Consider the following 57,671-nt stretch of genomic DNA (forward strand, 5'->3'; position numbering starts at 1 on the left):
GAAAATTCGCCAATCGATTGATGGTCAGGAGAAACACTGTCCAATGACATTTCTTTGTCACGGCAATTAATCAAGACCGACGGTTTATGCACCCCCGCTGCTAATGCATGAATACGCGGGTCATCGATACCAATAATGATGGCTGCTTCCGTCAGAGGTGTGGTCATTTTCTCCAGAAATAGGGAGATATCGCTGTGCGTTTCAGACAATCCGCAATAGCGAATCATCACCTCATGTTGACTGACGGCTTCAGTTATTCCCTGAATGACTTTGTAGTAAAAGATATCAGTACGCACATCAAACGCCCGGTGTGGCGCAAAGACCATAATGTTATTGAGCATTAAGCGCCCGCTGGATAAATTCTGCAAAATTCCCTGCGACTGCGCATAGGCCATCACCCGCTGTTTTGCCTTCACGCTGGTATTCGCTTTACCGGCTAATACTCTGGATACTGTGCTAATTGAAAGGCCAGTCTGATTAGCTATTTCTTGTATTTTTAGCTTTCCATTCATTTTGTGATCTCTCTCAAATTAGCAAATGAAAAAATTTTCATGGCCGGTAAATAGCTTATTCAGGGCATTACAAAATATAAATGCTGAAATATCACTCAGCTTATGAAAACTTTTTCAAAAAAATGCGTATTAAAGCCAATTTAAGCTAGCTACCTTGTTTTGGTAAACCAATTTTTAAAACTTATCAGTCCGGTTATTTTTGATTAAATATAATAATACTAAGAATATCAAATGATTGTATTTTATTAGCCAAATTTAGTGTGATTAATATCACATTAAAACTCAGCGTAATCTTAATAACCAAAAATGGATCTTACCAAAAAAATAAGTTGGTCAGGTTAATTTGCTACTGACCAACACCAGGAGGCTGGGATGAGTGTTGAGATTAATCAATCCGCTAAAGTTGTCGGGCGACGGAAAATAAAATCATTGCGCTGGTGGATGCTGGCGCTATTTCTACTCGGGGTCACTGTTAACTATATTACCCGTAACTCACTGGGCATTTTAGCCCCGGAGTTAAAAACCAGCCTGAATATGACCACTGAGCAATATTCATGGATAGTGGCATCATTCCAGTTGGCTTACACCGTATTTCAGCCGCTTTGTGGCTGGTTAATTGATGTTATTGGTTTAAAAATGGGGTTTCTGATTTGCGCCAGTGTTTGGGCCGTGGTGTGCATGATGCACGCCGGAGCAGGCACCTGGTTCCAATTAGCCGTATTGCGCTTCTTTATGGGCAGTGCCGAAGCTGCGGCCACACCGGCCAACGCCAAAGCGATTTCTGACTGGTTCCCAAAAAAGGAGCGCCCTATTGCGGCGGGCTGGGCTGGCGTGGGCTTCTCCATTGGCGCGATGTTAGCACCACCCATTATCGTGCTGGCTCATGTGGCACTCGGCTGGCAAGGCGCATTTCTCTTCTCCGGTGCCTTAGCCATGGTTTGGGTGCTGTTATGGTGGCGCTTTTACCATTCACCGGATACTCACCCCAATCTGAGTAAAGAAGAGTTTGAACTGATTCATCAGGATAATGAGCCAGTATTGCCACGACTGCCATTCCTTAAATCGTTAGCTATCCTTAGCAAAAATAAGAAATTTTACGGCATTGCTATTCCCGCATTTCTGGCAGAACCCGCCTGGGCCGTGTTTAGCTTCTGGGTTCCGCTGTATTTGGCGACCGAGCGCGGTATGGACTTAAAACAAATCGCCATGTTTGCCTGGTTGCCTTTCCTCGCGGCAGATATCGGCAGTGTTGCCAGCGGCTACTTAACCAAACTCTATCAAAAATGGTTCGGTTGCAGCCGCATTAACTCGGTGGTCGCCAGTTCAGTCACCGGTGCCTTTATGATGGTTTCACTGGCCTTTGTGGCCATCACTAAAGACCCGTATCTGGCGATTGCATTGATCTCTATTGGCGGCTTTGGTCATCAGGTTATCTCCTGCATGCTCAGTGCATTAGTCGTTGAATCTTTTGATAAAAACCAGGTTGCTACTGTCAACGGGCTACGAGGTTCTTCAGCCTGGATAGCCAGTTTCCTGTTTACTTTATTGATTGGCGCTGTGTCCGACACCATCGGCTTCAACCCACTATTTATCGCCATGGGCTTCTTCGATTTGATTGGTGCCGTGTTCCTGGTTTCCCTGTTTGCTGAGCGCCGCAATAAAAATCAACCGGCCGCCTGATGTATTCCTTTAAGAGATGAGCTGTAATGAAAACATTAAAAAACTGGTTGTTAATCAATGAATACCCCGACCATCTGGAACTGCTGGTCGATGACCGTCATATATTTTGTCTGTATGTGTTAGAACCAAGCCTCTGCCGGGTGCTGATTAAACGCAATGGCGAACTGGCACTGAATCGCACCTGGAGCATAGCACCAGAGGGTGACGTTCCGTGGTCAGGGCGTGATCGCCTGAGCTTAGCGGGCTTTTCTGTGCCGGGCTATCAGTTGGAGCACCATGAAGAGAAGTTAATGGTGACCACTGACTGTTTGCGCATCACCATTCATCAACCGTTGTACTTGGAATGGGAATATAAAAATCAGCACGGTGAATGGCAGCCACTGGCGGCAGACAGGCCAACCAGCGCTTATCTTCTCAGCCCGCAGGGAGAAGCGATTGCTCACTATCAGCGCCGCTATCCCAATGAGCAGTATTATGGGCTGGGTGAGAAAGCTGGCGATCTTAACCGCGCGGGTCGCCGTTTTGAAATGCGCAATCTGGATGCGATGGGCTATAACGCCGCCAGTACTGATCCGCTCTACAAGCACATTCCTTTCACTATCACCCGTCGTGATGATGTTAGCTTTGGTCTGTTTTATGACAATCTCAGCAGTTGCTGGTTGGACTTAGGTAACGAGATTGATAACTACCATCTGGCCTATCGGCGTTATCAGGCCGAAGCTGGCGACCTTGATTACTATATGTTTCTCGGCCCGAAAGTGCTGGATGTAACGAAAGCCTTTGTGCGCCTGACCGGTAAAACGCAATTTGGCCCCAAATGGAGCCTCGGCTACAGTGGCTCCACCATGCATTACACCGATGCCCCCGATGCTCAGGTGCAGTTACAAAAGTTCATTACTTTATGTCAGCAGCATGATATTCCGTGTGACTCATTCCAGCTTTCGTCCGGCTATACCTCCATCAACAATAAGCGCTATGTGTTTAACTGGAATGACGAAAAAGTGCCGCAGCCAAAGGTAATGAGCCAGGCATTCCTGCAAGCCGGTATCAAATTAGCCGCGAATATCAAACCTTGTTTATTGCAAGATCACCCAAAATATCAAGAGGTTGCCGAGCGAGGACTCTTTATTCGCGATGGTGAAAGTGGGCTGCCTGAGCGCTCGTCATTTTGGGATGACGAAGGCTCTCACCTTGATTTTACTAACCCAGAAACCGTGGATTGGTGGCAGGAAAATGTCACTAAACAACTGTTAGAACTGGGAATTGGTTCAACCTGGAATGACAATAACGAATACGAAGTGTGGGATGGCGAAGCGCAATGCAATGGATTCGGTGAAGCTATTGCCATCAAACACATCAGACCGGTGATGCCTTTGCTGATGATGCGCGCCTCAATGGAGGCTCAACAGACATTTGCACCAGAAATGCGTCCATATCTGATATCACGCTCTGGTTGTGCCGGAATGCAGCGTTACGCCCAAACCTGGAGTGGCGATAACCGCACCAGTTGGCAAACCCTGCGCTATAACATCCGCATGGGGCTGGGTATGAGTCTGTCCGGGCTCTATAACCTCGGTCACGATGTGGGTGGTTTTTCCGGCGATAAACCAGAAGCAGAATTATTTATTCGCTGGGTACAAAACGGCGTAATGCATCCACGGTTTACCATTCACTCATGGAATGACGATAACACCGTCAATGAGCCATGGATGTACCCCGCTGCCACACCAATGATTCGCGATGCAATGGTATTGCGCTATCGACTATTACCTTATTTTTACACCTTGCAATGGCAAGCGACCCATGATGATGAGCCGATGTTACGCCCAACTTTCCTCGATCATGAGCACGATAGCTGCACATTTAAGGAAAATGACGATTTTATGTTGGGTCGTGATTTGCTGGTCGCCAGTGTGGTGGAACCGGGCCAGCGCCAACGTCAGGTCTATCTGCCGGATAATCATGTGGGTTGGTACTGTTTCCATACCGGCCAATGGTATAGCGGCGGGCAAACCATTGTTTTAGATGCGCCCCTCGAGCGCCTGCCTCTGTTGGTGCGCGCCGGTGCGGCACTGCCGCTGTCTCGACGTATTGCTTTCGTGAATGCCGAGCAAGATACCCAACGTGAACTGGCGCTTTATCCCACCAAAGGGGGCGGCCAATCCAGTGGGATGCTGTTTGAAGATGATGGTGAGAGCCACCGTTGGCAGCAAGGGGCAGCATTGTGGTTGAGCTGGCAAGTGACGACCGATAATCACCGCATTGATATCACTTTTGAACGCACGGGGAGCTATCAACCCGCCTGGCATGAACTGACCATTAACCTGCCAGAACATGAACATCGTGAGTTGTACATCAATGGCATTGCCAGCCGTCAATTGCAATTAAATCAGCTCAACTAGTGCATTGATTGGTAGGGAAATACAGTAGCGGGTTCTATTTCAGAACCCGTTTATTTCTCACATCAATCACTAATTGATTAGCGTAAGAGTTTTAATGCACCCGTCAATGAACGCACCCACTTCTCCGGCCCAACCAATCCCAAACCGTCCAATTGCTCATCAGCTAGCGAACGTAATGGAAATGCCGCTTCGTAATCTTGAAAACTGTGCATCGAGCGCGCAAATGCAGGAAAAGGCACAATCGCCCGCTCATGAGTGGCCGCTAAAGCCTTCAGCAAGACATCCCTCATCTGCGTAGTATTTGCCTGCAAAATAGGTACTGGCAATTTTGAGCTAACATCAATTTCTTGCCCCGCTAAATCGGATAATGCCGTCCCTGCCAATTGCGGAAATTTTGCCGCCAGACCAATCCCCACCGCACTGGTGGTATTAGCAATCAAGCCAACCGGAAGTTCAGGATTAACAATAATTGCGATACGTATTTGTTCTGCCATAGCCATGCCCTTTCGCCAATAATGATGTGCAAAAGATCATATCTCTCCCGTGTGGGTAAGTGCTTTCTTTTATCAGCTTCATTCAGCTAATATCGGTAAAACATACCCAAACAAAATAATAATCAGGTAGAAAATGCCATCATCATTAATAACATCGGCAGATATCAAAATTCTCAAGCAATTACAGCACGCTGGCCGGATGACTAACCAAGAGTTGGCCGATAAAGTGGGGATGGCAACTTCTCCGTGTTGGCGGCGGGTGAAGCAACTTGAAGAAAGCGGCATTATTACCGGCTATCAGGCCAATATTGATCGCCGGAAAATAGGTTTGGGGATTTTAGCCTTTATTCGGGTGAAAATTGACAGCCACAGTGAGGAAGAAGCGAAGTTGTTTGAAATGCAGGTTGGGGCGCTAAAACCGGTGATCGCTTGCTATGCCGTCGCAGGGGATGCCGACTTCCTGCTACAAGTGGTTGCCGAAGACCTCGACAGTTTCTCCACCTTCGCGATGTCGGTTATCCGCCGACTTTCGGGGATTAAAGAGATGCAAACAACATTCGTCCTGCGCGAAGTAAAACCGCTGGATCATTTGCCGCTGGAATAAATCACACTAAAAGGTGCCAACCGATGCTTTTTATTTGCTCGCCAGATATCTACGCAGCCAGCACCCTGTTGCGCCCTGACGCTTTGGCGCGATAGAGCGCCTCATCCATGCGTTTAAACAAACTATCAGTGTCTTCACCCACCTGATGTTGCGCGACCCCGATGCTAACCGTAAGCTGTGGCAAGTTAGGTTGGCAGATCATCTGAATGGTTTCTCTAATAGATTCAGCCAATTGTAACGCGCCCTCAAGATTGGTTAACGGCAGAAGGATCGCAAATTCCTCCCCTCCCCAACGGAAAACAATGTCACACTCACGGATGATGGATTCCAGTGTTCTCGCCAGGAATATCAGGACTTCATCCCCCTTATGGTGCCCCAGTTGGTCATTAATATTTTTGAAATGATCGACATCCAATAGAATCAAACTGAAGTTCTGACCATAACGTTGACTTTGGGCATGAGCATGCTCAACCAAAGGAAAAAACTGACGACGATTACCCAAGTCTGTCAGTGGGTCTTTCAAAGCAGCATGTTCTAATGCCTGTTCAAGCCGCTTTTGTTCAGTAATGTCATGGATAATACAAAGCATCAATCTTATGCCATCTAACTCAACTGGCCCGGCATAGGTTTGGACGTGACGGGTATTTCCATCTGCTAATTTATGTATAAAATTAAGTGGCTTATGCCCCCCCGGTAATTTAGCAATCTCATTCATTACGGGTAAAATATCTCGCCCCATCGAATTAATTTCCCAGGTATGCTTCATACACATATCTTCCCGGGAATAGCCATAGAAACGGGTTGCCGCCTGATTAGCATCGACAATCTGCCCCTCTCTTGAGGGGTCAATAAGCAGCATCGGGGCGGTATTGGTACTAAAGAATTGCTCGTAAAAACTCCGCTCACTGCGGGAATAGGCTTTAGTTAATAGCCTTTCGTCAGTCGGTTGAGCGGGCACGAGTTCACCAAGCCCTTCAAAAATGATGACAGCACCATAAGGATCTAGTTGCGTCAAAGAAAGACGGCAGCTCAAGGGAAAAACGCTCTGTTCTGTCTGAATAGTCCAAATCTCGATGATTTGGTCACCCACTGCCAAAGGGAGAAGATAGGAGTCCAGGTGCTCCTGCGCATGTGCTGAAAACCGACCATTACGCAATACCGATAACAGAACGTCGCCGGCCAGTTTTCGAGCTTCCTTGTTAGCAAAAAGTATTTCCTGATTTTTAGGTAAAACAACCCAAATCGGGGTACTCAAGATATTTAATACATCTAAACCTGTTACTAACATAGGTATACCGAATGATATTTGGCATCAAAACAGAATACAGCTAATTGACATTTTTAGAACCATAGTTTTCATACAACCTATCAGCTCTGGTTATCCAAAAGAGAAGTACCGTAAGAATTGTCAATTGTACAAACCCAACATCCATCGAGTTCATGACGAAACACATAGGTTGCACGCCGGGTTGTGGTCACCATCTCCCCCTGCCCATCAGGAAAATGCAACACCGTTTCCATAATGACCAAAGCATCTCCAGCACCTTCGATAACTTGCATTTCACCCTGCTCAACCACAAGTTGATTCTTAAAGTGGTCAGAGATAGCGATAAAGGCTTTGCGGATATTATCCTTGCCTGTGGCAATCATCCCAGGTTTGATGACCAGTGCCGCATCCTCAGCATAGTATTTCATCAACTCATCAAAATTCCGCTCAGAGATTGCTTTATCACATGCTTCGATAACTTGCCGTATTGGATGTGCACTCATTGAAGATAGCTCCATAAATTGGGGAGATGGGCATAGCCCGGGAATATTTCGTTGGTGGAGCTTACCAGCAGCAGAACTGCCATCATAAAGGATATGCAATGCAGGTAAAACGGTGATTTCAGCACATTTGAGTAGATTATTTACACCTGTTTACAGTGAAATTTAAAAAAATAATATTCCACTACTACCTAAATTACCCCATAGATAAAATAATGAATTTATGTAAATAGGCTGTTTCACAAATTAACTATTATTTATTATCTTTCCTCACCAATATTAAGGTGAATCAAAACATACATTTCAATTTTTAGGATATTTCTTGGAATTTAGAAATACACTTCTCGACCTAAACAAGAAAAAGCCTATTTTAACTTAGGTGCATTGTTTTGGGAACCTTTTAATGTACCCTCGATATATATCACTATATGGGAAATTATTATTTTCTTTATAAAACAAGGCTAACCTTGAATATTTATATTGAATCATAAAAAATACAAAACACTCCTGTTATGGAATGACCGACTATTAACCCAATAAAAATAATTAGATATTATAATAAGGACAGTACCCGTTATGACATTTAGACACCATTCAATAAATAATTCTTTTCTGAATATTGGTAATCTTATCAGTGGAGTTAAACTCACTAAAGTTGCTATAGGTGTCATTATCGCCTGTAGTGGTACGCTGTACTTCTCAAATACTGTCAACGCTTCCAGTTGCCAGACTGCAAATGGCACCCAAGGTGGTGTCACTGTAGCTAACAATGGTAGTTGTAACATTACGAACAGCTATGCCCCTACGATGAATGACAACGAAACTGGGGGTGTTTATGTCAATAATGGGGATAAAGTCACACTAATTGGTGATCCCTCTACAATTATTCAAGGAGAAACGGGATATATCAGTAAGTTGCTTGGCGAGCTTTATTTGGCAGCGAATGGTCAAGAACATCTAATGTTGGGTGATAAAACCAATGGCGTGACCACCTGGGATAATATCACCGGTTCAAATATCGTTGTTGCGACCTATGATAGCAGTAAAATTAGCTCATCAGATTGGGGAGCATCCAATTATTGGTTTACCGCTACCCCGCATGATGTCAACGGGCAACAATATATAAACACGCGTTTCGGCACTGTCGAAGATGGGACGCTGGTCGTTAATTTGGGTGATTCTACCTTGCCGTCAACGGCTGACGAAAACAAAATAACAATGGCCGCTAAACAAAGTTTCTTGACGGTAGCTAAAGGGAACAATAGCACCGTCGAATGGACATCAAAGAATATGTTGGTGTTTGAAGTTTGGAGCCCGGCACAGGCTGGAATTGGTACCACACATTTCGAATATAGTACGCCCAACTATCTAGGCACTTTTATCGGCTTTGATAACAACAGCTATACCGTCAATAATGCCACCGAGTTAAAGGCTTATAATGACATTCTGATTCAAGCATTAAAACAGGGCAAACTAACATCACAACAAGCCTATGATAATGCATTAGCGCAGGGTGTAACTTTTACCGAAAAAAATGGCAGTTTCGACTATAGCGTAACTCCTGGTGATGAAGTCACTATGGCCGTTGGCGATAGTGCGGTGATTGTTGCCGATGGTCACGGTGCAAAAGGTATTATTAAAGATGGTGGGCAGTTAGATACGCGAATTAGCTACTTAGGTACTATGGTCGCTAAAAATGGTGGCCATATTGAGGTCGAACAGGGGGCGCAACTTTCCGGCCAGTATTACCTAATGAGAATAATGGAAGATAGTACGGGGAGCAATGACGGAATTATATCGAGTGGCTACCTCGTTGGTGATAATTGGGATACCACATCACTACATCCACACCCCAACGGTTTCGCTTATGTACAGGGTTTTGCCGTCACAATTGAGGGTATAAATGCCAGTTTTGCCAACAATGGCATTATGAACCTGGCCGGATGGAGCTATGCTGAAAATGCGAGTTCAATACTCGATACCAATTATCTGATTAAGACAACGTCCGATGCAACAGCAAGTAATAATGGAATAATGAATATTGGTGTTAACAATAACTTTCTTGATTCCGATCTTGCAGGCGTCATTGTTGATGGCATTGGTTCTTCGTTTGTCAATGAATCTGCTGGAGAAATTTATATTGGTCGAGCGGCACAATATAATATTAATAACCCAGAAAATGTTAGTGATACTGCTAATAAACGCTTACAGCAGGGCATTCGCCTGATTGAAGGCAACGCAACCAATAACGGCCGTATTACTATTGGCAGTAAAACTGAAAATGCAATTGGGATGATTGCAACCGGAGACAAAGCTGGCACCTCTCTGACAAATAATGGTCAAATAATTATTAATGGTGATGCATCAGATCATCCGTTACAAAATGTGGCGATATGGGCCGAAAATACCGGTAATACTGATATTCATCATAATGGTCTTATTGAACTCAATGGCGTTAATGCCGTGGCTTTAAAAGTGTTATCCACCAGCAAGAATGCCTCAGCAAGTACCAGCTCAACCAGCAGTATTAATATTGAAGGTGGTGCCAATATTTCTAATGGCACGCGAAACTTTGGTATTTGGGTTGAAGGTCGTGATGCCGCCGCTGAAATACAGGGGCAAGTTAATCTGAAAGGTGAAGGAGCCATCGGTGTACATGCCCGTAATAGTGCCAGAATTGATGTCAAAGGTAGCGCCCAAGTTAATTTTGTTGATGGCGATAATCAGATTGGCTATTTCGTTCACGGACTGGGTTCCCAGATTCTCAATAGTACATCTCAAGCTCAAACCTTAACGACTAACGGTTCAACACTATATCGTCTGGACGGCGGAGCCAGTTTTGTCGGCTCTGATGTCATTGATTTATCTTCACAGCTGACCGCTCAGTCAAAAGATACCACTCTATTTTTAGTAACAGGAACGGATAAAGATACCGGCACTGCCAGTAACTTTACTTCGGGTAAACTAAAAATGGATGTTAACGGCGAAGGTTCTACCGGTATTCGCGTAGAAGGTGGAGCAAGCGGTACTATTACCGCAACAGCCGATATTATTCGGGTCGCGGGTAATGGTGCGACAGCCGGTGTTGTTGACGGTAAATATTATGGTATTGATGGCCTTGAAATGCCGGAGAGTTTCAGTACCAACTCTATTTTAACCAGCTTCGCCCAATTAGGCTCAGCCCATTCTGTTGATGGTGCTTTTGGTTATATTGCCCGCAATAGCGGAACGCTGGTTCATAAAGGCAGCCTTGATTTCTCAACCAGTGGAACAGGTAAGACCGGTGTGCTGGTCGATAATGGAATACTGGATAATCAGGGAGACATAAAGGTTAAAGGTACTGCTGTTCATATTAAAGGCGAAAATGCGCAAGTTAATAATATCAGCACGATTGAAGCAACTGATGAGACAGCCGCCTATTTAATTGATAACGGTGCTTCATTGATCCTGAGCGGAACGGGTCAAACAAAAGCAGGCGGTACTGCTCATGGTGTACTATTACAGACCGGTGCGAAAGGTTTAACTATCGGGCGCGCGATTATTGATATGCTTGGAAGCGGAAATGGCATAGAAAACACCGCTGAAATTAGTCAGATCAAATTGAGCGATGCAATCATTAATGTTGGTTCAGGTGCGGGGATACGTACAGCAACTGCGCTGGAACAAACTGATAATGTAACTATCAATGTCGAAGGGACTAATGGCACCGGCTTCTTATTTGAGAAGAATATCGCCGGAAATAAAATGACCGATATTGAGCTGAATTTAGCTGGCACTGACGGGCTAACCATTAACGTTAATTCAGCCAGTGGGCAAGGTTTGATAACCAATTCTTCCGCCAATGTTACCAGTGGGGCCAATATTAATATTAATCAGGCAACAGGCGGTTCAGCATTAGTCGTGGGTGGTATCAGCAGTACAGTGAATCAGCACGGGAGTCTACAATCAAAATCCACAGAGAATGGCGTTTCAGTTGTTGATATCAATAATGGCCAAGTCAGTACCTTTACTAATTACGGACAAATTTTAGCAGCAAGCGCCACACAATTAGCTCTGCAAACATTATCTGGCCCGGCGGTAACATTTACCAATGCGGCGAACGCTATTATTAGTGGTCAGGTCAATCTGCTGAACGACCAGGATAATAGTATTACGCTGATAAGTAGCAGCAAGGGTACTGACTTTAAAGCCAGTACTGGCGATGACCGATTTTTCTTAAAAGATATCAAGGCCAGCGAACAAGGCACTTTATTCCACACACTGAATGGTGGTGCTGGTCACGATACTCTGCAACTGGATAATTCGGTTTATCGTGTTCTGAATACAAATACTATTTTGAACATGGAGCAAGTTGAATTAAAAAATCATTCAACGATGACACTAGACAACACCTTATTGGCATTAGGTGATGCTAAAGATGACTCTGTGGATACCGGTTATAGCATTGATGCTAGCAGCGAGCTTGCCGTTATTAATGATAACGCCGTAGCTTTCAATAGCCATTTATCGGGTCTTGGTGTCCTTAGTGTTAATACTTCCGGCCAGAGTTTTGATTTCACCGCGAATAACTATGCCGATAGTTTTGCCGGTACAGTGGCATTGGGACACAGTACTTTCCAATTGATGGATGGTAATACCGAGGCACTAACCCAGGCCACATTGAGATTAGGTCAAAATAGTGTGACTCACGTTGGTGATAGCCAACAAAATATCGGCGGGCTGATTTTTGACGGCGGTATGATTAATTTCAACACCGGTACACCGGGTCAGCCTGAAAAGAGTCAAATCCAGACCAGTAATATATTGAACCTGGCAGGCACCGGCAAAGTCGGCATTAATATTGAGAGCGTCCAAAGCTATCTACCCCCTTCAACGCCATCGGCAGGTGTGACTGCGTTAATGGAACAAGATGATGACAATTTGCTGCTCAAACTGGTCGACTCCCTTGGCGTTATCACTGGCAACGGAGGAGCATTGCAACTGATTGATAATCGGACTAATACAGTAATAACCGATAAAACAATGGCAGACATCGAGCAACATGGTGTGCATGTTGCTAATGGTACTTACGATTATCGATTAACAGCCGGTGCCAATAATGATGGTCTATATGTGAACTATGGCTTAACCCAGGTGGAATTGTTAAGTGATGGCGCGAATGCTTTAACTCTAAATTCGGATGGAAAAACCGGAGTAGCCGCTGACCTTAGTGCCAAAATAGTCGGTAGCGGAGATTTATCCATCGATACGGGTGTCGGAAAAACTGTTTCGTTATCAAACGCACTTAATAGCTATACCGGTATTACCGATATTCGTTCTGGAACCTTATTAATGAAGGCGAATAACGTACTGGGTAATACTGAAAAATTACAGTTAAGCAATCAAAGTATATTTGAAATGGCCTCTTTTAGTCAGGTCATTGGTAAACTTGAAAGCGCGCTGGGGACATGGGTTAACTTGAGTGGTGGTCACCTGACTATTAATCAAGGTGGTATTTCTAATGGCTATTTGACTGGGGCTGGAACCTTAACCGTTGCGGATAATGTGCTAACAGTAAATGGTGCTAATGAGCAACTCTCAGCCAAAACTGAAATTGCCCATATTGCTCAAGTTAGTCTTAATTATATCAGTGGCTTAGGCACAGGTGATATTGATAATGCCGGCAAACTTAATCTTACGGGCGCAACCGGTGATTTCGTTAATAATCTGAGCAACAGCGGTGATGTCAAGTTGAACAATAGCCAGGTGGAATTACAAGGCAATAACACATCATTCTCCGGACGCTATCAAATTGATAATACCTCGGAATTAACGGCATCTCAGGCCCAGCATCTTGGCAGTGCTGATGTTGAAGATAACGGGGAATTGGTATTGAATGCCAACTCTGACTGGGCGCTGTTAAATAATGTCAATGGGATCGGTAATTTGACTAAATTAGGCCAGGCAGTGCTGACCTTAATGGGAAATGTGACTTACACAGGCCTGACAGATATTTATCAGGGTGGGGTCACATTAGGTAATAGTCATACACCTATCACACTTGCAAGTCAGCAAGTTAATATTGCCAATAATAGCTTTATGTCAGGCTATGGCGGCGTTGCCGGTAATATTGATAATCTGGGTTCGTTATACGTAGGTGATAGAGTAGTCACCCGTTCATTATCACCTGCGACGACTTTTATGGTCGGTGGTAATCTCATTAACAGCGGTTCAACCTATATTGGTTCAGTATCAACGTCTGCCGGTAATCAACTGCATGTCAGTGGCGATTATCTGGGGAATAATGGCAATCTGTATCTTAATACTGTTCTGGGTGATGATAACTCACTGACAGATAAACTCATTGTTGACGGTAATACTCAAGGTAATACTTTAGTCACCGTGACTAATATGGGTGGTCAGGGTGCTGAAACCCTCAATGGTATTGAGGTTGTACATGTTGGTGGTGACTCTGCCGGTACGTTTACGCAAAATGGCCGTATCGTTGCAGGGGCTTATGAATATAGCTTAGGTCGTGGAAACGGAGTGAATGCGGGCAACTGGTATCTGACCAGCCAGCTAAACGATATCCCGACAGAACTAATCAATCCGACAGATCCGTCAAAACCGTCGATTTTACGACCTGAGATAAGCAGTTATGCGGCGAATATTGCTGGGGCCAATACCTTATTTATGACCCGCCTCCATGACCGTTTGGGTGAAACTCAATATATCGATGCCTTAACAGGTGAAGAGAAAGTAACCAGTCTGTGGATGCGCCAGGTCGGTGGGCATAACCGCTCCCGTGATACATCCGGGCAATTGAAAACTCAGAGTAATCGTTACGTGTTGCAATTAGGCGGCGATATCGCCCAATGGAGTGATGATAATCTCAATCGCTGGCATTTAGGTGTGATGGCGGGTTATGCCAATCAGCAAAGCAATACCAACTCACGGGTCACCGGTATCGGGTCCAAAGGTAAGGTTGACGGTTATAGTGCCGGGTTATATGGCACCTGGTATGACAATGATGCCGATAAGAACGGGACTTATGTTGATACCTGGGCGCTGTATAATTGGTTTAACAATACGGTTAGCGGTGAAAGTTTCGCCAGCGAAAACTATAAGTCCAGCGGCGTCACCGCCTCGGCCGAGGTGGGATATACCTTCAAAATGAGCGAATCACCGGAAGATAACAGAATATTTTATCTTCAACCGAAAGCTCAGATTGTCTGGATGGGCGTCAAAGCCGATAGTTTTAGCGATACACACAATACTCAGGTAAGTAGTGAAGGTGATGGTAATATTCTGACCCGCCTGGGGCTTCGTTCTTATATCAATGGTTATAGTGATATTGATAAAGGTAAACAGCGCGTATTTGAACCTTTTGTTGAAGCCAATTGGATCCATAACAGCAAGAGTTTTGGTGGCAGTATGGGGGGCAAATTAGTTGAACAGGATGGCACCAGAAATATCGGTGAACTGAAAGTCGGTGTTGAAGCTCAGTGGGAGCCTCAGTTAAATCTCTGGGCGAACGTCGGCCAACAGGTTGGCGGTAAAGGCTATAGTGATACATCTGCAGTTGTAGGCGTTAAATATAACTTCTAGTTTACTGAATGTTATTTCAAATTTGAATGAAGTAGCAGGAAAAGATTAAACCTTACTTAACTGCCTTGAATTGGGCAGTTAAGTCTTCTGGTTTATCAGAAGGCACAATAACCATCGCAATACTATTTCTCTAATGTACTGACTATCAAAAATCTAAAATAAGCCCCTCTTTTCGTAAAGCATGAATGACACCTCGCATCAGATCTGATTATTCCAAGCAGGGCCAACCAGAGATAACAGGAGTAATCCATGATAAACCCAGTGAAAAGCTCAAGATAAAGTGACAAAATTTTATCAGTATCAGGGGGTTGATTTAGCGAATTTACTGGGTTTGATGCACTTCGGGAGATACTGCGAGACGTTAAGTTGGAGCGGGTGAAGGGAATCGAACCCTCGTATAGAGCTTGGGAAGCTCTCGTTCTACCATTGAACTACACCCGCTTCGGTGTGCGGTTTGCATTATAACCGGTTCTTTGACGTGGGCAAGCGAAGATATAGTCTAAGCGCCGGTATTTTAAGCGATTAGATTAAACCAAGTATAACTATCGCTATTTTGTTTGATAAAAAGGGCGCCGAGGCGCCCTAATAGATTTACCGTTAACCGGAGTCACTTATTTTACCGGGCGCATCGCTGGGAACAAGATAACATCGCGGATGGTGTGGCTGTTGGTAAACAACATCACCATACGGTCGATACCGATGCCCAGACCTGCGGTCGGCGGCAAGCCATGTTCCAGTGCAGTAACATAGTCTTCATCAAAGAACATCGCTTCGTCATCACCAGCTTCTTTGGCGCTAACTTGATCAGCAAAGCGCTGTGCCTGATCTTCAGCATCATTCAGCTCGGAGAAACCATTTCCAATTTCACGGCCACCGATGAAGAATTCGAAGCGGTCAGTGATAAATGGATTATCATCATTACGACGTGCCAACGGTGAAACTTCTGCTGGATATTCAGTGATGAAGGTTGGTTGAATCAGGTGGCTCTCAGCGGTCTCTTCGAAGATTTCGCATTGAACACGGCCCAAGCCCCAGCTCTTCTCAACTTTAATACCCAATGACTCGGCGATAGCTACTGCTTTATCCATATCGTCTAAATCAGCCACATTGGTTTCTGGACGATATTTGCAAATAGCTTCTTTCATGGTCAATTTGGCAAAAGGCTTACCGAAATCGAAGGTTTGGTCACCATACTGCACCACACTGCTACCCAGCACGGTTTCAGTAAGTGTCCGGAATAACTCTTCGGTCAGAGCAATCAGGTCTTTATAATCCGCATAAGCCATATAGAGTTCCATCATGGTGAACTCTGGGTTATGACGCGGTGAAACACCTTCATTACGGAAGTTACGGTTGATTTCGAACACACGTTCAAAACCACCTACCACCAGGCGTTTCAGGTATAACTCTGGAGCGATACGCAAGTACATATCGATATCCAGCGCATTGTGGTGAGTCACGAACGGACGCGCTGAAGCACCACCGGGAATCACTTGCATCATAGGGGTTTCGACTTCCATGAAGCCTTTTTCCACCATGAAGTTGCGGATAGCTGCCATCACTTGCGAACGAACTTTGAATGTATGACGAGATTCGTCGTTAGCAATCAGATCCAGATAGCGCTGGCGATAGCGTGTTTCCTGATCAGCCAGGCCATGGAATTTATCCGGCAGCGGGCGCAGTGCTTTGGTCAGCAAACGCAATTCGCTACAGTGGATAGACAGCTCGCCAGTTTTAGTTTTGAACAGCTTGCCACGCGCGCCCAGGATATCGCCCAGATCCCACTTTTTGAATTCTTCGTTATAAACGCCTTCCGGCAGGTCATCGCGGGAAACGTATAGCTGGATACGGCCACCGACATCTTGCAGCGTCACAAATGATGCTTTACCCATAATACGGCGAGTCATCATACGGCCAGCAACGGTCACTTCGATATCCAGCGCTTCTAATTCTTCGTTTGTTTTTTCGCCGTACTCGGCATGTAGCTGGTCTGAGAGGTGCTCACGACGGAAATCATTAGGGAAAGCAATCCCTTTTTCCCGCAGTGCAGCCAGCTTTTCCCGACGAGCTTGTAACTCACTATTGAGTTCTTGCGCTTGCTCAGCGACTTGTGGTTTTTGCTCTGACATCTCAGTTCCTTATAGCCCGGCTTTCAAACTTGCTTCAATGAATTTGTCCAGATCACCATCCAGTACCGCTTGCGTATTGCGTGTTTCTACACCGGTACGCAAATCTTTGATACGGGAGTCATCCAGTACATAAGAACGGATCTGGCTACCCCAGCCAATATCTGATTTATTATCTTCCAGCATCTGTTTATCAGCATTTTTCTTTTGCATCTCAAACTCATACAGCTTTGCTTTCAGCTGTTTCATGGCTTGATCTTTGTTCTTATGCTGAGAACGGTCATTCTGGCATTGAGTCACGATATTGGTCGGAATGTGGGTAATACGTACCGCAGATTCTGTTTTATTGACGTGCTGACCACCCGCACCAGATGCGCGGTAAACGTCAATACGCAAGTCCGCCGGGTTGATTTCGATATCAATATCGTCGTCAACTTCTGGATAGACAAAGGCAGAACTGAATGAAGTATGACGGCGGCCACCAGAGTCAAACGGGCTTTTACGTACCAGGCGATGTACGCCAGTTTCAGTACGTAACCAACCAAACGCATAATCGCCGATGATCTTGATAGTGGCTGATTTTAAGCCTGCAACATCACCATCAGACTCTTCGATGATTTCGGTTTTGAAACCTTTGGCTTCAGCCCAACGCAGGTACATACGCAGCAGCATGCTGGCCCAGTCCTGAGCTTCTGTACCACCGGAACCGGCTTGCAGATCCAGATAACAGTTGGCGCTATCATATTCACCAGAGAACATTCTGCGGAATTCGAGTTGGCCCAACTTGCCATCAAGGATATCTAACTCGGCAACCGCTTCGTTAAATGTCTCTTCGTCGTCAGCTTCAATAGCCAACTCCAGCAAGCCAGTTACATCGTCCATACCTTGATCCAGTTGATCAATGGTGGTGACAATCTCTTCCAGCGAGGAGCGTTCTTTACCTAGAGCCTGAGCGCGCTCAGGTTCATTCCAGACGTCGGGCTGTTCCAGCTCAGCGTTTACTTCTTCCAGTCGTTCTTTCTTGGCATCATAGTCAAAGATACCCCCTGAGAACGGCTGTCCGATCAGACAGGTCCTGAATTCGGTTTTTTACCGGGTTTATTTCAAACATGGTTTAAAGTCTTACGTTAAGTCGTAGATGACGGAATGTCATTATACCCGCCATATTTCAGGCTGCATGTATGTTGGCTGTCTTCGTTCACCCGAATCATTGACTGCCTATTGACCTTAAAATAAATAGACTCGTCGGGATTTACTCAGTTGCCGCTTTCATGCAACGTGAATTATTTAGGGCACAGAATTGGTAATTCTAACGGATCTATACGACGGTTTATAGCTTGTTGACTATATTTGTAGCTATCCCCTTCCTATTTGCTGCTGCAGCTGTGTTAGCGGCTCTCACTCACCCGAATCACTGACTAATGTCAGCTCATCGGGATTCATTCGTTAGCTGCCTTGCTGCAACACCAACTACTTTGGGTATAGAATAATATCGTGGTTTACTAATACGGCCACAAGTGTTGAATCAGCAACTGGACACTGCGGTTACCGCGATACTCATTGATATCGAGTTTATAAGCCAGCTTAACCTCGCGCACACTGCTATCCGGCCATAAAGTCGTATCAATATTAAACGCAATACCATCCAGTAAAGGCCCGCCATGCAAAGGCTCAATCATAAGTTTCAGGTGGCGTTCACCCACCAGCCGTTGTTGCAAGATACGGAATTTCCCGTCAAATGTGGGTTCAGGGAAGGATTGCCCCCACGGGCCGCCATCTCGCAGCAACTCTGCTGTTTCCAGTGATAATTCGTTGCCATTCAGTTCACCGTCTGACCAGATAACGCCCTCCAACTGCGAGGCGTCCATCCATTCACCGACTAAATCTGCAAAGCGCTGACGGAATTCATCGAATTTATCTTGTTCCAGCGATAGCCCCGCCGCCATAGCATGACCGCCAAACTTCAGCATTAACCCTGGATTCAAAGTATCCAGGCGCTCAAGAGCATCCCGCATATGCAGGCCTGCCACACTACGCCCCGAGCCTTTCAGTAAACCGTCACCCGCTGGGGCAAAAGCAATAACCGGCCGATGAAAACGCTCTTTAATACGTGAGGCCAGAATCCCGACCACCCCTTGATGCCACTCTGGGTGATACATCGCGATACCGTAAGGTAATTCAGTGCTGGTGCGCTCTAACTGGTCACACAGTTGCAAGGCTTCAACTTGCATACCCTGCTCTATCTCGCGGCGCGTTTGATTAAGCGAATCAAGATCAATTGCCAGTGCCCTGGCCTGAGCAATATCGTCACTGAGCAACAACGCCACCCCGATGGACATATCATCCAGACGCCCGGCTGCATTAAGCCGTGGGCCAAGGGAGAAACCCAGATCGTTAGCTGCCAATTGGCGCGCATCGCGATTGGCAACCTCCAGTAATGCACGAATACCTGGCCGGCATTTCCCGGCACGAATACGACTTAGCCCCTGATGCACCAAAATGCGGTTATTGGCATCCAGTGGCACCACATCGGCAACCGTTCCCAGCGCCACCAAATCCAGTAGTTCAGCCAGGTTAGGCACCGCCAGAGCACGCTGTTCAAACCAGCCGCTATCTCTAAGACGTGCACGTAATGCCAGCATCAGATAAAAGGTGACGCCCACTCCGGCCAAGGATTTGGAAAGGAAATTACACCCTGCCAAATTTGGATTGATGATAGCTTCTGCTGCTGGCAAGGTTTCACCCGGCAGGTGATGGTCGGTAACCAACACCTGGATACCCAGAGCATGAGCCAAATCCACTCCCGCATGAGAGGAAATACCGTTATCGACAGTAACGATCAGTTCTGCACCGCGGGCGGCAACTTGCTCGACAACTTCGGGGCTAAGCCCATAGCCATCGTCAAAACGATTTGGCACCAGATAATCAATATTACTGCCACCCATGCTACGCAAAGCGAGCACTGCCAACGCTGTGCTGGTTGCGCCATCGGCATCAAAATCACCGACAATCACAATACGACGCCTGTCAGTTAATGCTTGCTGCAACAGGGTAACACCAGCATCAATACCGTCGAGTTGCTGCCACGCCAGTAGGCCTTTAACACCACGTTCCAGTTCTTCTGCGTTTTTTACGCCGCGGCTAGCATAAAGACGGCGCAACAATGGGTGTAACTGCGCGGGCAAATGGCTATCATCCACCGCCTCACGGCGGCGAAGCTGAGTTTTCAATGTCACGGATGATCAACCCGCTGCTTTTGAGGAAGCCTGGTGCTTATTCAGCATCTGTAACATTTCTTTTGGCTCCAGATAGCCTGGAACGACAGTGCCGTTTTGCAGCACGATGGCCGGTGTGCCCTGAATACCAAACTGTACACCTAACCTATAGTGTTCAGAAATATCGGTTTTACAGGTAGCTGGTGAGATATCGGTGCCTTTCATTGCGTCATCGAATGCTTTATTGCGATCAGCCATGCACCAGATTGAGCGCATATCTTTTTCTGCCTGAGAGCTCAACCCCTGGCGTGGGAAGGCCAGATAACGTACGGTAATCCCCAGCGCATTATAGTCGCTCATTTGCTCGTGTAATTTATGGCAATAGCCGCAAGTGATATCGGTAAACACGGTAACAACGTGTTTTTCCTGCGGTGCTTTATACACAATCATTTCTTTGCTCAATGCTTCCAACTTTTTCACCAACATCTGGTTGGTCACATTCACCGGTTGGCTACCACTCACATCGTATAACGGGCCTTGTAGCAAATGTTTACCATCGGCAGAAATATAAAGCACACCGCTGTCAGTCATTACTGTACTCAAACCGGGGATCGGTGACGGTTGGATGTCAGCTTGCTGAATATCCAATTTTTTCAGTGTTTGTTGGATAGCGGCATCATCAGCATGAGCCAGCCCCGTGAATGCAGCGATAACGATCGGCAGCAGCAATAAACTTTTTTTCATTTGTAAATCCTATCTATTTCCACTCAGCATGGCTTCCATAAAAAACAACTATGCGCGCGGATGATGTTGTTGATGTAGTAACTTCAAACGTTCAGTCGCTACATGGGTATAAATCTGGGTTGTCGACAGATCGCTGTGGCCCAGTAACATTTGCACCACACGCAAATCCGCACCGTGATTTAACAGATGCGTGGCAAAAGCATGCCGCAATACGTGGGGCGAAAGCCGTTCACTATCAATACCGGCAAGGATCGCATAGTGTTTGATTCGATGCCAGAAAGTCTGTCTCGTCATTTGCTGGCTGCGGTTGCTCGGGAATAACACATCCAGCGACTGGCCGTTGATGAGCCATGGGCGGCCATGCTCCATGTAATTCTCGATCCAGTACACCGCCTCTTCACCCAATGGCACCAGGCGCTCTTTATTTCCTTTACCGATAACTCGCACTACCCCTTGGCGCAAACTCACATCGCTGATGGTCAACCCAACCAGCTCAGACACCCGCAGACCAGTGGCATAGAGGACTTCCAGCATCGCCTTGTCGCGCAATTCCAGCGGGATATCGACATTGGGGGAGTTAAGTAATGCATCAACCTGCGCTTCGCTTAAATCTTTGGGTAAGCGCTGCGGTAATTTGGGTGATGACAGCAGGGCTGTCGGGTCATCTTCGCGTAATTTTTCGCGGTATAAATATTGGAACAATCGGCGCATCGCACTGAGCAAACGTGCCGAACTGGTGGCTTTATAACCGCCCTCAATGCGCTCGGCAAGGAAAGACTGCAAGTCCTGCGAATCGGCGCGCAATAAATCACTGCCGTGATGCTCTAACCATCCGCTCAGCGCATGTAAATCCAAACGATATGATGCCAGCGTATTCTCTGCCAGATTCCGCTCCAGCCACAGGGCATCAAGAAACTGTTCAATCAGCGGGTTATTTTGCTGTTGCATAACTGTTTCTCTCTTTGATTGGATGGGTAGCCATTATGCCTGATGACGGGACAAATCTGGTACACTCGATGCTATTCCTTATTAGTAATGCTATGGCTATACATCATGAAGATTGGTCTCTTTTACGGCTCCAGCACCTGCTATACCGAAATGGTGGCAGAAAAAATACGCGACATCCTCGGCGAAGATCTGGTTGATTTACATAACTTAAAAGATGTCAGCCCTCGCCTGATGGAAGAATATTCCATTCTAATTCTGGGGATCCCTACCTGGGATTTCGGCGAATTACAGGAAGATTGGGAAGCCATTTGGCCGCAATTAACACAGCTTAATCTCAAGGGAAAGATTGTCGCCATGTATGGTATGGGCGATCAATTCGGTTATAGCGAATGGTTCCTTGATGCTCTTGGGATGCTGCACGACCATATTGCGCCGCTGGGGGTGAAATTTATTGGTTTTTGGCCAACAGATGGGTTTGAGTTTACCAGCCCGAAACCGCTCAGCGCTGACGGTAAACACTTTGTGGGGTTGGCGTTAGATGAGGTTAATCAATACGATTTGAGTGAAGAGCGCATCGAACAGTGGTGTGATCAAATTCTGCTTGAGATGGATGCCCTGCTTTAATCGGATAAACGGGCACCCACAGTGCCCGTTTGCTATACCCGTTTCTACTTATGCAATTTTATTTCCATAACCGGAGGGTAAAACCTTCGCTTTCCAAGGTATAAATTAAGGTGTCGGCGATGCTCGGCTCATCTTCCACCAGCCAGATTAAGGGCTTCATTAATTAATACCTTCATCAGAGCCAAATGAATGGCGCAGCAGGAGACACAATTGCCGCCACTCATCTTCAGACATGCTGTCAGCGGCCAGCCATAAGCGCTTACGGGTTGAGCGATTGCTTGTCTGTTGTAAACTCAATAACACGCCATAACGGGTGATCCACGGCTGCTTAATGACAACCCACTCGTGCCGTTTCCATAGCACTATATTGCCGGGTTTCAGCCTGATCTCACCTTGGCAAGACGTAATATTTTTCTGGCTGCGGATACACTCAAACACCACTAACGTCAGTAACACCAACCACAATGCGGTGTAACCCTGCGGCCAAGGCGCAACCAGCGTGAGTGTGACCAGGACGCCATGAGCTAATAGAGAGAAGAGTTGAGTGTGCCAGGATATCCGCAGGTCACATCGCCACTGGGCCACGGGCTTTATTTCGTGTTTGAATCAGTTTGACCATTTGACGCAGCTCGCTATCCTGCGGTTCCCCGTGATTCATCAACCAGTTAAATAAATCTGGATCATCACACTCAAGCAAACGGATAAAAACCTGTTTCTCGTTATCACTCAAGCCATCATATTCATGCTCAAAAAACGGCATGATAGAGATATCCAGTTCACGCATACCCCGACGGCACGCCCAGTGAATACGGGCTTTATTATCGATTTCCATGTCCTGATTGACTCCTCAAAAAAGGATGCTGATAGGCTAAAGGCGGGATTATGCTGTTTTTTAAATCACATTCAGCACTCCACCATAAAATCCGTGGTTATTGTACCTCAGATATCGTCGAATTCAGATATTGAATAATAATGGTCATTCCGTGGAATTACTGCTTGCAAAGCTACCCGGCTATTTTACCATTGAGACATCGGTTCACTGTGCCGCGCTGATTAAGTACCACTTATCCGCAGGTACTATTTATTTTAGGTAAGCCATGGCTAATAACACTCCATTTGCTGCACAACCACTGCTCGCCTCTTCTGAGCTGCCACTAACATTGATCTCCCTTGATGACTGGGCACTGGTGACGTTAACGGGCGCTGACCGCGTAAAATATCTGCAAGGACAAGTCACGGCAGATATTGATGCACTGCCCGCGGATCAGCATGTGCTGTGCGCCCATTGTGATGCCAAAGGAAAGATGTGGAGCAACCTGCGGTTATTTTATCGCGGTGAAGGGTTAGCGTTTATTGAGCGCCGTAGTGTGCTTGATAATCAGTTAAGCGAGTTGAAGAAATATGCAGTGTTCTCCAAAGTAACCATTGCTGCACAACCTGATACCGTTTTACTCGGTGTGGCGGGCGCGCAGGCAAAAGCTGCGCTGGCGGAGGTTTTCGCCGAATTACCTGATGCCGGGCACCCAGTGGTGCAGCAAGGTGATAGCACACTGTTGCATTTCTCTCTGCCCGCCGAGCGCTTCCTGCTGGTGACCGATACCGAGCAAGCGCAACAGTTAGTGGAAAAACTGGCTGACCGCGCGCAGTTTAATAACAGCAAACAGTGGCTGGCGCTGGATATCGAAGCAGGTTTTCCTATCATTGATACCGATAGCAGCGCGCAATTTATTCCACAAGCAACAAACATTCAGGCGTTGAATGGCATCAGTTTCAGCAAGGGGTGTTATACCGGGCAGGAAATGGTCGCCAGAGCAAAATACCGTGGTGCCAATAAGCGCGCACTCTACTGGCTGGCAGGTCACGCCAACCGAGTGCCAGCAGCCGGCGAAGATTTAGAGTGGCAATTAGGTGAGAACTGGCGTCGTACCGGTAGCGTATTGGCAGCCGTTGCGCTCAGTGATGGCACCGTGTGGGTTCAAGCGGTGATGAATAATGACTTGGCGGCAGACAGTGTGCTGCGCGTGCGTGATGATGAGCAAAGTGTGCTTACAATTCAACCGCTGCCCTATTCATTGGACGAAGATAAGTAATACACGCTGAGGCCGGTTATCCGGCCTCATAATCAACTATTAGACATACAAATAGATCGCCATAAAGTGGCAAACACTGCCGCCCAACACAAAACCGTGCCAAATAGCATGGCCGAAGCGAATACGCTTAGAGGCGTAGAAAATCACGCCCAGCGTGTATAACAAGCCGCCAATCGCCAATAATGCTAACCCGCCAATCTCAAGTTTTACCGCCAGTTGATAAATCACAATCAATGAAAGCCAGCCCATCGTCAGGTAAGTCACCAGCGACAGCACTTCAAAACGATGGGCAAAGGCCAATTTGAAAATGACGCCCACCAGTGCTAATCCCCATATCACCGCCATCAAGCCACGGGCTAACGGGGAGTCCAACCCCACCAATAGAAATGGTGTATATGTCCCGGCGATTAAGATGTAAATGGCACAATGGTCAAACTTCTGTAGCCAGAGTTTCGCCTTGCGATGTGGGATGGCGTGATACAACGTCGAGGCTAAAAACAGCAGAATAATACTGCCGCCATACAAACTATAACTGGTTAACGCCTTGGTATCGGCTCCGTTATCTAACGCCTGCACCAATAGTAAAACCAAACCAATAATGCCAAACACCACGCCAATACCATGACTGATGCTATTGGCTATTTCTTCTGCCCACGGATAAGACGGTGTTGTCGCTACTGTGGGAGTGACCGAGGTCGTGGGTACAGCTGATTTATTCTTCAATACTAATTATCCTGAAAATGAATCGTTATCTCATCCGGTGAGCGCAATAGCTATTCGAAAGCTGTACAAAAAGAGTGCACACAGGTTAACTGAGAATAATTCCAGTGTACACGTGTACGCTTAAATATTCTGTCAGTACATGTAACCCGCCGTGTCTGTGGTTCAAATTAGGGTGACAAATCCACTGGGAGCAGCAACACTGCTGCCATGCCAAACGAAGGGTAATAGAGGGTTATTATGTCATTAGCAGTCTTGGATTTTGGTCCACTGACAGAGACTATTCAGTTTCTGATGGAAATCGATAAGCTAAAAGATATTCAGCGGCGCACCAAAGTGATTGCCAGCTTGCGTCAGGAAAATTCAGCCGAGCACAGTTGGCATTTTGCCGTAGCGGCAATGAGTCTGGCACCCTATGCAGCCCCAGACGTCGATATCAATCGCGTGATAAAAATGGCGCTGCTGCACGATATTGTCGAAATCGATGCCGGTGATGTCATCGTTTATGATTTGGCGGCCAGAGCCGCTATTCATGAGCAAGAGGTCGCTGCCGCCAAACGCTTATTTGGCCTGCTGCCACCCGCATTAGGCGCACAATTTACCGCGCTGTGGAATGAGTATGAAGCGGAAGAAACTGCCGAAGCACGCTTTGCCACAGTGCTGGATCGCATTCTGCCCATGCTGATTAACCTGCATACCGAGGGCCAAAGTTGGCTAGAAAATGGCATCCGGTTGCAGCAAGTGCTGGATCGCAACCAATTGGTTGCCGAATGCTATCCTGAAATTTGGCAGCATTTACTGCCACAGTTGCAGGCGGCACAGCAAAAGGGTTGGCTGAAGTAACCGAATACCCGCTTATTTCCCGCCAGCTAAATCCAATACACTGCCAGTGACATAAGAGGCATGGTCTGACAGCAACCAGACGATTGCCTCTGCCACTTCTTGCGGATGCCCGCCGCGTTTCATTGGCAGTGAACTTTGTACCCGGTCAACTCGCCCCGGCTCACCGCCACTGGCATGTATATCGGTATAGATTAAACCTGGCCGAACACCATTCACTCGGATGCCCTCTGCTGCCACTTCCAATGATAAACCGGTGGTGAGTGTATCAATGGCTCCTTTGGAAGCAGCATAATCGAGATATTCGCCAGGTGCGCCCAGACGGGCGGCGGCAGAAGAGACATTAACAATCGCACCGCCATTACCACCATGTCGCAGTGCCATGCGTTTGACTGCTTCGCGGCTACATAAAAAGTAACCCGTCACATTAGTGCTTAGCACCCGATTAATGCGCTCGGCTGTCAGCCCTTCGATACTGGTTTGCGGGAATAGAATGCCGGCATTATTGACCAGAGCGGTGATCGGCCCTAGCTGGGATTCAAGTTTTTCAAATAGCGCAACTACTTGCAGCTCATCAGCAATATCGGCTTGTAACGCCACCGCTAACCCACCGCCAGCGGCGATTTCTGCCACCACCTGTCGGGCAGCTTGTTCATCATTGATATAATTTACCGCAACCCGATAACCGTGCTTTGCCAACAACAATGCAGTGGCACGGCCAATGCCACGACTGCCTCCTGTCACTAATGCGACTTTTTTGTGCATCCCTCGGCTCCCTGCTCAACTATGAATTTTTTGCCAAATTAACACCCCAACCAGCACAGAATTATTCATTTGCAGCGGCGGTGTGCGCAGTGTCAAACGGTCTTCCTCAAATTGATAATAGCGAACCTGCTGACTTCCTACCCAGTTGGGAAATAAACTGCCTTCGACAATATGCGTGACGGTCGCAAGCTGTTCATCAATTTCATATCGGCCAAAATAGGTCAATGCACTGAGAAAGGCATTTTTTATTTCAGTATCACTGCCTTGCAACCAATCTTCAGAGGCAAATTTTGTTCTGCCGCTACTGTACAGTTGGGCAGCCATCGTGCCTTGTTTTTCATAATTAATCCGGCCAGACATCCCCTGCCCCATCGGATAATGAATACTGTTATCGGGTAAAACAAAGTGCTGCGATACCAGTGACCAGCTACCGATAAATTGAGTACTTACCATAAATAATCACGCTCACTATTTGTATAACGAAAAATAAGCGTAGTCATTGATAAAAGTAGATACCAATTATCACCATGATATAAACAGCAAAAGGGCCGCTTGCGCGACCCTTTGTCATTTACTGCAAGAATTATTCGTAGTCGCTTATTGGTACGCATGAGCAAAACAAATTACGGTCACCATACACATCATCCAGACGTTTCACGCTCGGCCAGTATTTATTCTCCATCACACCTGCTACCGGGAATACTGCCAGCTCACGGCTGTACGGATGCTGCCACTCACCGACCAGCTCAGCTTGAGTATGCGGTGCATTCACCAACGGGTTGTCTTCCAGTGGCCATTCACCACGAGCCACTTTCTCGATTTCCGCGCGGATAGCCAGCATGGCGTCGATAAAGCGGTCTAACTCAGCTTTACTTTCTGATTCAGTCGGTTCCACCATCAGCGTGCCCGCCACCGGGAAGGACATGGTTGGCGCATGGAAGCCGAAGTCAATTAAGCGCTTGGCGATATCCATCTCGCTGATACCTGTTGCTTCTTTCAGTGGGCGAATATCCAAAATACATTCGTGCGCCACACGGCCATCGTGACCGGCATACAAAATCGGATAAGCACCTTTTAGACGGGTTGCAATGTAGTTAGCATTCAGAATCGCGACCTGACTGGCTTGTTTCAGCCCATCAGCCCCCATCATCCGGATGTACATCCAACTGATAGGCAAAATTGACGCACTACCAAATGGGGCCGCCGAAACCGCGCCCTGTTGGGTCGTCATACCATCAATTTGCACCACACTGTGGCCCGGAACAAACGGCGCTAAATGTGCTTTAACACCAATCGGCCCCATACCTGGGCCACCACCGCCATGTGGAATACAGAAGGTTTTATGTAAGTTCAGGTGAGAAACATCCGCGCCAATATAGCCCGGAGTGGTTATTCCAACCTGCGCATTCATGTTTGCGCCATCGAGGTAAACCTGACCACCAAACTGATGCACAATCTGACAAACTTCGCGGATGGTTTCTTCGTACACACCGTGAGTCGACGGGTAAGTCACCATAATACAAGAGAGTTCATCACCGGCTTCACCCGCCTTCTGGCGCAAGTCGTGCAAATCGATATTCCCTTGCTTATCACAGGCCACCACCACTACTGACATACCGGCCATTTGTGCCGATGCCGGGTTGGTGCCGTGAGCCGAGCTTGGGATCAAACAGATATGGCGGCTCGCCTGATTACGGCTTTCATGGTAACGGCGAATCGCCAGTAACCCTGCATATTCACCTTGCGCGCCAGAGTTTGGCTGCATACAAACCGCATCATAACCGGTCAGTTGCACCAACCATTGTGACAGTTGACCAATCATTTGCTGATAACCCGCAGCTTGTTCCGGCGGGCAGAAAGGGTGCAATTCAGCGAACTCTGGCCAGGTTATCGGGATCATCTCGGCGGCGGCATTCAGCTTCATAGTGCAAGAACCCAGCGGGATCATCGCTTGATTCAGTGCCAAATCTTTGCGCTCTAAACGATGCATATAACGCATCATTTCGGTTTCGCTGTGGTAACTGTTAAATACCGGATGAGTCAGAATGGGATCCTGGCGCAACATGCTTGCTGGAATCGACTGGCTATTTTGGCTGACATCAGCATCAAGCTGGTCAATATCCAGACCATGGTTATCACCGGCTAACAAAGTGAAGAGAGTTTGAAGATCTTCACGTGAGGTGGTCTCATCCAACGTGATGCCCACAGCGCCAGAAATATCAGTGCGCAGGTTGATACCAAAACTCAATGCACGATCCAGCACTGCCGCTTTATCTTCGACTAGAACTGTCAGGGTATCGAACCAATGTGCGAAACGCAGCTTCAGACCGGCCTGTTGCAAGCCCGCGGCCAGAATATCAGTCATGCGATGAATACGACCAGCGATGCGCTGCAAACCTTGTGGACCATGATAAACCGCATACAAACTGGCGATGTTGGCCAGTAAAACCTGAGAAGTACAGATATTGGAGTTGGCTTTCTCGCGGCGGATATGTTGCTCGCGAGTTTGCATCGCCATACGTAATGCGGTGTTACCCGCAGCATCACGAGAAACCCCGATAATCCGGCCCGGCATCGAGCGTTTAAACTCATCGCGGCAGGCAAAGAAGGCAGCATGTGGGCCACCGTAACCCATGGGAACACCAAAGCGCTGAGCAGAGCCAAACACTACATCAGCCCCTTGTTTACCGGGCGCGGTCAGTAACACTAGCGCCATAATATCGGCGGCGACGCTGGTAATTATTTTGCGTTTTTTCAGCTCAGACAGCAGTGCTGAGTAGTCATGCAGTTCGCCCGTAGTGCCCACTTGTTGCAGCAACACACCGAACACGCCATCTAGCTCCAACACCTTTTCTGCGCGGTCAACAATCACTTCAAAACCAAAGGTTTCAGCACGGGTGCGCACCACATCCAGCGTTTGTGGATGGACATCATTAGCGACGAAGAAACGATTGGCGTCTTTTAATTTACTGGCACGTTTCGCCAACGCCATGGCTTCTGCGGCTGCGGTGGCTTCATCCAATAAAGAAGCAGAAGCCAGATCCAGGCCAGTCAAGTCTTGGGTAAGTTGCTGGAAATTCAGTAATGCCTCAAGGCGACCCTGTGAAACTTCTGGCTGATACGGAGTGTAAGCCGTGTACCAACCGGGGTTTTCCAGCATATTGCGCAGGATAACCGGCGGCGTCAAAACCGGGCTGTAGCCCATGCCGATATAGGATTTATAGCGCTGATTCTGGCTGGCGATCCCTTTAAGTTCCGCCAACGCCTGATGTTCTGTGGCGGCTTCCCCCACCGGAGGCGGGCTTGGCAATTGGATATCTGCCGGAACAATCTGCTGGATCAATGTACTTAACGAGTTGGCGCCAACAGCGGCCAACATCTGTTGCTGTTGTTCAGCAGAGGAGCCGATATGGCGCTGAATAAAAGCATCGTTATGTTCAAGCTGGCTGAGATTCTGAGTCATTTGCTACACATTCCTGAATAGGGCATGGGACGGGAGATATTTGAGACTAACCGCGCCTTGGAGGGGCTTTAGAAATACTCACAAAGCCGAACTAAGGGGAAACACGTCGTTCGGGTCGTAGTGGCGTAAGCCACCGGAGCGCCCGTAGACGTGGTCAACCCTTAGCTCATAGCACTTCACTCACCTCAGGCTTTTTTCATTTATTCTTCGATAGTCGCCTGATAGGCCTCGGCATCTAACAAACCATCTAACTCACTTTCATCAGAGGCTTTGATGCTGAACAGCCAGCCGTCGGTATAAGGCGCGCTGTTCACCAGTTCTGGGGAGCTTTCCAATTCAGTATTCACAGCGATGATTTCACCACTGATTGGCGCATAAATATCAGAAGCGGCTTTAACGGATTCGGCAACAGCGCAATCGCTGCCAGCGGAAACTTCACTGCCCACTTCTGGCAAATCAACAAACACCATGTCACCCAGTAGCTCTTGCGCATGCTCGGTGATCCCGACGCTGTACACGCCATCACCATCGGCACGAACCCACTCATGAGATGACGCATATTTCAAATCTGCTGGTACATTGCTCATTGCTGCTCCTTAAAAAGGGTAGAGCCAAAAGAGTGTGGCTCGTAGAATTCGGAATACTCTAAATAATTACAGCGCGACCGGTTTACCCGCCCGCACAAAACCCGGTTTTGTGACCCGCACCGGCATTTCACGGTTACGGATTTGCACTACCGCATTTTCACCTATCCCCGCAGGGACACGGGCCAGCGCAATACTAAAACCCAGTGTAGGAGAGAATGAACCGCTGGTTATCACGCCAACATGCTGATTGCCCGAATCATCAGAAAAATGCACCGGCAACTCATTACGTAATACACCTTTTTCGGTCATGATCAAGCCGACCAATTGCTCAGTCCCGTTAGCACGTTGCTGCTCAAGTGCTTCGCGGCCGATAAACTGGCGGTCTTCTGGCAACCAGGCCACTGTCCAGCCCATATTGGCAGCGAGTGGTGAAACGCCTTCGTCCATTTCCTGACCGTAGAGATTCATACCGGCTTCCAGGCGCAAAGTGTCACGTGCACCAAGGCCGGCAGGTTTCACACCGGCAGCCAACAACTGTTGCCAAAATTCGACAACCCGCTCTTTAGGTAGCGCAATTTCGTAACCTGCTTCGCCGGTATAGCCAGTGGTGGCGATAAACAAATCATCAGCCTGAATACCAAAGAACGGCTTCATTCCTGCGATCGCTTGTTGCTGCTCAGGAGTGAGTAAGGTCGCGACTTTCTGTTGCGCTGTTGGGCCTTGCACTGCCACCAGCGCCAAATCATCACGTACAGTGACATCAACCTGATACGGCTCAGCATGCTGAATGATCCAGTTCAGATCTTTTTCGCGGGTAGCGGAGTTAACCACTAAACGGAAATAGTCTTCGCGCAGGAAATAGACAATTAAATCATCGATAACACCGCCGGAGGCATTCAGCATTGCGGTGTAAAGGGCTTTGCCCGGTTGGGTCAGTTTGGCAACATCATTAGCTAATAGATAACGCAGGAATTCACGGGTACGAGTGCCGTGTAAGTCGACAATCGTCATGTGCGAGACATCAAACATACCGGCATCCTGGCGCACGATATGGTGCTCGTCGATTTGGGAACCATAATGCAATGGCATCATCCAGCCATGAAAATCTACCATGCGCGCACCGCACGCCACGTGTTGGTCATACAGCGGGGTCTGCTTAGCCATCTACTCTCCCTCAAACAGTTTCATGCCATGGGTGTCTGGTACTCTGACTTACCATAAACAGACATATACCCTAAATAATTCGGGTTGCAGGAAGGCGGCAACTAAGTGAATCCCCAGGAGCTTACATAAGTAAGTGACTGGGGTGAACGAAGGCAGCCAACACACATGCAACGTGAAGTATGACGGGTTTACGCAAACGATACCTTTTGCCCAACGTTATCACTGAATTCATCAGGTAACCATAAGCTAAAATAGGCGATAACCAGAGTTAGGACGACAAAAGGCAGGGGTATTGTGCAGAGTTTTCCACTGTAAAAATGCGCCCATAGGCACATAATTAACAATTAAACCGTAAAAATAGCGATGTTATATAACGAAACAACCAAAACCCTGTCAGAATCAACTTATCAGGTTTTGGCTGTGCATAAAAAAAACTAATGCGAAAAGTGGGCTGAAATTAGATTATTTCAACTGAGGCGGGTTTTATACCCTGGATTATTCATCGAGCCAATCGGGCAAATCATTTAACCCCATCGCCTGACGCACTAACTGTGGTTTGATACCCGGCAAGTTATCAGCCAGTGTTAACCCAATATCACGCAGCAGTTTTTTAGCGGGATTATTTCCGGCAAATAAATCACGAAATCCCTGCATACTGGCGAGCATCACCGCAGCACTGTGTTTACGGCGACGTTCATAGCGGCGTAAATAAAGGTGTTGGCCAATATCTTTGCCCTGACGCTGCAAGCGCCGGAGTTCTGAAACCAATTCAGCAGCATCCATAAAGCCTAAATTCACCCCCTGCCCGGCCAATGGATGCACAGTATGGGCAGCATCACCGACCAAAGCCAACCGGTGAGCGGCAAAACTGCGCGCATATCGCCCGGTCAGTGGGAAGGTTTGGCGCTCGCTTTCAAGTTGGCATTGCCCCAGCCGCATATCAAATGCCATGCCCAACTCGCGGTTAAACTGCTCTGCGGGCAGTGCAGTTAACTCAGCGGCACGCTCAGGTGAGACTGACCAAACAATCGAGCTAAGATGCGGGTCGCTAAATGGCAGGAATGCTAAAATGCCGTCGCCATGAAACACCTGTCTGGCCGTGGCCTGATGGCCTTCTTCAGTGCGAATAGTGGCTACCAGCGCGTGATGGGCGTAATCCCAAAATGTCAGTGGGATATCAGCATGTTGGCGTAACCAAGAGTTGGCCCCATCAGCCCCGACCACCAGTTTGGTACTCAGCATCCGGTCATCCGTTAAGGTAATGAACGCTTCACTTTCGCCCCAAGCCACCTGTTTGATACTGGCGGGGGCCAGCAAGGTGACATCAGCCAATTGGCTTGCTCGTTGCCAGAGTGCCTGCTGAATGACCTGATTTTCAATAATATGTCCAAGATGGCTGAAACCATACTCATCGGCGTGGAAAGCAATTTTGCCAAAACTGTCTTGGTCCCACACTTCCATGCCACTATAAGGGCTGGCGCGTAGAGCCAGGATATTTTCCCACACACCAATTTTTTGCAGTAAGCGCTCACTGGCTGCATTGATCGCCGAGACCCGAAGCGCCAACTCGCCGGTCACTGGCGCAGGTAGCGGCTCTTGTTCTGGCTGGTGTTCCAGAATGGCGATGCGCAGACCGCTGCCTTGCAACCCGCAAGCCAGTGCCAGGCCGACCATTCCGCCACCAGCGATTACCACGTCATATGATTGCATACCGAGATATATCCCATGAAAATATAAACTTTATTTACCCGATAGATTTCTCGATGCAGGAAGCAACGTGAAAGACGGCGGGCAAAACTAGCGACCGACCCATCCCAGCGTACGCCGCGCGAAAGTATCACGGATTGCAGGTATCTGTTCCATCGACATCAAAGCAAGGTTGCGGCCAACCACCAACGGCCCATAACGGTTGGCAAACAGGCGGATTAACCCATCAGTGATGCCAATGGTTGTCTGTTGATCCGGTTCCCGCCGCAGTTGATATTGACTGAGTACCTTATAATCACCGGGATCATCCCCCGCCCGCGCGATAGTTTCTGCTAATGACATCACATCACGCAGACCGAGATTAAACCCCTGACCAGCAATAGGATGCAATGTTTGGGCGGCATTACCAACTAATGCCAGACGATGGCTAACATGGCGCGTGGCAGTGAGCAATTGCAGCGGGTAACTGTGGCGTTTGCCAGCATGGAGCATTTTCCCCAAACGCCAGCCAAAAGCGCGCTGTAATTCCGCCAGAAAACGAGCATCATCCCAGCTATCAAGCTGCGCTCTATCTTCTTTGGCATGACACCACACCAACGAACTGCGCCCCTGAGACATCGGCAGCAGCGCCAACGGCCCATTACGGGTAAAGCGCTCAAAAGCACGCCCGTTGGGTAGCTCAGAAGTCGTGACATTGGCGATCACCGCAATCTGTTGATAATCCTGCTGCTGCCACTGAATATTACAGGCCTGAGCCAATGCGGAATGAGTGCCATCCGCCGCCACCAACAGTTTAGCGTGAAGCTGTTGGCCGTTATCCAATGTCACCGTGGCAGATTCAGCCGTGCGAACCACATCAACCATTTTGGCCGGGCAATGTAGGGTCACTCCCGGTGCTTTCTGCAATAAGGCAAATAGCCGCTTACCCGCATCAAACAGCTCGATAACCTGACCCAGTGCCGGAACCCGATAATCTTGCGCCCGCAGATTCACAAAGCCGGAGTGACCGCTATCACTGACGTGAACATGTTCTATGGCGGTGGCACAATCGGCCAGAGCCGACCAGAGGCCAATACTATCCAGTTGCTGACAGGTGCCGTGCGCCAAAGCAATGGCTCGGGCATCGAAACCCGGATGCTGCCTGCTATCAGGACGCTGCGCTTCAACCAGCGCCACCGGCATCTTCCCATGCGTAAGGGATGAAATAGCCAGCGCCAGTGTTGCACCGGCCATACCGCCACCGACAATTATCACGCTCATCAGTTATCTCGCTGCCGCCATAAGAGCTTCAATTTCATCGGGATCTTTTACCACACTGGCGGTCAGATTTTCATTACCCTCTGCGGTAATCACGATGTCATCTTCAATGCGAATACCAATACCACGATATTGCGGCGGAACATCGGCATCTGGCGCAATATATAAGCCCGGCTCAATAGTCAGCACCATACCCGGTTCAAGAATGCGACCACGCTCACTGTTGGTATAATCACCAACATCATGCACATCCAACCCCAGCCAGTGGCTCAAGCCGTGCATAAAGAATGGTTTGTGTGCCTGTTCAGCAATGAGCTGCTCGATATCTCCTTTCAGGATACCCAAATCAACCAAGCCGGTGATCATAATCCGCACGACCTGCTCCGTGACTTCGCGGATACTGGTGCCTGGCCGGAAAAGCTCCAGTGCTTTGTTGATGGAGGCCAACACGATGTCATAAATCTCGCGTTGCGCTGGGGTGAATTTGCCATTAACCGGGAAAGTACGCGTAATATCACCGGCATAGCCCTGATATTCACAACCGGCATCAATCAGCACCAATTCACCATCTCGCAGTTCACACTCATTTTCGGTGTAATGCAGAATACAGCCGTTCTCACCGCCGCCGACAATGGTGTTATAGGCCGGATAGCGCGCACCATGACGGGTAAACTCATGCAGAATTTCCCCCTCCAGTTGGTACTCGAACATTCCTGGGCGGCATTTCTCCATCGCGCGGGTATGGGCTAATGCGCTGATTTCACCGGCTCGACGCAGCACAGCAATTTCTTCCTCTGACTTAAACAGACGCATCTCATGCAGCCATGGCCGCCAGTCAGTCAAAGTTGCTGGTGCACGTAGATTTTTACGAAAACCGTTACGTAACTTTTCCAGCGCAGCAAAAACAATTTTATCTGCATAATCATATTGCCCCTGCGCGTGATAAATCACATCAAGGCGATTAAGCAGTAAATAGAGTTGCTCGTCGATTTCATCGAAAGGTAATGCGCGATCAACACCCAACTTCTCAGGTGCGGCCTCTTGCCCTAAACGGCGGCCAAACCAGATTTCAGCGGTTAAATCCCGCACCCGGTTAAACAGCACGCTGTGGTTATGGGTCTCATCGCTTTTCACCAGAATCAGCACTGCCTGCGGTTCATTGAAACCCGTCAAATAGCTGAAATCGCTATTCTGCCGATAGGGATATTCGGAATCCGCGCTACGCGTGGCCTCTGGTGCGGCAAAAATAATAGCAGCACTGCCCGGAGCCATCTTTGCCAACAGCGCTTGACGGCGGTTCTGGTATTCTTGCTGAGTCATTACACTCTCCTGAAATATCCGATTTTCATCATTTAACGCATGACACTAATTCGTCTAGTGTAATGTCGGTTTGCGTATTTCCGGGGCAGTCGGTTTTTCTTGGGTAAATTCGATATGACACAAGATAGCCGCGACACGGACATACTCAATGACTTCTTCCAATGATTGAGCCAGCTCTTCCTGATCTTCATCTTCGTCATACCCTAACTGAGCGATATTACGCAAATCATCAATAGCTTCACCCACTTCATCTTTCACTTGCGCCAATTTCGGTTGCAGCATTCCAAGCCCTAACAGGAAATGGTTTACCCAGCCGGATAATGCATCAGCACGGTCAAAAACAGTCACTTCTTCCCCTTCAGGAATCAGCAACTGGAACATAAAACCTTCGTTTTCCAGCGCTTCTTGTGTTGCTTCATGTAACTGTTGTAACGGCAAACCCAGGGCTTGTGAGAAGGCAACACCCTCATTGGTCAGGTCATGCACCAATGCGCGCCAGCCATCGTCTTTACTGCCTCCGCAGAGCATGCCACTGATCAGGCCATGCATTTCAGCAGGGGTTAATGCCACTGCTTGCTGGTTCAATGCCAGGGCCAGTGATTGGTAAGTTGGTAATGTATTCTCTATAGACATGCGTATTCGTCATCGTTGGCAGGATAAGTTCGTGTTATGCTACCACCAAGAAAGGTCGCTATACCAGAAAACGCAACACCCTATATCCTATAGATTTCAAGATACAGAAAGCGGCAAAGCCTTTTGTCACTTGAAAAATAATGGATATATGCCCTAAATAATTCGAGTTGCAGGAAGGCAGCAATTGAGTGAGTCTCGCTGAGTTGACGCCAGTCAATGATTCGGGTGAGCGAGAGTAGCCACGCATATGCAGCTTGAAGTATGACGGGTAAAGGGGTTGAATCTTGGTATCGAGATATATATAGTGACGCCCGCTTTGCAGCTACGAGCATTTTGCCTCTGGTTTTCAGGGCTGGCGCGAAATTAGTCAGGAAGGTGGCATGTCTGCACAACCGGTAGATATTCAAATTTTTGGTCGCTCGTTAAGAGTTAATTGTCCGCCAGAACAACAAGATGCGTTGAACATGGCAGCAGAAGATCTTAACCAACGGTTGCAAGATCTGAAAGTTCGCACTAGAGTCACCAATACTGAGCAATTGGTTTTCATCGCGGCATTGAACGTATGTCACGAATTAGCTCAGGAAAGGTTGAAAACCCGTGACTATGCATCCAATATGGAGCAACGTATTCGGATGTTACAACAGACCATTGAACAGGCATTGCTTGAACAAGGTCGCATCTCTGAACGTCAGGATGCACAGTTTGAATAAATCTCTGTTGAATGATAGATTCAGCAGTGAGTAAAGAATTTCTCTGAGGTGTTCGTCAGCGGGTCAGTCCCCTGAGCCGATATTTAATACCAACAGAATGTAGTGCCTCCGTAACCGGTGCGCATGCTCGGTCCGCCGAGAAGCCTTAAGGTTGCGACGCTGCGTTCACCTTGAACCATGGGTTCAAGGGTTACAGCCTGCGGCGGCATCTCGGAGATCCCTTTCTTATCGTGTAACGCATATTTGCAGTTATCACGTTCGTTCTGATACAGGCAGTTTTCTTTTTTAAGTTAATAAAATGCCTCTAAATCCGCAACATGCCCTTGAGCGGCAAAAAATTCGCAGTGAAATCCGTGAACGTCGGCGTCTTTTGACTCCTGAGCAGCAACAGCAATCCGCCAATCTCGCCGCCAAACAAATCGATTCCCACGACAAAATTCAGCAAGCCAATACTATCGCACTATTTCTTTCTTTTGATGGCGAGTTAGATACCGCTCCTGTTATCGAATTACTGTGGCAGCAGAAAAAACAGATTTATCTGCCGGTACTTCATCCTTTCTGTCCCGGCCATTTGTTGTTTCTCCACTATCGTCCTGATAGCCAGCTCATTCGTAATCGCCTGAACATTCTGGAGCCTCAATTAGATGTACGCGATGTCTTGCCATTAAAACGACTGGATGTCGTGATAACTCCGCTGGTCGCGTTTGATCAAGATGGACAACGTTTAGGTATGGGGGGCGGATTCTATGACCGTACGCTGCAAAACTGGCAGCAAGGTGGCCCCTATCCTATTGGTCTGGCTCATGATTGCCAGCAGGTAGAGCACTTACCGAGTGAACATTGGGATGTGCCGTTACCAGAGATTGTGACACCAACAAAAGTGTGGCGCTGGTGAGATGTGCTGCATAACGATATAAAAAAACACCCGATATTTTATACATAGCGGGTGCTTAGTTATATCAGTACAACATTTATCAATAGAGCAAACGCGCGCGGATAGTCCCCGGAATCGCTTTCATTGCCTGCAAGGCTTTTTCTGCATTTTCCGCATCATCAGTTTCGACATCAATAACGACATAACCGATATCAGCACTGGTTTGCAAATACTGCGCGGCAATGTTGACGTTCTGCTCAGCAAATATTTTGTTGATGCTGGTCAGGATGCCAGGGCGGTTCTCATGGATATGCAGCAGGCGGCGAGTATTATCACCGTGCGCTGGCAGAGAAACTTCCGGGAAGTTAACCGCAGACAGCGTTGAGCCGTTGTCGGAATACTTCGCCAGTTTACCGGCCACTTCATCACCGATATTTTCCTGCGCTTCCTGAGTTGAACCACCGATATGTGGGGTTAATAACACATTATCAAACTCGCACAATGGTGAATTGAATGGGTCTTTATTGGTTGCTGGCTCTTCTGGGAAAACATCGATTGCTGCACCCGCCAGATGATTGCTCGCCAGCGCATCACACAGTGCCGGAATATCAACCACAGTTCCACGTGAGGCATTAATCAGCATCGCGCCTGGCTTCATCAACGCCAATTGCTCAGGGCCAATCATATTTTTGGTGGAGTGGTTTTCTGGCACATGCAAGCTAATCACATCACTCATATTCAGCAAGTCAGACAGATGACGTACCTGCTGTGCATTCCCCAACGACAGTTTATTTTCAATATCGTAGAAGAATACTTTCATACCGACACTTTCAGCCAAAATCCCCAGCTGAGTCCCGATGTGACCATAGCCGATAATACCCAGTTTTTTACCGCGGGCTTCATAGGAACCGACTGCCAGTTTGTTCCACTCGCCACGGTGCGCTTTGGCATTGGCAGATGGAATACCGCGGAACATCAGCAGTAACTCGCCCAGTACCATTTCAGCTACCGAACGGGTATTGGAGAAAGGTGCATTGAATACCGGCACACCACGTTTAGTCGCCGCTTTTAAATCAACCTGATTAGTACCGATACAGAAACAACCTACTGCAACCAATTTTTCTGCGGCAGCAAAGACTTCTTCGGACAGATGCGTGCGCGATCGGATCCCGATGAAGTGAGCATCACGAATAGATTCTTTCAGTGATTCGGTGTCTAAGGCACCTTTATGATATTCAATATTGCTATAACCGGCTGCACGCAGATTATCAACCGTGCTCTGGTGCACCCCTTCCACTAACAGAAACTTAATTCTGTCTTTCTCCAGTGATACTTTTGCCATGTCCCCGACCCTATTTTCAGACTTCAGATGTGGCTGCCGATATCGAATGAATCCGGTCAGCACCCAGTCAACATAACAAATATTTCGTATGCAGCAATACAAACGATTGCCTGGCTGTCAGCATAACAAACAGTGCAAATGTTAATTTATGGAATAAAAAACTAGCGAGAAGTGAGTTAATGGCAGGTTAATAAAATGAAATGAGTAAATGTGATATATATCACCAAATTTAACCATTTTAAGAAAAGATATTTAAAGGCAAAAATTATCAGGATGAAGCGACCAGACCTCATCCTGAATACATATCAACCGATCACTTAAGTTCTACTTTTTTAACGCCATCGGCAGTACCAATCAATGCGACATCAGCACCTCGATTGGCAAATAAGCCCACAGTGACAACACCGGCAATATTATTAATTTTATTTTCAAGCGCAATGGCATCCAAAATAGTCAGATTATGGACATCCAAAATAACATTACCGTTATCAGTCAAAACATTCTGGCGATATTCAGGTAACCCGCCTAATTTCACCAGTTCACGCGCCACATAAGAACGGGCCATCGGGATAACTTCGACCGGCAGCGGGAACTTACCCAAAACATCAACCTGCTTGGAAGCATCAGCAATACAGATAAATTTACGAGCAATGGCCGCAATGATTTTTTCGCGGGTCAGAGCTGCACCGCCACCTTTGATCATCTGCATTTGGCTGTTAATTTCATCAGCTCCATCGACATAAATGTCCAGCTCGTCGACTTCGTTGCAATCAAATACTTGAATACCATAACCTTTCAGTTTAGCGGTAGAGGCATCAGAGCTGGAAACAGCCCCTTCGATCTGGCCTTTGATGGAAGCGAGAGCATCAATAAAATGCGCCGCAGTAGAGCCGGTGCCGACCCCAACGATAGTACCGGGTTTAACATATTCTAATGCTGCCCAGCCCACTGCTTTTTTAAGTTCATCCTGAGTCATGATAAGTTCACGCCTTGATGTGAAAGAAAACCTGACGTCATTATAGAGCATATAAGTGATAAAACGTCGCAATAAAGCCAACTCGTATGATGGTTAATTTTAGCTGGATCACAGTTATGCCGGTTTATTTGTGACGGGAACCAAGGCATTCCAACATAGATAAATAAGTAAAATGTGGCATAGTGCGGTATTAACTTAATATTTGGAGAGATGACTCCGATGAAACGCCCAGACTACCGTACGCTACAAGCGCTGGACGCGGTGATCCGTGAACGCGGTTTTGAACGCGCTGCACAAAAACTTTGCATCACCCAATCGGCGGTATCTCAACGCATTAAGCAGTTAGAGAATCTGTTCGGTCAACCACTGTTGGTGCGCACTGTGCCCCCCCGTCCAACTGAGCAAGGGCAGAAACTGCTCGCCTTGCTGCATCAGGTCGAATTGCTGGAAGAAGAGTGGCTTGGCAATGATAACGGCGGCGATACACCGCTGCTGCTGTCATTGGCGGTCAACGCCGACAGCCTGGCAACCTGGCTCCTGCCGGCGTTAAAACCGGTGTTGGCAGACTCCCCTATTCGGCTGAATTTACAAGTCGAAGATGAAACCCGAACTCAAGAACGGTTACGCCGTGGCGAAGTGGTGGGTGCGGTCAGTATCCAGCCGCAACCATTGCCAAGCTGCCTGGTCGATCAACTCGGCGCACTGGATTACCTGTTTGTTGCTTCAAAACCCTTTGCAGAACGTTATTTCCCCAATGGCGTGACCCGCTCGGCATTGCTGAAAGCACCTGCGGTAGCCTTTGACCATTTGGATGATATGCATCAGGCGTTTTTACAGCAGAATTTCGATTTGTCACCGGGCAGCGTGCCCTGTCATATCGTTAACTCGTCAGAAGCGTTTGTACAGTTGGCAAGACAAGGCACTACCTGCTGTATGATCCCGCATCTGCAGATTGAAAAAGAGTTGGCATCCGGTGAATTGATTAATCTGACGCCGGGATTATTGCAACGGCGAATGCTGTTCTGGCATCGATTCGCGCCAGAAAGCCGGACAATGAGAAAGGTGACTGACGCCCTGTTATCTTACGGGCGTCAGGTATTACGGCAAGACTAGCTTATTTGGCGGCAGGGGCTGGCGTGTTAGAACTGGTTTTCAGTTCAAATACCACATCAACCTGATCATCGAAATGAATAGTCTGTTGTTCGTAAGTTTGGGCGGCATCAGTGGCTGGTGCAGCTTCAGCACTCTTGAACATACGCGCTACCGGCATTGGCTGGTAGTTAGCAACATGGTAACGGATGCTGTATACCGGCCCTAATTTCACCTTAAATCCATCAGCCAATGCACCTGCCTGGCTAATGGCATTTTCAATGGCTTTTTTACGTGCCTGTTCACGGTAAGTGTCCGGATTGGCGACACCCAACTCCACAGCACGAATCTCATTCAGACCCGATTTTAGCGCCCCATCCAGCAACTCATTCAACTTATCCAGTTGGCGCAGTGTCACCTGAACCTGGCGTACCGCACGGTAGCCCTTCAATACGGCTTCACCGGTTTTCTGGTAATCGTATTCAGGCTGAGTGCGAATATTGGCAGCATTGATATCTTTTTTCTCAATGCCACTCTTGCGCAGGAAATCAAAATATTGTGCAACGCGGGTATCTGCCTGTTTTTTGGCATCTGCGGCGTCTTTGGCAGATACACTCACTTCAATGGCAATAGTAGCGATATCCGGTGTTGCATCAACACTGGCGGTGCCGGAGGTAACAACATGCGGCCCTTCTGGCACTTCGGCGGCTTGAACTTGTAGCGCCAAAGGTAACGTCCCTAATCCCATCATCGCGGCCAAAGCCAATGTCTTCAACTTCACGGAAGCCTCCTAAGATAATCATAATAAAACTAAGACAACCGTAGCATATCTTACTAAATTAGGGATTCGGATTAATGATAAAAACTTACAGGTTCAATCCCTGTCGTGCTAACTGAAAAGCGATAAACCACATCACTCCCCCCACCAGCAAATTGATCACCCGCTGTGAAGCGGGACGATTAAGCCACGGCGATAGCCACGCCGCCAGCAATGCCAGAGCAAAAAACCAGGCAACTGAAGCGCTCACGGCACCAAAAGCAAACCAGGGCCGAACATCCGGTAATAACTGGCCTCCCAAGCTCCCCAGTACCACAAAAGTATCCAGATAGACATGCGGGTTAAGCCAGGTCACCGCCAATAATGTCACGATAATGCGCCAGCGCCCTTGTGCACCAGCAGCAACCGTAGAGGATGAACTATCGCCACGCCATGCGGCCATCAGCGCTCCCCAGCCATACCATAACAAAAATGCCACACCGCCCCAGGTGACCAGTGCCAGCAGCAGAGGAGAACGATTTAGTAAGGCGCTACCACCAAAAATACCGGCGCAAATCAAAATGATGTCACTGAGAGCGCACAATGATGCACTCATCAAATGATGCTGCCGCTTAATTCCCTGATTCATTACAAAAGCGTTTTGCGGCCCAAGGGGGAGGATCATGGCTGCACTCAGGGCAAAACCTTGCAAAAATACGGCTAACATACTGTTACCTTTTAAATAATGCTCAAAACTGATTGAGAGAATTGGAGAGGAATTAGCAGCATATTACGAGGATAAAATCATCAGAGGAAATTGATATTTCTTATCTACTATAAGAAAAACTAATAATTAATAAATTGAAGCTCGCGCGGGAGAAAAATAAATGAAAAAGAGAAAAACGGGCTAAAAATAGCCCGTATTAACTGTGTCGGTTGCTTATCCGATTTTATGCTGTCGGAGCAGATTCCGCTTTATCAACCTGATGCAAATGCACATCCATCTGTGGATACGGAATGCCAATTTTGTGGGCATCCAGTGCACGTTTGAAGTTTTCCATCAGATCCCAATACACTTCCATAGCATCGCCATTGGTGGTCCAGACACGCACGGTAAAGTTTAATGACGAGGCCGCCATCTCATTTAAACGTATCGTAACGCCTTGGTCATGTAGGATGCGTGAATCAGCCGCAATGATGTCACCCAACACTTTCTTCACCACATCAATGTCAGCATCATAGGCGACGCCAATGACCATATCAGTACGGCGGTTGGGTTCACGGGTAGTATTGATTATATTGTTGGCGATGATTTTACCATTCGGAACAACAATAATTTTGTCATCAACCGTCCGTAGCGTGGTTGAGAAAATCTGCACCTGTACCACAGTACCCGCCACACCGCCCAGATCGACGTACTCACCCGCTTTAAACGGGCGGAAGGCCACCAGCAGGACACCTGCGGCAAAGTTGGACAGAGAGCCTTGCAGCGCCAAACCAACGGCTAAACCGGCAGCACCGATGACCGCAATCACTGACGCGGTTTGCACCCCAAGACGCCCCAGAACCGCCACAATAGTAAAGGCCAGAATGCTGTAACGCGCCATTGCCGCAAGAAAATCTGCAACCGTGATATCAATACCACGTAACTTCATGACCCGGCCAAGCGTGCGTGATACTACTTTGGCAATGATTGAGCCGACAATCAGGATCAATAACGCTGCAACAAGATTCACCGCATACTGAATCAGTAACTCCTGATTATTCACCAACCAGGTACTCGCTTCATTGATTCCATCAACTACGTTTAATTCTTCCATTTAAACCACCCTACAAAAAAGCCCCCACAGGGGAGATTACGCAAAAATAACCGCCATTGTTAACCACTATGGTAGCCATGCCTGTTTAGGGTAACCAACAATAGGATATGTTGCCAATTTTGATAGCCGGTGAACGGATGCGGATAGATAGCCCACTATCAGTTCACCGTTACATCCATGCCGTCAGCGCTATAAACGAAAAAAGGCCCCGCAGGGCCTTTTCGAACAGTCAAAATGAGACTGAATTACAGTACGTCTACAGCGTTCAGTTCTTTGAATGCCAGTTCCAGACGAGTAATCATTGAAGTCTGAGCGGCACGCAACCATACGCGTGGATCGTAGTATTTCTTGTTCGGCTTATCAGCGCCTTCTGGATTACCCAGTTGGCCTTGCAGATAACCTTCGTTCTTTTTGTAGTAGTTCAGAATACCTTCCCATGTTGCCCATTGGGTATCAGTGTCGATATTCATTTTCACTACGCCGTAGCTAACTGCTTCTTTGATTTCAGCAGCAGTTGAACCTGAACCACCGTGGAACACGAAGTTCAGGCTGTTGTGCGGCAGATTGTGTTTCTTAGAAACATAATCCTGAGAATCACGCAGAATAGTTGGGGTCAGTTTCACGTTACCTGGTTTGTAAACACCGTGCACGTTACCGAAAGAGGCCGCGATAGTGAAACGCGGGCTGATTGCGTTCAATTTTTCGTACGCGTAATCAACATCTTGTGGCTGAGTGTACAGAGAAGAAGCGTCCATGTGGCTGTTGTCTACGCCATCTTCTTCACCACCGGTGCAACCCAGTTCGATTTCCAGCGTCATACCCAGTTTTGACATACGAGTCAGGTACTTGCTACAAATTTCGATGTTTTCTTCCAGGGACTCTTCGGACAGGTCGATCATGTGAGAAGAGAACAGTGGTTTGCCGGTTGCCGCGAAGTGTTTTTCGCCCGCATCCAACAGGCCGTCTAACCACGGCAGCAATTTCTTGGCGCAATGGTCGGTATGCAGAATAACTGGAACACCGTAGTGTTCAGCCATCTGATGCACATGGTGCGCACCAGAGATAGCGCCCAAGATTGCAGCACCTTGTGGCACGTCAGTCTTCACGCCTTTACCTGCGATAAATGCTGCACCACCGTTAGAGAACTGAACGATAACTGGCGCACCCACTTTGGCCGCTGTTTCCAGCACTGCGTTGATAGAGTCGGTGCCTACACAGTTAACCGCTGGCAGAGCAAATTTGTTTTCTTTTGCTACTGCGAACACTTTCTGAACGTCATCACCTGTGATGACACCTGGTTTTACGAAATCAAAAATTTTAGACATGTAAGTTGTCCTGTTTCGTCGACTGAAGATAGCAGCTATCCGAGAGGATAGGCCCTAAATGTAAATCGGTTTTCGCCAGCCTAAAGCTCGCAGCTTCATTGGCTAAAAGCGAAACGGGCGGCTCTCGCCCCCCGTTATGTAAATTACTGCTTAGCGCGCTCTTCCAGCATCACAACTGCTGGCAGTTTTTTCCCTTCTACGAACTCAAGGAAAGCACCGCCGCCGGTGGAGATGTAGGAGATTTGGTCAGCAATACCAAACAGATCGATTGCTGCCAGAGTGTCACCACCGCCCGCGATTGAGAATGCTTCACTCTCTGCGATGGCGCGAGCCACGATTTCGGTCCCTTTACGGAAGTTAGGGAACTCGAACACACCAACCGGGCCATTCCACAGAATGGTTTTGGCGTTTTTCAGGATCTCAGCCAGACGCTCCGCAGATTCGTCGCCCAAGTCCAGAATTTGTTCGTCATCTTTGATTTGGTTAGCTGGTTTCAGCGTTGCAGTTGCAGTTTCAGAGAACTCGGTTGCAACACGCACATCAGTAGGTACTGGGATATCACAAGTTTCCAGCAGACGTTTTGCTTCTGGAATCAGGTCTGCTTCATACAGAGATTTACCTACATTGTTACCTTGAGCAGCAACGAAGGTATTGGCGATGCCGCCACCAACAATCAGTTGGTCTGCAATTTTAGACAGAGCACCCAATACAGTCAGTTTGGTTGAAACTTTAGAACCACCGACAATAGCAACCATTGGACGCGCTGGGTTACCCAGTGCTTTGCCCAAGGCTTCCAGTTCTGCTGACAACAGCGGGCCAGCACACGCGATAGGGGCAAATTTACCCACGCCGTGAGTAGAAGCCTGTGCGCGGTGAGCAGTACCAAAAGCGTCCATCACATACACATCACACAGTGCGGCATATTTTTTGGCCAGAGTTTCGTCGTCTTTCTTTTCGCCTTTGTTAAAGCGAACGTTTTCCAGAACAACCAACTCGCCAGCTGCAATTTCAACGCCGTCCAGATAATCTTTCGCCAAACGTACCGGAGCAGACAATTTGTCTTTCAGGTAGTTAACGACTGGCAGCAAGGAGAACTCTTCGTTGTACTCGCCTTCGGTCGGACGACCCAGGTGAGAGGTAACCATTACTTTAGCGCCTTGCTTCAATGCCGTTTCAATTGTCGGCAGAGATGCACGGATACGCGCATCAGAAGTCACTTTGCCATCTTTTACCGGAACATTGAGGTCCGCACGGATCAGCACGCGTTTGCCAGCCAGATCCAGATCGGTCATCTTAATTACAGACATGGTGAATCCTCTTGTTGATTCTCTTTAAAGTTGCATAAGCTGCACATCAACGTTGATATAACCGCAATAAAACACGGAAAAACAATACGTTAGCATGCAATACTAGAAACCACTTCTGGCCATCGCCAATGTTGTATCCAACATTCTATTGGCGAAACCCCATTCGTTATCGCACCATACCAACGTCTTAATCAGGTGCTGCCCGCTAACCCGCGTCTGGGTGCAATCGACAATCGCACTGTGCGGATCATGGTTAAAATCGGTCGACACCAATGGTAATTCCGTATAGTCAACTATACCACGAAATGAACCTCTTGCTGCCTTTTGCAAAAGCTGGTTAACCTCGGCTACACCAACTGGGCTTGTAACACTGACGCTTAAATCGATAGCGGTGACGTTGATCGTTGGCACTCGTACCGAGATAGCTTCAAACCTGTCGCAAAACTTCGGAAAAATACGGGTAATCCCTGCCGCCAGTTTGGTATCTACCGGGATAATGGACTGGCTTGCTGCTCGGGTACGGCGTAAATCCTGGTGATAAGCATCAATAACAGGCTGATCATTCATTGATGAATGAATGGTGGTGACAGTGCCGGATTCGATGCCAAAAGCCACATCCAACAACTGAATAATAGGAATAATACAGTTCGTAGTACAGGAGGCGTTGGAAACAATTCGATGATCCGCCTGTAAGTCCTGATGGTTAACCCCATAAACCACTGTAGCGTCCAAATCATGTCCACCGGGATGGGCAAACAGTACCTTTTTGGCACCGGAGGTTAAATGCGCCTCGCCATCGGCACGGCTACCATAAACACCGCTACAATCCAGAACGACATCAATTCCTAATTCACCCCAGGGTAACTGCCCTATTTCTGACTGATGTATCAGCCGGATAACATCGTCCCCGACGTATAATTTGTCACATTCCTGACGAACATCCCAGGCAAAGCGGCCATGGCTGGAGTCATACTTCAACAGATGGGCCATCCCTTCCGCATTAGCCAACTCATTAATTGCAACGACTGAAATCTCTGCCCGACGGCCTGATTCATACAATGCGCGTAAAACGCTACGGCCAATACGGCCAAAGCCATTTATCGCTATACGGATTGTCATGTTACTCCCTGTTTCTGGTTATTATCATGCAACCCCATAGCGTACTTCAGCGCCCCCTAAGATGTTAATCGTCTTATCACAATTCAGCCAGAATACTCCTGGCTTTTTCCTCAGCGAAATCGGCTGAAATGGAAAACGAATCATGACTGAAACGCTTCAGCCAGAATAAACCAAACTAATCATAAAAGGAATATCTGCCTGATAAAGGGCACAATTCATCCATCAATTGGCGAAAAAAAAGACCGCCAAAGCGGTCTTTTAACAGGTACATTACCGAGATTCCTATCACCATTTACAGTGATTCATCGCATTGGTAACGTCATGCTGTTTGAGTAAAAACTATTTCAACAACGCCTGAGCTTTAGCCACCACGTTTTCGACGGTGAAACCAAACTCTTTGAACAGTAATTCAGCTGGCGCAGATTCACCAAAGCTGTGCATCCCCACCACTGCGCCATTCAGACCGACGTATTTGTACCAGTAATCAGCAATACCCGCTTCAACAGCAACGCGCGCGCTAACCGCTGATGGCAATACAGATTCACGGTAAGCCGCATCTTGTTTGTCGAATGCATCAGTCGATGGCATAGACACAACACGCACTTTACGGCCAGCAGCAGTCAGTTGGTCAGCAGCAGCAACCGCCAATTCAACTTCAGAACCGGTGGCAATAAAGATCAGTTCAGGCTGACCAGCACAATCTTTCAGCACATATGCGCCTTTAGAGATATTGGCTAACTGCTCAGCAGTACGTGGCTGTTGTGCCAGGTTCTGACGAGAGAAAATAAGTGCGCTTGGGCCGTCTTTACGTTCCAGCGCATATTGCCACGCTACCGCAGACTCAACCTGGTCACATGGGCGCCAGGTGCTCATGTTTGGTGTCACACGCAAACTTGCCATCTGCTCAACTGGCTGATGGGTTGGGCCATCCTCACCCAGACCGATAGAGTCATGGGTGTAAACAAAGATGCTGCGGATTTTCATCAGCGCAGCCATACGCACTGCATTACGGGCATATTCCACAAACATCAGGAAAGTTGCGCCGTAAGGGATGAAACCACCGTGCAGAGCAATACCATTCATGATGGCCGACATACCAAATTCACGCACACCGTAGTGAATGTAGTTACCCGCCTGGTCATCGCTCAGAGATTTAGAGCCAGACCAGATAGTCAGGTTACTTGGTGCCAGATCGGCGGAGCCACCGAGGAATTCAGGCAACACTTTACCGAAGGCTTCCAGCGCATTTTGTGATGCTTTACGGCTGGCGATTTTGGCAGGATTAGCTTGTAACTCTTCGATGAATTTCTTGGATTCAGTCGCCCAGTTAGCTGGCAGCTCACCGCTCACACGACGTTTGAATTCAGCAGCCAATTCCGGATACGCTTTAGCGTAAGCGGCGAACTTCTCATTCCAGGCAGCTTCTTTTGCCTTACCCGCTTCTTTAGCATCCCACGCGGCATAGATATCCTGTGGAATTTCGAATGCCGGGTATTTCCAACCCAATGCTTCACGGGTAGCGGCAACTTCATCAGCACCTAATGGTGCGCCATGTGAATCATGGGTGCCGGCTTTCTTCGGTGAACCAAAACCGATAATGGTTTTGCACATCAGTAATGATGGTTTGTCGGTAACTTTGTGGGCTTCTTCGATGGCCGCTTTGATGGAATCAGCGTTATGACCATCAACACCACGAACTACATGCCAACCGTAAGCCTCGAAACGAGCAGCGGTGTCATCGGTGAACCAGCCTTCAACATGGCCATCGATAGAGATACCGTTGTCATCATAGAATGCGGTCAATTTGCCCAGCTTCATTGTACCAGCCAGTGAGCAAACTTCGTGAGAGATGCCTTCCATCATACAACCATCACCCATAAAGGCATAAGTATGGTGATTGACGATGTCATGGCCTGGGCGGTTAAACTGCGCACCCAGTGTGCGTTCTGCAATGGCAAAACCCACTGCGTTGGCAATACCCTGACCCAATGGGCCAGTAGTAGTCTCTACGCCAGCGGTATAACCATATTCAGGGTGACCTGGCGTTTTAGAGTGTAACTGACGGAAGTTTTTCAGTTCTTCCATTGGCAGATCATAACCAGTGAGATGCAGCAGGCTATAGATCAACATGGAGCCGTGACCATTCGACAAGACGAAACGGTCGCGGTCAGCCCAGTGTGGATTAGTTGGATTATGGTTCAGGTAATCACGCCACAGTACTTCGGCAATATCTGCCATGCCCATAGGGGCGCCGGGGTGGCCGGAATTCGCTTTTTGCACTGCGTCCATGCTTAATGCGCGGATCGCGTTGGCAAGCTCTTTACGAGAGGACATGTTTTACTCCAGGTCGGATTAAAAAAAGCGTTCAAGGTTACCATTTTCTCAGACTCAGCATTGAAACGGCAATCACTAAAACCAAATGAGCTATAACTTCCATATTTATAACCAATGGAATCTGCTGATTTTCAGAATAAAGCTATAGTACTCACGCTGACAGAGCATTAACCTCCACTACCCATTGTCAGTCATAGTGCGCAAGAGTAGTGGAAGTCGCGCTGGCGCAATAGCTATTAATGCAATTGCTGTAATGTAGCAATAAATACCACATAACCACAGGAAGAAAGTGTTATGAAAATTCGTACCTCAATGATTGCACTGAGCCTGACAGCATTACTTAGCGGCTGCCAAAATATGAATACGGATGGTTTGATGCAGTCCGGTGCTCAGGCCTTTCAGGCAGCAACCCTGAGTGATGCTGATGTCAAAAACCTCAGTGAGAAATCATGTGCGGAAATGGATCAAAAGGCCCAAATAGCCTCTGCTGATAGCAATTATGGCAAACGTCTGGCTAAAATCTCGGCCGCATTGGGTGATAACATCAATGGTACGCCAGCTAACTATAAAGTTTACGTCACTAAAGATGTGAATGCCTGGGCGATGGCAAATGGTTGTATCCGTGTTTACAGCGGTCTGATGGACATGATGACCGACAATGAAGTGGAGGGCGTGCTCGGCCATGAAATGGGCCATGTGGCATTAGGCCATACTCGTAAAGCCATGCAAGTGGCTTATGGCACTACCGCTCTACGCACTGCGGCGGCATCCGCTGGTGGCATTGCCGGGCAACTGTCGCAGTCTCAATTGGCCGATATTGGCGAGAAACTGGTGAATGCCCAATTCTCACAAAAACAAGAAAGCGAAGCGGATGATTACTCATTCGATCTGCTGAAAAAACGCGGTATCGATCCAAACGGTTTAGTCACCAGCTTTGAAAAACTGGCAACCATGGAAGCTGGTCGTTCCAGCAGTATGTTTGACGATCATCCATCGTCACAGGCCCGCGCCGACCATATCCGCCAGCGCATTGCTGCCGAAAAGTAAGAGTTACACCCAATAAACACAAACGCCCCGCTGCAGGGGCGTTAGTCCTATAATTCATGTGTGAAAGCGATTACTCGCTATCTCCAGTTATATTAATTTCAATTTGATCGCCATTGACTCGCACAGGATAGGTGTTCAGATCGCGATCCCCTGGCTCACGTAAGCATTGCCCGGTTCGAATATCAAACAGTGCGCCATGCAATGGGCACTCGATGGTTGAGTCGTCAACAATACCCTGGCTTAACAAAGCATAAGCGTGAGGGCAGATGTCTTCCATCGCGAAATATTCCCCCTCCACCAGATAGATACCAATTCTTTTACCCTCAGCCTGAGCGGAAAAAGGAAAGTCCGGTTTGACGTAATTGACCTTACAAACTGTTAACCACCCCATTTAAGCGCCTCCACCAACACAGCATAATAAAATTGCTTATATCAGTGTGGTTGAGATTGAGCTAATCGCCAGTAAGGGGTAATAAACAAAAAGGGCAAACCTGAGTTTGCCCTTAAAATGATATTAATCAGTCGCTAATACTTATTCATCTTCGAGATAAGTATAACCGTATAGACCGGTTTCAAACTCTTCCATAAATTGAGCTTGTAACTCGGCATCCAGATCGGTTTCTTTCACTTGTTTGGAGAACTGTTGCAGCAATTTCTTCGGATTCAACTGCACATATTCCAGCATATCTGCAACCGTGTCGCCTTCATCTGTCTGCTCGACCTCTACCGCGCCGTCAGGGAAGACAAATACATCGACTGCCGAGGTATCGCCGAACAAATTGTGCATATTGCCCAGAATTTCCTGATAGGCACCGACCATAAAGAAGCCCAGCAGCGGTGGGTTTTCTGCATCATATGGCGGCATCGGCATGGTGGTAGCCACCCCATCGCCATCGATATAATGATCGATAGTCCCATCCGAATCACAGGTAATATCCAACAACACCGCACGGCGCTCTGGTGGCTTATCCAATCCTTCCAATGGCAAAACTGGGAAAAGTTGATCGATACCCCATGCATCCGGCATTGACTGGAACAGCGAGAAATTCACATATAGCTTATCAGCCATACGTTCTTGCAGCTCATCGATGATTGGTCGGTGCGCACGGTTGCTCGGATCCAACTGCTTTTGGATCTCATTACAAATGCTTAGATACAGCTCTTCAGCCCATGCGCGCTGTGTCAATTCCAACATACCGTGAGCGTATTGAGTATGCACATCATGCAAATCCATCTGGCTGTCGTGCAGCCATTCGCGTAGAGAACGGCGATTTTCTGGCTCTTGCATTTCCTGCCAGGTTTCCCACAAACTTTCCAGTGCGCGTGGCGCGTCAGCTGCTGGCGGTTGTGGCTGTGACTCATTGAACTCATTACGTTCCACGCCAATAACATTGGAAACCAGCACGGTATGATGTGCGGTAACTGCACGGCCCGACTCGGTAATCACAGTTGGGTGCGGCAAACCATGTTCATTACAAGCATCACCAATTCCCCAGATAACGTTATTGGCATATTCATTCAGGCCATAGTTAACGGAGCAATCTGATTGGGAACGCGTCCCTTCGTAATCCACACCTAAGCCACCGCCAACATCGAAACACTGAATATTGACACCCAGTTTGTGTAGTTCCACATAGAAACGGGCCGATTCACGCACACCTGTGGCGATGTCACGGATATTGGACAACTGAGAGCCTAAATGGAAATGCAGCAATTGCAGGCTGTCCAGACGACCGGCTTCACGTAGCATATCAACCAACTGCAACACCTGAGTCGCAGACAAACCGAATTTGGATTTCTCACCACCGCTCGCCTGCCATTTGCCGGAGCCTTGTGATGCCAAACGCGCACGGACACCTAAGCGCGGGACGACGTTCAGGCGTTCGGCTTCTTCCAGCACCATTTTGATTTCTGACATCTTTTCGATGACCAGATAAACCTTATGGCCCAATTTTTCGCCGATTAATGCCAAGCGGATATATTCACGGTCTTTATAGCCATTACAAACGATGACTGAGCGAGTCATACCGGCATGTGCCAGAACCGCCATCATTTCAGCTTTAGAACCGGCTTCCAGCCCTAATGGCTCACCGGAATTAACCAGTGACTCAATAACCCGGCGATGCTGATTAACTTTAATCGGATAAACCAGGAAGTAATCGCCTTCATAACCAAACGACTCGCGTGCACGTTTAAATGCACTATTAATTGAGCGCAGACGATGCTGTAAAATTTGTGGGAAACAGAATAATGCAGGCAGGCGCTGTCCCTTATCACGCTGCATTTCTTTGACCAATACAGCCAGATCGACACGTGCCTCACGATTATCCGGATCAGGGCAAACACTGATATGACCGAGTTCATTGACGTCATAATAGTTGCCACCCCAGTAGGCGACGTTATACGTGCTCAGCATCTTACTGGCATTACAATCATTCATGGCAACCTCCTGCATGGAGCGTAAAGAAACATGTGCGCCCGCAGCTGACGGACGGCCAATCAAGTTATCATCAGACATAATTCGCCTCTATTGCGATACTGACGATAAAGTCAGCCACTATCGCAGCTACAACCTGCAAGGACAACCCGCGTGAATGCCAAATCGGCAGAATATTACGCTGGAAAGCGCGATCCACGAGCGGTTTATCACTCAGCTATTCATTACCCCAAACAGGGTAAAACACGGTTAAATGTAAAATACGTTTGACTGTAAATACGTATTGAAATTTTGTGAATCGGATTAGCCGCAAAGTCCTCAAGCTAGCCAGGCTCAGTGCTTCAGGCGGTAATTAACCGGCCCGCGAATCCTGCGTCGCACCCATGTGGGTGTAACATCGCCTTGATGGTGTACAAGAAAGGAAGGTTGCAAGGGGGGATTGAACGTCAGAACGACGCAGCTGTTGATATGCAGCAACCAGTAGACAACGGATCATTAATCCAACCACCTCCACGCATGCCGCTCATGATGAACGGACAAGACTCAATATAATAGACATAGGTAACAGTACGATGACACTGCCATTTTAGTGATTATCGCAACGATGCGCTCATAAGATAAAGTGCCACTGCTAAGTGCAAAACACTAAAAATCTAGCAATGAGCTAATGCCATCTTCTGCCATCTTCATCATTGCGTATCAAATAAGCTGCGCGCGCAGTTTATACCTATAACAGGAGCAAAATGCAAAATGAAAATGGTCTGCATGCCCTAAATAATTAGAGTGGTAAGAAAGCGGCAAGCGAGATAATCCCGGCGAGTTTACTGTCGTAAGTGATTCGGATTATTGAGTGTAGCCAACGCACATGCAGCTTGAAGTATGGCGGGCATAACTGTATCAAGCGGTAAATAAATCAAGTAACAACCGAAGTAAGAAATATCTTGATGCAAAAAGGGCTGGCATTAATGGCAAAAGCTAACCTAAAATAGACGTCCAGATGTTAATACATCCATCCATTTTAATTGCTAGAATGTCTGTGTCGTTATAATAGTTATGACAGACTTCTAAAGGGATAGACTGCTAAAGGCTTTGCCTAAAGGGGCGTTGTAAAGCGCAATGCAACAAAAAGCCCATTCAAACAGCGGCTTTGGTTGCTTGACTTCAATGCTATGCAGTGACATTTCACTTGTATTCAAGGTAAAGAAAACAAATGGCTAAACACCTATTTACGTCGGAATCGGTTTCCGAAGGACATCCTGACAAAGTTGCCGATCAGATTTCTGATGCCGTACTTGACGCAATTCTTGAACAAGATCCAAAAGCACGTGTTGCCTGCGAGACCTATGTCAAAACGGGTATGGTATTAGTTGGCGGTGAAGTCACCACTAACGCGTGGGTAGATATCGAAGAGATCACCCGTCGTACTGTGCGCGAAATCGGTTATGTTAATTCTGAGATGGGTTTTGACGCTAACTCTTGTGCCGTTTTGAGCGCAATTGGTAAACAGTCTCCTGATATCAACCAAGGTGTTGACCGTGCTGACCCACTGGAGCAAGGCGCAGGTGACCAAGGTTTAATGTTCGGTTACGCCACCAACGAAACCAGTGTTTTGATGCCAGCGCCAATTACTTATGCTCACCGTTTGGTCGAGCGTCAGGCTGCTGTACGTAAAAATGGCACTTTGCCGTGGCTACGCCCAGATGCAAAAAGCCAGATTACTTTCCAATATGATGACGGCAAAATTGTTGGCATTGATGCAGTAGTTCTGTCAACTCAGCATTCAGATGATATTAGCCTGACAAATTTACAAGAAGCGGTGATGGAAGAGATCATCAAGCCGGTTCTGCCTGCCGAGTGGCTCACCAAAGAGACCAAATATCACATCAACCCAACCGGCCGTTTTGTTATCGGTGGCCCAATGGGGGACTGTGGTCTGACTGGCCGTAAAATTATCGTTGATACCTACGGCGGCATGGCACGTCATGGTGGCGGCGCATTCTCGGGTAAAGATCCATCCAAAGTGGACCGCTCTGCTGCCTATGCTGCTCGCTATGTGGCAAAAAATATCGTCGCGGCTGGTCTGGCTGATCGTTGCGAAATTCAAGTTTCTTACGCCATCGGTGTTGCTGAACCGACTTCCATCATGGTTGAAACCTTTGGCACCGGTAAGATCGCTGAAGATAAATTGGTCGCTCTGGTGCGTGAGTTCTTCGAGCTGCGCCCTTATGGCCTGATCCAGATGTTGGACCTGTTGCACCCGATCTATCGCAAAACCGCCGCTTATGGTCACTTTGGTCGCGAAGAATTCCCTTGGGAAAAAACCGACAAAGCCGCCTTATTGCGTGATGCTGCTGGCCTGAAATAAGTTTCACGCAGCCCATTCTCAATAGCAAAAACCCCGCCAGTCGGGGTTTTTTTATGTTTGATTGTTATGACTGCCGATAATGCTCAATCACGCTGAATATGGCCATTCCTGCCACCATCGCGGCGGCAAAGATAATACCTTTGTTCATCCCGGCGCCCAGTAGCACCAACGCCGGACCTGGGCATATCCCTGCCAGCCCCCAGCCAATACCAAATAACATGCTGCCACCTATTAAACGGCGATCAATACGGGTGGGTGTGGGTAATTGGAGAGGTTGCCCAAGCAAGCTGGTTTGACGTTTTTTAGACCAACCAAAACCAAGAGCCGCCACCAGCACTGCAGCGGCCATCACCAGCGCCAGCGATGGGTCCCACAAACCACCAATATCCAAAAAACCAAGCACCTTCGCTGGATTCGCCATACCTGCGACTATCAACCCCAGACCAAAAACCAGCCCGGCAAGCAATGAGAAAAGTAAATTCATATTCCCTTCCTGACGTCTAAGCAAATAGATGGCGAACAAGCCACACGGTTGCAAAACCGGTAAGCATAAAGCTCAGTGTCGCCAGCAATGAACGCAGTGAGAAACGCGCTAAGCCACAGACACCATGTCCGCTGGTGCAACCGGCACCGTAGCGAGTTCCGATCCCGACCAATAACCCGGCCACGATCAGAACCGGCAAATCAGCATCAATCTGGATCACCGGCAGAACCGTAAAAAGTGAATAAATGCCGGGGACCATAATCAAACCGAGGAGGAAAGTAACGCGCCAGGAAATATTCCCCGCCTTTGGCGGCAATAATCCGCCTAAAATACCGCTAATACCGGCAATACGGCCATTACAAAGCCATAAAATTGTCACGGCAATGCCCAATAGCGCGCCGCCCGCCAGAGCACTGAAAGGAGTGAAATTAGCCCA

47 protein-coding genes, 1 tRNA gene, 1 other RNA gene and 1 pseudogene (2 of these 50 cut by a window edge) are annotated in these 57,671 nt (G+C 47.7%); 13 read left to right on the forward strand and 37 right to left on the reverse strand.

The annotated features are described in order from the left end of the window. Positions 1–512 carry the start of a LacI family DNA-binding transcriptional regulator gene (locus FTB31_RS20355; protein WP_227722105.1) on the reverse strand. It extends 571 nt beyond the left edge of the window, so only the first 512 of its 1,083 coding nucleotides appear in the window; the start codon lies at positions 510–512; its stop codon lies off the left edge, out of view. Positions 513–884: 372 nt separating this feature from the next. Here FTB31_RS20355 and FTB31_RS20360 point away from each other — a divergent pair, with 372 nt between their 5' ends. Together FTB31_RS20360 and FTB31_RS20365 are read left to right on the forward strand one after the other, a co-directional pair. Continuing rightward, complete coding sequence (locus FTB31_RS20360; protein WP_013649350.1) at positions 885–2,192, forward strand: MFS transporter; 1,308 nt, start codon at positions 885–887, stop codon at positions 2,190–2,192. Positions 2,193–2,218: 26 nt separating this feature from the next. Next, a complete protein-coding gene (locus tag FTB31_RS20365) occupies positions 2,219–4,594 on the forward strand; it encodes a glycoside hydrolase family 31 protein (protein ID WP_227731731.1) in 2,376 nt (791 codons plus the stop codon). A 77-nt stretch (positions 4,595–4,671) separates the two neighbouring features. Here FTB31_RS20365 and FTB31_RS20370 read toward each other — a convergent pair whose 3' ends face one another. Beyond that, positions 4,672–5,094 carry a DUF2000 domain-containing protein gene (locus FTB31_RS20370; protein WP_175628109.1) on the reverse strand — a complete coding sequence of 141 codons (423 nt, stop codon included), beginning with the start codon at positions 5,092–5,094 and terminating at the stop codon, positions 4,672–4,674. Positions 5,095–5,221: 127 nt separating this feature from the next. Between FTB31_RS20370 and FTB31_RS20375 the strand changes: the two genes are divergently transcribed. Further along, complete coding sequence (locus FTB31_RS20375) at positions 5,222–5,692, forward strand: Lrp/AsnC family transcriptional regulator (protein ID WP_050078839.1); 471 nt, start codon at positions 5,222–5,224, stop codon at positions 5,690–5,692. 49 nt (positions 5,693–5,741) lie between these two features. On the opposite strand, the gene FTB31_RS20380 is transcribed toward FTB31_RS20375, so the two are convergent. Both FTB31_RS20380 and FTB31_RS20385 read right to left on the reverse strand, forming a co-directional pair. Then, positions 5,742–6,980 (reverse strand): sensor domain-containing diguanylate cyclase, encoded by a 1,239-nt coding sequence (locus FTB31_RS20380; RefSeq protein ID WP_227731732.1) that lies wholly within the window; start codon positions 6,978–6,980, stop codon positions 5,742–5,744. 80 nt (positions 6,981–7,060) lie between these two features. Next, positions 7,061–7,462: a YybH family protein gene (locus FTB31_RS20385; protein ID WP_050078841.1), complete on the reverse strand. Its 402-nt coding sequence runs from the start codon at positions 7,460–7,462 to the stop codon at positions 7,061–7,063. 573 nt (positions 7,463–8,035) lie between these two features. On the opposite strand from FTB31_RS20385, the gene FTB31_RS20390 reads away from it, so the two are divergent. Then, positions 8,036–15,046 (forward strand): autotransporter outer membrane beta-barrel domain-containing protein, encoded by a 7,011-nt coding sequence (locus tag FTB31_RS20390; RefSeq protein WP_227731733.1) that lies wholly within the window; start codon positions 8,036–8,038, stop codon positions 15,044–15,046. Positions 15,047–15,413: 367 nt separating this feature from the next. On the opposite strand, the gene FTB31_RS20395 is transcribed toward FTB31_RS20390, so the two are convergent. The 6 genes from FTB31_RS20395 to xerD all read right to left on the reverse strand — a co-directional run bounded on the left by FTB31_RS20395 (position 15,414) and on the right by xerD (position 22,079). Next, positions 15,414–15,487, reverse strand: a tRNA-Gly gene (locus FTB31_RS20395). Between the two features lie 170 nt (positions 15,488–15,657). Next, positions 15,658–17,175 (reverse strand): lysine--tRNA ligase, encoded by a 1,518-nt coding sequence (gene lysS, locus FTB31_RS20400; RefSeq protein ID WP_050078854.1) that lies wholly within the window; start codon positions 17,173–17,175, stop codon positions 15,658–15,660. 9 nt (positions 17,176–17,184) lie between these two features. Continuing rightward, a protein-coding gene (gene prfB, locus FTB31_RS20405) for a peptide chain release factor 2 (RefSeq protein ID WP_011817019.1) occupies positions 17,185–18,283 on the reverse strand; the annotation gives its coding sequence in 2 pieces (ribosomal slippage) (positions 17,185–18,207 and positions 18,209–18,283; 1,098 coding nt in all). Positions 18,284–18,674: 391 nt separating this feature from the next. Then, positions 18,675–20,408 carry a single-stranded-DNA-specific exonuclease RecJ gene (recJ, locus tag FTB31_RS20410; RefSeq protein WP_050078855.1) on the reverse strand — a complete coding sequence of 578 codons (1,734 nt, stop codon included), beginning with the start codon at positions 20,406–20,408 and terminating at the stop codon, positions 18,675–18,677. A gap of 6 nt (positions 20,409–20,414) precedes the next feature. Further along, a complete protein-coding gene (gene dsbC / locus FTB31_RS20415; protein WP_050078856.1) occupies positions 20,415–21,131 on the reverse strand; it encodes a bifunctional protein-disulfide isomerase/oxidoreductase DsbC in 717 nt (238 codons plus the stop codon). A gap of 48 nt (positions 21,132–21,179) precedes the next feature. Then, entirely contained in the window at positions 21,180–22,079 is a 900-nt protein-coding gene (gene xerD, locus FTB31_RS20420; protein ID WP_227719903.1) for a site-specific tyrosine recombinase XerD, read from the reverse strand. A 105-nt stretch (positions 22,080–22,184) separates the two neighbouring features. Between xerD and fldB the strand changes: the two genes are divergently transcribed. After that, positions 22,185–22,703, forward strand: a complete 519-nt coding sequence (fldB, locus tag FTB31_RS20425; RefSeq protein WP_050078858.1) for a flavodoxin FldB — start codon at positions 22,185–22,187, stop codon at positions 22,701–22,703. A gap of 70 nt (positions 22,704–22,773) precedes the next feature. On the opposite strand, the pseudogene FTB31_RS20430 reads toward fldB, so the two are convergent. The 3 genes and pseudogenes from FTB31_RS20430 to sdhE all read right to left on the reverse strand — a co-directional run. After that, positions 22,774–22,863, reverse strand: a pseudogene (locus FTB31_RS20430) (two-component system response regulator CreB); the annotation flags it as partial. Next, positions 22,863–23,288, reverse strand: coding sequence for a protein YgfX (locus tag FTB31_RS20435; RefSeq protein WP_050078859.1), 426 nt, complete (start codon positions 23,286–23,288; stop codon positions 22,863–22,865). The pseudogene FTB31_RS20430 and the gene FTB31_RS20435, both read right to left, overlap by 1 nt. After that, a complete protein-coding gene (gene sdhE / locus FTB31_RS20440) occupies positions 23,269–23,535 on the reverse strand; it encodes an FAD assembly factor SdhE (RefSeq protein WP_004390965.1) in 267 nt (88 codons plus the stop codon). Before sdhE ends, FTB31_RS20435 begins: the two co-directional genes overlap by 20 nt. 265 nt (positions 23,536–23,800) lie before the next feature. On the opposite strand from sdhE, the gene ygfZ reads away from it, so the two are divergent. Beyond that, entirely contained in the window at positions 23,801–24,793 is a 993-nt protein-coding gene (gene ygfZ, locus FTB31_RS20445; protein WP_227731734.1) for a tRNA-modifying protein YgfZ, read from the forward strand. 39 nt (positions 24,794–24,832) lie between these two features. Here ygfZ and trhA read toward each other — a convergent pair whose 3' ends face one another. Further along, positions 24,833–25,516, reverse strand: a complete 684-nt coding sequence (trhA, locus tag FTB31_RS20450; protein WP_019082407.1) for a PAQR family membrane homeostasis protein TrhA — start codon at positions 25,514–25,516, stop codon at positions 24,833–24,835. Between the two features lie 237 nt (positions 25,517–25,753). Between trhA and FTB31_RS20455 the strand changes: the two genes are divergently transcribed. After that, entirely contained in the window at positions 25,754–26,356 is a 603-nt protein-coding gene (locus tag FTB31_RS20455; protein ID WP_050078861.1) for an HD domain-containing protein, read from the forward strand. A 12-nt stretch (positions 26,357–26,368) separates the two neighbouring features. Here the strand turns inward: FTB31_RS20455 and FTB31_RS20460 are convergent, their stop codons facing one another. The 9 genes from FTB31_RS20460 to FTB31_RS20500 form a co-directional block, all read right to left on the reverse strand. Then, the gene (locus FTB31_RS20460; protein WP_050078862.1) at positions 26,369–27,118 is read right to left on the reverse strand and encodes an SDR family oxidoreductase; all 750 of its coding nucleotides are present in this window, start codon (positions 27,116–27,118) and stop codon (positions 26,369–26,371) included. Between the two features lie 15 nt (positions 27,119–27,133). Then, positions 27,134–27,571: a lipocalin-like domain-containing protein gene (locus FTB31_RS20465; protein WP_050078863.1), complete on the reverse strand. Its 438-nt coding sequence runs from the start codon at positions 27,569–27,571 to the stop codon at positions 27,134–27,136. A gap of 130 nt (positions 27,572–27,701) precedes the next feature. Further along, positions 27,702–30,581 carry an aminomethyl-transferring glycine dehydrogenase gene (gcvP, locus tag FTB31_RS20470; protein WP_227731735.1) on the reverse strand — a complete coding sequence of 960 codons (2,880 nt, stop codon included), beginning with the start codon at positions 30,579–30,581 and terminating at the stop codon, positions 27,702–27,704. Between the two features lie 200 nt (positions 30,582–30,781). Beyond that, entirely contained in the window at positions 30,782–31,168 is a 387-nt protein-coding gene (gene gcvH, locus FTB31_RS20475) for a glycine cleavage system protein GcvH (RefSeq protein ID WP_077175319.1), read from the reverse strand. A gap of 66 nt (positions 31,169–31,234) precedes the next feature. Continuing rightward, positions 31,235–32,332, reverse strand: a complete 1,098-nt coding sequence (gcvT, locus tag FTB31_RS20480) for a glycine cleavage system aminomethyltransferase GcvT (protein ID WP_227731736.1) — start codon at positions 32,330–32,332, stop codon at positions 31,235–31,237. A gap of 495 nt (positions 32,333–32,827) precedes the next feature. Further along, positions 32,828–34,042 (reverse strand): FAD-dependent 2-octaprenylphenol hydroxylase, encoded by a 1,215-nt coding sequence (gene ubiI / locus FTB31_RS20485; RefSeq protein ID WP_050078867.1) that lies wholly within the window; start codon positions 34,040–34,042, stop codon positions 32,828–32,830. 87 nt (positions 34,043–34,129) lie between these two features. After that, complete coding sequence (ubiH, locus tag FTB31_RS20490) at positions 34,130–35,299, reverse strand: 2-octaprenyl-6-methoxyphenyl hydroxylase (RefSeq protein WP_227731737.1); 1,170 nt, start codon at positions 35,297–35,299, stop codon at positions 34,130–34,132. 3 nt (positions 35,300–35,302) lie between these two features. Continuing rightward, the gene (gene pepP, locus FTB31_RS20495) at positions 35,303–36,616 is read right to left on the reverse strand and encodes a Xaa-Pro aminopeptidase (RefSeq protein WP_077175316.1); all 1,314 of its coding nucleotides are present in this window, start codon (positions 36,614–36,616) and stop codon (positions 35,303–35,305) included. Between the two features lie 54 nt (positions 36,617–36,670). Further along, positions 36,671–37,249, reverse strand: a complete 579-nt coding sequence (locus FTB31_RS20500) for a YecA/YgfB family protein (RefSeq protein ID WP_005164114.1) — start codon at positions 37,247–37,249, stop codon at positions 36,671–36,673. Positions 37,250–37,629: 380 nt separating this feature from the next. Here FTB31_RS20500 and zapA point away from each other — a divergent pair, with 380 nt between their 5' ends. From zapA to FTB31_RS20515, 3 genes are all read left to right on the forward strand, one after another. After that, entirely contained in the window at positions 37,630–37,959 is a 330-nt protein-coding gene (gene zapA / locus FTB31_RS20505; RefSeq protein ID WP_004706812.1) for a cell division protein ZapA, read from the forward strand. 37 nt (positions 37,960–37,996) lie between these two features. Then, positions 37,997–38,180, forward strand: a non-coding RNA gene (gene ssrS, locus FTB31_RS20510) — 6S RNA. Between the two features lie 77 nt (positions 38,181–38,257). Further along, positions 38,258–38,854 carry a 5-formyltetrahydrofolate cyclo-ligase gene (locus tag FTB31_RS20515; RefSeq protein WP_077175315.1) on the forward strand — a complete coding sequence of 199 codons (597 nt, stop codon included), beginning with the start codon at positions 38,258–38,260 and terminating at the stop codon, positions 38,852–38,854. A gap of 79 nt (positions 38,855–38,933) precedes the next feature. Here the strand turns inward: FTB31_RS20515 and serA are convergent, their stop codons facing one another. Together serA and rpiA are read right to left on the reverse strand one after the other, a co-directional pair. Then, the gene (gene serA, locus FTB31_RS20520) at positions 38,934–40,175 is read right to left on the reverse strand and encodes a phosphoglycerate dehydrogenase (protein ID WP_077175314.1); all 1,242 of its coding nucleotides are present in this window, start codon (positions 40,173–40,175) and stop codon (positions 38,934–38,936) included. Positions 40,176–40,488: 313 nt separating this feature from the next. Continuing rightward, positions 40,489–41,151 carry a ribose-5-phosphate isomerase RpiA gene (gene rpiA / locus FTB31_RS20525; protein ID WP_077175313.1) on the reverse strand — a complete coding sequence of 221 codons (663 nt, stop codon included), beginning with the start codon at positions 41,149–41,151 and terminating at the stop codon, positions 40,489–40,491. Between the two features lie 219 nt (positions 41,152–41,370). On the opposite strand from rpiA, the gene FTB31_RS20530 reads away from it, so the two are divergent. Next, positions 41,371–42,264 carry a LysR family transcriptional regulator ArgP gene (locus FTB31_RS20530; RefSeq protein ID WP_005163344.1) on the forward strand — a complete coding sequence of 298 codons (894 nt, stop codon included), beginning with the start codon at positions 41,371–41,373 and terminating at the stop codon, positions 42,262–42,264. A gap of 1 nt (position 42,265) precedes the next feature. Here the strand turns inward: FTB31_RS20530 and FTB31_RS20535 are convergent, their stop codons facing one another. The 7 genes from FTB31_RS20535 to tkt form a co-directional block, all read right to left on the reverse strand. After that, a complete protein-coding gene (locus FTB31_RS20535; protein WP_077175312.1) occupies positions 42,266–43,021 on the reverse strand; it encodes an oxidative stress defense protein in 756 nt (251 codons plus the stop codon). A gap of 85 nt (positions 43,022–43,106) precedes the next feature. After that, positions 43,107–43,724: an arginine exporter ArgO gene (gene argO, locus FTB31_RS20540; RefSeq protein WP_077175311.1), complete on the reverse strand. Its 618-nt coding sequence runs from the start codon at positions 43,722–43,724 to the stop codon at positions 43,107–43,109. Positions 43,725–43,947: 223 nt separating this feature from the next. After that, the gene (gene mscS, locus FTB31_RS20545) at positions 43,948–44,817 is read right to left on the reverse strand and encodes a small-conductance mechanosensitive channel MscS (RefSeq protein WP_077175310.1); all 870 of its coding nucleotides are present in this window, start codon (positions 44,815–44,817) and stop codon (positions 43,948–43,950) included. 245 nt (positions 44,818–45,062) lie between these two features. After that, positions 45,063–46,142: a class II fructose-bisphosphate aldolase gene (gene fbaA, locus FTB31_RS20550; RefSeq protein WP_050078928.1), complete on the reverse strand. Its 1,080-nt coding sequence runs from the start codon at positions 46,140–46,142 to the stop codon at positions 45,063–45,065. Between the two features lie 143 nt (positions 46,143–46,285). Beyond that, positions 46,286–47,449, reverse strand: coding sequence for a phosphoglycerate kinase (pgk, locus tag FTB31_RS20555; RefSeq protein WP_050078927.1), 1,164 nt, complete (start codon positions 47,447–47,449; stop codon positions 46,286–46,288). A gap of 102 nt (positions 47,450–47,551) precedes the next feature. Next, the gene (epd, locus tag FTB31_RS20560) at positions 47,552–48,568 is read right to left on the reverse strand and encodes an erythrose-4-phosphate dehydrogenase (protein ID WP_050078926.1); all 1,017 of its coding nucleotides are present in this window, start codon (positions 48,566–48,568) and stop codon (positions 47,552–47,554) included. Positions 48,569–48,907: 339 nt separating this feature from the next. After that, positions 48,908–50,902: a transketolase gene (gene tkt, locus FTB31_RS20565; protein WP_050078925.1), complete on the reverse strand. Its 1,995-nt coding sequence runs from the start codon at positions 50,900–50,902 to the stop codon at positions 48,908–48,910. A 294-nt stretch (positions 50,903–51,196) separates the two neighbouring features. On the opposite strand from tkt, the gene loiP reads away from it, so the two are divergent. After that, the gene (loiP, locus tag FTB31_RS20570; RefSeq protein WP_077295748.1) at positions 51,197–51,949 is read left to right on the forward strand and encodes a metalloprotease LoiP; all 753 of its coding nucleotides are present in this window, start codon (positions 51,197–51,199) and stop codon (positions 51,947–51,949) included. A 70-nt stretch (positions 51,950–52,019) separates the two neighbouring features. Here loiP and FTB31_RS20575 read toward each other — a convergent pair whose 3' ends face one another. The 3 genes from FTB31_RS20575 to FTB31_RS21655 form a co-directional block, all read right to left on the reverse strand. Further along, entirely contained in the window at positions 52,020–52,340 is a 321-nt protein-coding gene (locus FTB31_RS20575; RefSeq protein WP_050078923.1) for a non-heme iron oxygenase ferredoxin subunit, read from the reverse strand. A 141-nt stretch (positions 52,341–52,481) separates the two neighbouring features. Beyond that, positions 52,482–54,467, reverse strand: coding sequence for a biosynthetic arginine decarboxylase (gene speA / locus FTB31_RS20580; protein WP_050078922.1), 1,986 nt, complete (start codon positions 54,465–54,467; stop codon positions 52,482–52,484). Positions 54,468–54,738: 271 nt separating this feature from the next. After that, positions 54,739–54,882: a hypothetical protein gene (locus tag FTB31_RS21655; RefSeq protein WP_431316341.1), complete on the reverse strand. Its 144-nt coding sequence runs from the start codon at positions 54,880–54,882 to the stop codon at positions 54,739–54,741. A 714-nt stretch (positions 54,883–55,596) separates the two neighbouring features. Between FTB31_RS21655 and metK the strand changes: the two genes are divergently transcribed. Further along, positions 55,597–56,751 (forward strand): methionine adenosyltransferase, encoded by a 1,155-nt coding sequence (gene metK, locus FTB31_RS20585; protein ID WP_227731738.1) that lies wholly within the window; start codon positions 55,597–55,599, stop codon positions 56,749–56,751. Positions 56,752–56,815: 64 nt separating this feature from the next. Here metK and FTB31_RS20590 read toward each other — a convergent pair whose 3' ends face one another. Then, positions 56,816–57,235, reverse strand: coding sequence for a DUF6691 family protein (locus FTB31_RS20590; protein WP_050078920.1), 420 nt, complete (start codon positions 57,233–57,235; stop codon positions 56,816–56,818). Between the two features lie 16 nt (positions 57,236–57,251). Next, positions 57,252–57,671, reverse strand: partial view of a YeeE/YedE family protein gene (locus FTB31_RS20595; protein WP_077175308.1) — the 3' portion only. 12 nt of this gene lie beyond the right edge of the window; 420 of the gene's 432 nt are visible here — the last part of the coding sequence; its start codon lies off the right edge, out of view — the gene reads right to left on this strand; its stop codon occupies positions 57,252–57,254.

Origin of the sequence: Yersinia proxima, from assembly GCF_902170785.1 — a bacterium.
Lineage (GTDB): Bacteria > Pseudomonadota > Gammaproteobacteria > Enterobacterales > Enterobacteriaceae > Yersinia > Yersinia proxima.

Excerpts from the sequence above, each read along its gene's own strand:
- FTB31_RS20360 (WP_013649350.1), top strand. The coding sequence starts at position 885 with ATGAGTGTTGAGATTAATCAATCCGCTAAAGTTGTCGGGCGACGGAAA.
- FTB31_RS20365 (WP_227731731.1), top strand. The coding sequence starts at position 2,219 with ATGAAAACATTAAAAAACTGGTTGTTAATCAATGAATACCCCGACCAT.
- FTB31_RS20370 (WP_175628109.1), bottom strand. The coding sequence starts at position 5,094 with ATGGCTATGGCAGAACAAATACGTATCGCAATTATTGTTAATCCTGAA.
- FTB31_RS20375 (WP_050078839.1), top strand. The coding sequence starts at position 5,222 with ATGCCATCATCATTAATAACATCGGCAGATATCAAAATTCTCAAGCAA.
- FTB31_RS20380 (WP_227731732.1), bottom strand. The coding sequence starts at position 6,980 with ATGTTAGTAACAGGTTTAGATGTATTAAATATCTTGAGTACCCCGATT.
- FTB31_RS20385 (WP_050078841.1), bottom strand. The coding sequence starts at position 7,462 with ATGAGTGCACATCCAATACGGCAAGTTATCGAAGCATGTGATAAAGCA.
- FTB31_RS20390 (WP_227731733.1), top strand. The coding sequence starts at position 8,036 with ATGACATTTAGACACCATTCAATAAATAATTCTTTTCTGAATATTGGT.
- lysS (WP_050078854.1), bottom strand. The coding sequence starts at position 17,175 with ATGTCAGAGCAAAAACCACAAGTCGCTGAGCAAGCGCAAGAACTCAAT.
- dsbC (WP_050078856.1), bottom strand. The coding sequence starts at position 21,131 with ATGAAAAAAAGTTTATTGCTGCTGCCGATCGTTATCGCTGCATTCACG.
- xerD (WP_227719903.1), bottom strand. The coding sequence starts at position 22,079 with ATGCAACAGCAAAATAACCCGCTGATTGAACAGTTTCTTGATGCCCTG.
- fldB (WP_050078858.1), top strand. The coding sequence starts at position 22,185 with ATGAAGATTGGTCTCTTTTACGGCTCCAGCACCTGCTATACCGAAATG.
- sdhE (WP_004390965.1), bottom strand. The coding sequence starts at position 23,535 with ATGGAAATCGATAATAAAGCCCGTATTCACTGGGCGTGCCGTCGGGGT.
- ygfZ (WP_227731734.1), top strand. The coding sequence starts at position 23,801 with ATGGCTAATAACACTCCATTTGCTGCACAACCACTGCTCGCCTCTTCT.
- FTB31_RS20455 (WP_050078861.1), top strand. The coding sequence starts at position 25,754 with ATGTCATTAGCAGTCTTGGATTTTGGTCCACTGACAGAGACTATTCAG.
- FTB31_RS20460 (WP_050078862.1), bottom strand. The coding sequence starts at position 27,118 with ATGCACAAAAAAGTCGCATTAGTGACAGGAGGCAGTCGTGGCATTGGC.
- FTB31_RS20465 (WP_050078863.1), bottom strand. The coding sequence starts at position 27,571 with ATGGTAAGTACTCAATTTATCGGTAGCTGGTCACTGGTATCGCAGCAC.
- gcvP (WP_227731735.1), bottom strand. The coding sequence starts at position 30,581 with ATGACTCAGAATCTCAGCCAGCTTGAACATAACGATGCTTTTATTCAG.
- gcvH (WP_077175319.1), bottom strand. The coding sequence starts at position 31,168 with ATGAGCAATGTACCAGCAGATTTGAAATATGCGTCATCTCATGAGTGG.
- gcvT (WP_227731736.1), bottom strand. The coding sequence starts at position 32,332 with ATGGCTAAGCAGACCCCGCTGTATGACCAACACGTGGCGTGCGGTGCG.
- ubiI (WP_050078867.1), bottom strand. The coding sequence starts at position 34,042 with ATGCAATCATATGACGTGGTAATCGCTGGTGGCGGAATGGTCGGCCTG.
- ubiH (WP_227731737.1), bottom strand. The coding sequence starts at position 35,299 with ATGAGCGTGATAATTGTCGGTGGCGGTATGGCCGGTGCAACACTGGCG.
- pepP (WP_077175316.1), bottom strand. The coding sequence starts at position 36,616 with ATGACTCAGCAAGAATACCAGAACCGCCGTCAAGCGCTGTTGGCAAAG.
- FTB31_RS20500 (WP_005164114.1), bottom strand. The coding sequence starts at position 37,249 with ATGTCTATAGAGAATACATTACCAACTTACCAATCACTGGCCCTGGCA.
- zapA (WP_004706812.1), top strand. The coding sequence starts at position 37,630 with ATGTCTGCACAACCGGTAGATATTCAAATTTTTGGTCGCTCGTTAAGA.
- FTB31_RS20515 (WP_077175315.1), top strand. The coding sequence starts at position 38,258 with ATGCCTCTAAATCCGCAACATGCCCTTGAGCGGCAAAAAATTCGCAGT.
- serA (WP_077175314.1), bottom strand. The coding sequence starts at position 40,175 with ATGGCAAAAGTATCACTGGAGAAAGACAGAATTAAGTTTCTGTTAGTG.
- rpiA (WP_077175313.1), bottom strand. The coding sequence starts at position 41,151 with ATGACTCAGGATGAACTTAAAAAAGCAGTGGGCTGGGCAGCATTAGAA.
- FTB31_RS20530 (WP_005163344.1), top strand. The coding sequence starts at position 41,371 with ATGAAACGCCCAGACTACCGTACGCTACAAGCGCTGGACGCGGTGATC.
- argO (WP_077175311.1), bottom strand. The coding sequence starts at position 43,724 with ATGTTAGCCGTATTTTTGCAAGGTTTTGCCCTGAGTGCAGCCATGATC.
- mscS (WP_077175310.1), bottom strand. The coding sequence starts at position 44,817 with ATGGAAGAATTAAACGTAGTTGATGGAATCAATGAAGCGAGTACCTGG.
- fbaA (WP_050078928.1), bottom strand. The coding sequence starts at position 46,142 with ATGTCTAAAATTTTTGATTTCGTAAAACCAGGTGTCATCACAGGTGAT.
- pgk (WP_050078927.1), bottom strand. The coding sequence starts at position 47,449 with ATGTCTGTAATTAAGATGACCGATCTGGATCTGGCTGGCAAACGCGTG.
- epd (WP_050078926.1), bottom strand. The coding sequence starts at position 48,568 with ATGACAATCCGTATAGCGATAAATGGCTTTGGCCGTATTGGCCGTAGC.
- tkt (WP_050078925.1), bottom strand. The coding sequence starts at position 50,902 with ATGTCCTCTCGTAAAGAGCTTGCCAACGCGATCCGCGCATTAAGCATG.
- loiP (WP_077295748.1), top strand. The coding sequence starts at position 51,197 with ATGAAAATTCGTACCTCAATGATTGCACTGAGCCTGACAGCATTACTT.
- FTB31_RS20575 (WP_050078923.1), bottom strand. The coding sequence starts at position 52,340 with ATGGGGTGGTTAACAGTTTGTAAGGTCAATTACGTCAAACCGGACTTT.
- speA (WP_050078922.1), bottom strand. The coding sequence starts at position 54,467 with ATGTCTGATGATAACTTGATTGGCCGTCCGTCAGCTGCGGGCGCACAT.
- FTB31_RS21655 (WP_431316341.1), bottom strand. The coding sequence starts at position 54,882 with ATGATCCGTTGTCTACTGGTTGCTGCATATCAACAGCTGCGTCGTTCT.
- metK (WP_227731738.1), top strand. The coding sequence starts at position 55,597 with ATGGCTAAACACCTATTTACGTCGGAATCGGTTTCCGAAGGACATCCT.
- FTB31_RS20590 (WP_050078920.1), bottom strand. The coding sequence starts at position 57,235 with ATGAATTTACTTTTCTCATTGCTTGCCGGGCTGGTTTTTGGTCTGGGG.